Origin of the sequence: Flavobacterium sp. J27 (assembly GCF_004303025.1) — a bacterium.
Classification (GTDB): Bacteria; Bacteroidota; Bacteroidia; order Flavobacteriales; family Flavobacteriaceae; genus Flavobacterium.
On record NZ_PJQW01000001.1, the window covers coordinates 393,435 to 451,105 of the forward strand.

Genomic DNA, 57,671 nt, shown 5'->3' on the forward strand with positions numbered 1-57,671 from the left:
ATATTTTCTTTAATTAAGTGCATAGGTACATGACCCGGCCCTTCAATAAATACTTGTACATCATGTTTCCAAGCTATTTTTGTCAATTCGCCCAACGTTTCTAATTCGGCAAATTGAGCAGCATCATTGGCATCAGCAATAGAACCCGGACGGAGACCATCTCCCAAGGAAAAGGCAACATCATATTGTTTCATGATTTCGCAAATTTCTTCAAAATGCGTATATAAAAAGTTTTCTTGATGATGGAACAAACACCATTTTGCCATAATAGAACCGCCACGTGAAACGATACCTGTTACCCGATTCGCAGTAAGGTGAATATAACGTAGTAAAACACCTGCATGAATGGTAAAATAGGAAACTCCTTGTTCTGCTTGTTCAATTAAAGTATCTCTAAATATTTCCCAAGTTAAATCTTCAGCCACGCCTTTTACTTTTTCTAATGCTTGATAAATGGGTACTGTTCCAATGGGCACTGGAGAATTACGAATAATCCATTCTCTAGTTTCATGAATGTTTTTACCAGTGGAAAGATCCATAATGGTATCGGCACCCCAACGACATGCCCAAACCGCTTTTTCAACTTCTTCTTCGATACTAGAAGTGACCGCACTGTTTCCAATATTAGCATTAATTTTGACCAAAAAATTTCTTCCTACAATCATAGGTTCGCTTTCAGGATGATTAATATTGTTTGGAATAATAGCACGACCAGCGGCTACTTCACTTCGTACAAATTCGGGAGTAATTTTGTTTTTAGGTGTATTGGCACCAAAACTTTCTCCCGCATGTTGACATTGCATGGCTTTGGTTTGGTTTTCCTGTTGTTCGATGCGTTGGTTTTCGCGAATTGCAATATATTCCATTTCTGGAGTAATGATGCCTTTTTTAGCATAATACAATTGCGTTACATTGGCTCCTTTTTTAGCACGCATGGGTTTGTGTAAGAATTCGAAGCGCAAATGGTCTAGTTCTGGTTTGTATAACCGTTCTTTACCATATTCAGAAGAAATTTCGGCTAATTCTTCTACATCATCACGGTCTAGAATCCATTGTTCGCGTAAACGAGGCAATCCTTTTTTAACATCGATTGCTACATTGATATCGGTATAAGGACCCGAAGTATCATAAACAGTAATGGGTGGGTTTTTTTCCACACCTCCTTTGGCTAATTTAGTATCAGACAACGTAATTTCGCGCATGGCTACTTTTATAGGGTGTAATTGTCCATCGATGTATACTTTTTTAGAGTTGGGAAACGGGGTACTTGATATTTTTTCTTCGTTTGTCATAATTAAAGTTTTTAAAGTTGTAAAGGCTAGTCGTTTCTGTTATTTGTTTTTTGCACGCAGATTTTGCAGATAAAGCAGCTTTTTTATTGTTTTTTTAAACTCCATACTAAATTTAACCACCTTGAGTAGCGGTAATAATTAGAATTGTATCTGTTGGAGAAAGAAAATAATGTTCCCATTGATTTTTGGGTACCACCATTTCGTTTACGGCAATAGCAATGCCGTTTTGTTTCGTAGGAAGTTCGGCATCGATTAATTCTTGAACGGTAAGCGATGTACAATCGAAGGTTTTGTTTTTGTTGTTGATTTTTAATTCCATTCCTGAGTGGTTTTAGTATATAGTTATACTTTAGGAATGGCTATAATGGTACCAATATGTACCAGAAGTCATCTTACTTTTCCCTACGCTAGTATGAACTAGATCAGGTTCAGAGGGTAAAATCTCAGCCTGTAACATTACAGACACCCCTAAAGTGTGAAACAAATGTAGTGAAATGAAATGAAAAAATGTTGGAAAGTGAAATAAAATAACAAAATAGTAACAAGTAGTTTTATTTATTTTGTAAGCACCAATTTTGAGTTTTTATATAATTACAAGAGCAACAAAGCATACTCCTGTAGTAAGTGATACTAGTTGCAAGTGTATTAGCGTAGGTTATATAGGAAGTGGTTAAAAAAGTTGACTTTGCGAAGGGATGCATGAATTTGAATAAAGTATTCTAAGTAAGTATAAATAGGATTACATTTTAGATATTGTCTTAATGTACAAATTTTCTACTTTTTTTCTTGCCCAATCTGTTTTTCGTAAGAAAGTTAAACTCGATTTTACAGAAGGATTTTCATTAAAACATTTAATTTTAATGAGTTCACCTAATGTGTCAAAACCATAAAAATCGACTAATTGTTCTACAATCATTTTTAAAGTTTTTCCATGTAAAGGATCGGTACTCATAATTTATTCTAAAATAAAATATTGATATTTATTGCTGAGGGTTGCTACTAATTTCTAGTAAAACAATCCGCTACATGATCATTTACCATTCCAGTGGCTTGCATATGCGCATACACTACAGTAGAACCCACAAACTTAAAGCCTCTTTTCTTTAAATCTTTACTTAATGCATCTGATAATGGAGTAGTAGCAGGGACATCTTTTAAGGTCTGTGGTTTATTGTCGATAGGTTTGCCGTCTACAAAACCCCAGATGTATTTGGAAAAGCTACCAAATTCTTCTTGTATTTTTATAAAAGCTTGTGCATTGGTTACAGCGGCTTTAATTTTTAATTTATTTCTAATGATGCCTGTGTCTTGACAAAGTGCTTCTATTTTTTCGTTAGTATATTGTGCTACTTTGGTAAGTTCAAATTGGTCAAATGCATTTCTAAAATTTTCACGTTTGGCTAAGACCGTGTACCAACTTAAGCCCGCTTGGAAGGTTTCTAAAATTAAAAATTCAAATAGAGTAGGGTCATCATATACTGGTTTTCCCCATTCGTTATCGTGGTAAGCGCGATATAAATCGTCTTTTTCACACCAAGCACATCTTGTTTTCATTAATAATCGTCGTATAAATAATTAGGAATATAATTTTCTTCGTCGTCTTTTTCGTAACTCGCTCTAAGATGATTGCTATTTAGTGATTCTTTAATAATAGCATCTAATTTTTCTTCCAAAGAGTCATCTTCCTGAATTTTTTTGGAATACAAAGAAGTAAATGCACTAGGATTAATTCGGTCGCCTTTCATAAAAAAAGCAATTGTTCTTATGTTTTTATCAAAAGAAGTATCGTCTTTTTCTTTTACAGAATAAAAGTAAAAAACTATTTTTTCTTTATTATAATCGGCTATTTTTTTAGAAATAAATGTAATAGAATCTGTTTTTTTAATATCATAAAAATTGTGTAAAGCTGCCCATGCAATACTATCGTCTTCTATTTCAAAAGACATGTTTTTATTTGTTAGTAATTGTATTGTGGTAAAAGCTGTATTTGGGTTTTCGAGCCCTTTTTTAATAGCTTCATTAGAAATGGTATTAGAAATAAATCGAAGTCGTAATAATTCGATATTTAACTCTGCGATATTTAAAGCACTTATTTTGCTAATAAATTCGTCTCTGTTTTTGTCTTTAGGAAACTTATAAATAATGTTTAAAAAAGTAATAATATCTGTAACTGGTGCTTCCTCTTCGTAATAATCATCTGGGTCTTTTTCTTCGTCTTCCATGATGTTATTTGTCTTCCAGCTTTTAATACGTTTAAATTCTAATTTTGCATTGGTTAAAATCATTTTGTCGAAAGCCTTAATTTTTTTTAAGGTAATGTAATCTTTATCGAGTAACTTATAACAAAAAGATAATAATGGATTTTGATATTCTTTTATACTGTAAAACTGAAAAATATTAGGGAATAGTTCTTTAGCATGTTCTGGGTTTCTGCTAAAATTTGAAAATAGAGAAGTAATGTCATATTGATTATCTGAAAGCGGTAAGTCATATTCCAGTAATTCAATTATTTTTTGATAACTTTCTTTCGTATTTTGATTAGATAGCGCTATTAAAACACTAATTTGAGTTTCAGAATTACTGTTTTCTTGTTTGTATGTTTTTTCTAAAAAAGGAATTACATTTTTATTCTTTAAATAGCCTAGTTTTTTTAGAAGGTTGTTTTTTGCAAATAATTCACTTTTTTTGAAGTTATATTTATTGATAAAATAAGAGATTACTTCAAAATCAGATTCAGAGAAATCCAATTTGTAGATAGAAGAAAAAGCATTTTTGCGCAAGGTATCATTAGCACTTGAGGCGTCATTAATAAAACGAGTCGTTTTGGTTTCAAAAACAGAATTCTTTTTAGGGAAAGGTAAGATTTCAAAACTATTAAATGTATTTTCAATAAAAGGATCGTCATTTTGATACTCTTTTGGAACCAATGTTTGCAAAATATAATAACGATCCGTGTCGAAGACCAATTTATATTTTACTGCTTGTGATGCTTTTTTGCGAGAAACTAAGGCTTCATAAGTGTATTTTTCTGAGTCTTGAGTTTCATTTTCTTTTAAGATAATTTTTGGTTCTTCTTCGGGTTTAAATAGTTTCCACCAAGTACTCATTTTCAGTCCTTTTTTGGAATATACATTGTAGTTTAGTAAAGAAGTTTCGTTATCGGAATACTCATCATAGTCATCATAATCATAGCTATAATCATTATAATCATACATGTTATCCTTTTTATCTAAAACATAATCTTTGAAAAACTGTTTTATAGTATCTAGGTTTTTTATGGATTCGTAAGCATGAAATTTATTTATTTCCAAAGAAACGGTTTTACCACTTGCCGATTTGAAAGTATAGTCGTTATATTCTGCGGACAAAGTGTTCTCGGAAGTTTTATTTTCTTTGGTAATGTTTAAGAATAACTTCTGATTTTGTTTTTCTGGAATAGTAATTTTATAAAATGCCGTACTATCTGTATAGGTTATAAAATTTTCCTTATAGCTGTTGTTTTTTAACTGAAACGAATTAAAAAACTGATTTTTATTTGTTTCCGAAGCATTCACAGTTCCTAATAAATAATATTTGTTCCCTGAAATAAATGATTTTAAATTTATTTTTCTGGAGCCTATATTAGATTCAGAAAGGAACGTGTTTTTTTGAAAAGACGTTTGTGTAGAGTCAATACCGTGTTGCAGGTAAAACTGATAATGGATTTGTTTGTGTTCAAACAGCGTGTTTTCTAATGTACGGTTGTCATTTAAATTGCGTTCCATTACAAAATAAAAGCTATTGTCTTCTTTTAAATAAGATTCTATCGTGTGACTGTTGCTTTTGTTGTTGTCGTTTTCTCTAATAGAATAAAAACTAGGTAATGTAACGGTAAATGAAGCATTACGTGCGTTAAGTTCTTCCCAGTTATTATTCGGTTTTTTTAAGTTGATTTTTTCAAAAACGTCATTTTCAAATAGTGTTGTATAATTGTTTAATCCAGACATAGAAACCATAATGATTTCAAGCGGAGTAATATAAAAGCGATAACGTTGATAATTACCCGTTTTAGTTTTATTTTTGATATCGAAATAAGAAATACCTTCTTTTTCAACAAATTCTTTACTTAAAATAGTGCCTGGAATATTTTCATAAAACAAACTGTCTAACGATTTTGAATTATAAAAACTACTATCTGAATTAATAAAATAATTATGATTGTTTCTGATGATTCTAATTAAGCCTCCATTTGCATAATCGGGTGATCCAATAACACCCTCTTCGGTAATTTCATTAGCTAACAATGGGATTTCCAGCATTTTGTCTGGAGAGGTAAAAGTGGTAAAGGTTGGTTTTTTGAAGAAAGTTTCAATTTCTTTTTTTTGTTTTTCTCCTTTTTCGGTTAATTGACTAAAAACAGGTGTAACGGTATATCCTTTTTGAATTAGTAGATTGATAATACCTTCTTTTCCTGCTAAATGAGCCGCGCCAACAGCAGCAAAGAGACTGCCTCTTTTGGAAATAGAAGCAATACTATCTACCATTACTTTGTTTCTATTGATTATTAAGGCTTCATGTGCTTTTTTTGAAAAGGCTAGTTTGTAAATAGAATCTAAAATGGTGATGTTTTTTTCACGGTAAAAATCTACAGTAGCTTCACCAAAAGATTTTCTTTTTAATATTTTATATAGTAATTGGATATTTTCTTCTTTCGGAGTAGCATCAGTAGCATTGATTTGCAAAATAGGAATCATGGAAGCTACAGCATCTTCTAAACCTGTTATCTCTTTATTGTATTTTCTTCCTGCCTGACTAATAAACATGTCTAACACGGCATTTTCTTCATAATCTGCATTTTTATTTTCAGAAAGTGATAAATAATTGTAAAAGAAATGACTTTTATTGTTGAACATGGCAATAACATTGTTTTTGCTCATGGGTTTTATGTAGAAAGAATGGTACAGTTGGGCAGAATAAATGTATTCTTTTTCCTTCATTAAGTTAGATACTGTTCCCCAGGTTTCTGGATTGCTTTCATTGGCAACAATGTCAGAATTTAATAGTGCATCGAAGAAAGAGTCGGATAGGTTATAGGAAACTTTGTCGCTCACGTGCATGGTTCCATATAGAAATGATTTTTTTTGTAAACCATTTCCACTAATTTCCCAGAGCATACTATTTTCCGTTTGTCCAAAAAGAAAACTACAAATTAATAGAGTAAAAGTAAGGGCGGCTTTTTTCAAAATAATATATTTTAAACAAATATATTATAAAAAAACCTCAATCAGAACTCTGATTGAGGTTTTATATAAAATTATAGTAGCTAGAAGATTAACCTAAAGCAACTCTTTTAAATCCTGTAACTGTTAAATCAGCATTTACTGATTTTACATAAGCAGCTACATTCATAGAACCGTCTTTAATATAATCTTGGTTTACTAATGTGTTATCTTTGTAGAAACGTTGGATTTTACCTTTAGAGATATTATCTAACATAGCTTCTGGTTTTCCTTCAGCTCTTAATTGTTCTTTAGCGATTTCAATTTCTTTTTCGATGATAGCAGCGTCAACACCAGCTTCGTTTAAAGCGATTGGGTTCATAGCTGCAGCTTGCATAGAAACATTTCTTGCAGCTTCTTCAGCACCGTCTACATTAGCAGATAAAGAAGTTAAAACGGCAATTTTATTACCAGCATGGATATAAGAACCTACGAATGCTCCTTCTAATCTTTCAAAAGAACCGATTTCGATTTTTTCTCCGATTACTCCAGTTTGTTCGATTAATTTTTCTGAAACAGTAATTCCATTGAAATCAGAAGCTAATAATTCTTCTTTAGTAGCATAATTTAATGCTTGGTTTGCTAAATCAGTAGCTAATTTTACAAAGCTTTCGTTTTTACCTACGAAATCTGTTTCACAGTTTAATGTGATTACAACACCAGCAGTTTTTTCAGCATTTACAACAGCAATTGCAGCACCTTCTGTAGATTCTCTATCAGAACGGTTTGCAGCTACTTTTTGTCCTTTTTTGCGAAGGTTTTCGATTGCTAAATCAAAATCTCCATCTGCTTCAACAAGTGCTTTTTTGCAATCCATCATACCAGCACCAGTAATTGTTCTTAATTTATTTACGTCTGCAGCAGTAATTGTTGCCATATTGTTTTTTATTTTAAGATTAAATTTTTTGTAAAAAAAAGAAATTCCAATCTCAAAACCCAAATTCCAATTTTAATAAATCATCAACAATTGTTTTTTGATTTTTTTGGAATTTGGAATCTTGATATTGGAATTTGTTATTATTTATTCTTCAGTTTCAGCTTTAGGAGCTTCTGTAGCTGCTACTTCTTTAACTGGTTGCTCTTCATCTTTTTCAGACTTTCTATCAGAAAGACCTTCAATGATAGCGCTAGAAACTAATCCTAGAACTTTTTCAATTGATTTAGAAGCATCATCATTTGCTGGAATAACAAAATCAATAGGACGTGGGTCTGAGTTTGTATCAACCATTGCAAAAACTGGAATGTTTAATTTCTGAGCTTCTTTTATTGCGATGTGTTCAGCTTTAACGTCTACAACAAATAGAGCAGCAGGTAGTCTAGACATATCTGCAATAGAACCTAAGTTTTTCTCTAATTTAGCACGTAGACGATCTACTTGTAATTTTTCTTTTTTAGAAAGTGTATTAAAAGTACCGTCTTTTTTCATTCTATCGATAGAAGCCATTTTTTTAACTGCTTTACGAATAGTAATGAAGTTGGTTAACATACCACCTGGCCATCTTTCAGTGATGTAAGGCATGTTGCAAGCTGCTGCTTTTTCAGCAACGATGTCTTTAGCTTGTTTTTTAGTTGCTACGAATAATATTTTTCTTCCTGATGCAGCGATTTTTTTCAAAGCTTCGTTAGCTTCTTCGATTTTTGCTGCAGTTTTATATAGATTGATAATGTGGATACCATTACGTTCCATATAAATGTAAGGAGCCATGTTTGGGTCCCATTTACGAGTCATGTGTCCAAAGTGTACACCTGCTTCTAATAATTCTTTAACGTCAATTTTGTTTGCCATTGTGTAATAGTTTACGTTCCGTGTTATAGCAATGTTCCTTTAGGCTTTTTTTAGACTTTAGGCTTCATTTAGATGCTAAACTAATTCCCTTTTTATTAAGGAATATCGACAACTTGTTTTTAAATTCAATTTTAATTGTAATAATCTGTTGAAAAAATATTTGGAAAAATATTCCAATATTAACGTTTCGAGAATTGGAATCTCTTACGTGCTTTTTTCTGACCAAATTTCTTACGCTCCACCATTCTAGGATCTCTAGTTAATAATCCTTCTGGTTTTAAAATAGCTCTGTTTTCAGCTTCAACTTCACACATTACTCTAGCTAAAGCCATTCTCACAGCTTCTGCTTGTCCTGTAGTTCCTCCTCCATATACATTTACTTTAACATCAAAGTTTTCTGCATTTTCAGTCATTGCTAAAGGTTGCATTACTTTGTATTGTAAAGTTGCAGTTGGGAAATAAGTTGTAAATTCTCTTTTGTTTACAGTGATTTTTCCTGTTCCTTCTGTAACATAAACACGTGCAACAGCACATTTTCTTCTACCGATTTTGTGAATAACTGCCATTACTTAAGATCGTTTAGGTTTACGGTTTTAGGTTTTTGAGCTTCGTGTTTGTGCTCAGTTCCTACATATACATTTAAATTTCGGAATAATTCAGCACCTAATTTGTTTTTAGGTAACATTCCTTTTACAGCTTTCTCTACTAATACAGCTGGATTTTTTTGTTGCTGTACTTTAGCAGTTAAAGTTCTTTGACCTCCTGGGTAACCTGTATGACGCATGTAGATTTTGTCGTCAAGCTTGTTACCAGTAAGGTTGATTTTTTCTGCGTTGATAACAATTACGTTATCTCCACAATCAACGTGTGGTGTATAACTAGTCTTGTATTTACCTCTTAATAGCATAGCTACTTTTGAAGCAAAGCGACCTAAGTTATGACCTTCAGCATCTACAACAATCCACTCTTTTTGAGCAGTTGCTTTATTAGCTGATACTGTCTTGTAGCTTAATGTGTTCACAATAATTTATTTAAATTAAACATTCCATTCCCAATTAAGGGAGTGCAAAAGTACAATTATTTATTATAAATACAAATGCTGATGCTAGAATATTTTTATTTTATCTCATAACTAAGAGATTGATAGTAAATAGTTTTAGTAATTGGATGTTTAAAAACTAGTAAACTTCGGATAAATTATTATTTTTACGCATTGTATTTTTATTTGAAAATGTAAACTTATTTAAAAATAAGATTCGAGTATAACAAGCAAAATATGAGGAAACAATGTAGTATCCTAAAAACAAATTTGAAATTATATGAAAGCCAAAGCCACCTTAAAACAAATTGCGAAAGAATTAGGAGTGTCCGTTTCTACTGTTTCTAAAGCATTGAGTGATAGTCAAGAAATTAGTCAGGCTACAAAAGATAAAATAAAAGAATTTGCAGCACTTAAAAATTATAAGCCTAATTTAATGGCTAAAAATTTAAAGTATCAAAAGACAAATACTATTGGAGTAATTATTCCCAATATTTTGAATTCTTTCTTTGCAAAAGTGTTTAGTGGAATTGAAGAAACAGCTAGAAAAAGAGGATATAATATTGTTACTGCTATTTCTAACGAATCATTAGAAAGGGAAAAACAGTTAATGGAAATGTTGAATAATGGTGCAGTTGATGGTTTTATATTGTCTATTGCTGAAGAAACTCAAATGACCAAAAACTTCCAACATTACAATTCAATCATAAAAAGTGGGACTCCTATAGTAATGTTTGATCGAATTACAGATTTAGTAAAATCTGATAAAGTTATTGTTGATGATTTGGATTCGGCATTTGATGCTACTCAACATTTAATTAATATAGGATGTAAAAAAATTGCTTTGCTTTCAACTATTGATAATTTGAGTGTAGGTAAACTACGTTTTGAAGGTTATAAAAAAGCATTGGAATTAAATAAAATAGATTTAGATATAAATTTAATTCTAATGGGAGATGAAGATGAAATTTATGACCAAAAAATAGAAGTATTACTTGCAACTAAAAAAGTGGATGGTGTTTTTGCAGTTGATGAACATTCTGCTACTAGAGCGATGAAGTTAGCACTTCAAAATGGCTATGATATACCAAAAGACCTTAATGTAATAGGTTTTGCTGATGGTGCGTGGTCTCGTCGATTAACTCCTAGTCTTTCAACGGTAAGTCAGCATGCTCCAGAGATAGGTGAAAAATCGGCAAATTTATTAATTGATCGTCTTACTGCTAAAGAAGAAGCTATTGAATATAAAACAATTGTTATTAAAACCGAATTACGACAAAGAGATTCTACTAGAAAATTATAATTGTTTGGCTTTATCGTCTCTCCAAGTAATGTATCCAATGGTTGCATTAAATAAGTAAAATATGTATTTTACTGTATTAGCAATATTTAAGAGCATTATGTTTTGTATGATTTTAAAGATGTTATAGGCTTGCCAATTAATCCAGTTATCAGGATACATCCTGCCTAAATTGAATGTACCACCAAAACTGATACCTGCTGGAATGGCTATTGCAAAAAACAATTTCCAGTCGATAGGTTTATCTGATAAATAGGCAAATGCAATATAATTCAGTATTATAGAAAGGAATAGACCTAAAAACATATTTTTAAAGAAAATAAAATCAATGCCATTAAGGTATCTTTTTTTCTTCCAAATTCTAAAAGCAATATAATTTCCTAAGAAAGAAATGGGATAGGTTAGAATCGCTCCGATATTACCTAAAAGGAAATCTATAGCACCACTTAGAAGAGTATTGCAAGTGCCAATTAGATTGCCAATATTATTTTTCTTTGTGACCAATCGAGTAGCGGTCATGGATAAACAGGTATTTAAAATAGAGAAATAACCCAAATAGAAAACATATTCTTTATTGTTAATATGAAAGGTATAGGTAGTTTTGTAATATTCTAAATAAACTGAAACACTGATAACTAGTAATACACCAATAATATCTAAATATTTACTGTTTGTAATCTCTTTTATTGATGTAAGTAACGACATTATTCTTTTGTAAAGTTGAATTTTCCACCACCTTGATGCAAAACAAAAGTATTTTCGCCAAAAATAATTTCAATTCCAGCTTGTGCAAAAATAAATGTTTTTTCATCCTTTAATGTCAAAGGAAACGGATTTTGTCCTGTAGCTTGAGCAAAAAGTTCGCTTTCTTTTTCAAAAATAGTTATTTTCAAAGGAATGTCTTTCGACGCATAGGTTCCAGAATATTTTGCAATGAGTGTAGCATTAATTTTTTCAAAACTTGGAAATGGATAAGGTATTTTATAATAAATACTCAAAATACCAATCATAATATCATTCATGTTGTAGTTGTCTCCGTTTACAATTAAGGAGATGCCTATTTTTTCTGATGGATAATAACCTACATTGGATCTAAAGTTTTCAATACCTCCTGTATGACCATAGAAACGTCTTTCTCCAAAAGGGAATTGGAATAGCGCTTTTCCATAACCATCTTTTAAGTCTATCATCTCGTCCAAACTTGTTTTTTTTACTAATTTACCTTGAAATAAAGCCTGCATAAATTGAGTTAAATCATTTGGTGTTGAAACTATAGCACCAGCAGCAAAAGCAGTATCTGTTTCCCATTCATCTACTTTTTCCCATTCTTTTCCATTAAAAGTATAAGAAAAGCTTTCGTTGTTATTAGTTTGTGCTTTCGTTATTGGGTAAAATGTGTTTTTAAGACCTATTTTAGAACAAATTCTTTTAGATATATTTTCAGCAAACGATTTTTCTGTAATTTTTTCAATAATTCCTCCTAAGAGATAATAATTAGAGTTGCTATATTGAAATTTACTATCAGGTTCAAATAGAGAATGATACTTTGCGATTTTAGAATAAATTGCCTTTTTTAAATTAGGAGCATTTAATTCTTCCTTAGTAATAGAATCCTGATTGATATAATCTGGAATACCAGTACGATGATGTAATAGTTGTACTATAGTTATCTGATCGGAATTTTTTACTTTAGGAAAAAAAGTGGCTAACGGAGTGTCTAATTTCAATTTTTTTTCTTCTATTAACTGCATGATAATTACAGCAGTAAATGTCTTGCTTACAGATCCTATTTTGTATTTAGTATTGTTATCCGATTTTTCTTTTGTTTGTAGATTTCGATAGCCGTAAGCCTTAGAAAAAACAAGTTTATCTCCTTCACGAATAGCTAAGGAACCCATAAATTTATTATTGGTTTCAAAATAATGTAATAGACTGTCAATACGTTGTAATCGTGGTTCTATTTGGGCCGAAGTGGAAATTCCAAGAAAGAGAAAAAGAAGGAAAAGTTTTTTCATTGGTACTAAATATTTTAAATTATAGATGATAGCATGTTAGATTTGTTAATAGCAATTTGAGGCGTACAATTGATTTTTTCGAATAATTTAAAGAAATATATAATTGGTATTAAACAAATAAAGGGTGTTGTAGTTGTAAAAGTATAAAAGCTGAAATTATCAGGTAAAAATAATGTTGAAATTGCTATTAATACACCACCAGTGAACCATAAGTTGTTTCTTAAAAGAGGCTTTTTTTTCCAAAATTCTTTGCTTACTAGTATCCAAGAAATTTGAATACCAATGCGATAGTTGAGTCTTATGGTTTTAAAATAATTACCTACTATTGAAAATAATAAACTAATAATTATGAAAATGAAAATTGGCTTTGAATTCGTTTGTTTGCGTAAATCTAAAGGATGTAAAATGCTTGATCTTGAAATAGTAAAATTTTCTAAAATCTCACTAGTAGTAGTTAAATCACTTTTACGAAGTAATTCCAGAATTTCTCTTCGTGTTTCCTCATTTAATGCTTTAAAAACTGAGTTCATTTTTAATTATATGTTTAGACAAAAATCTAAATATTTTTTGATAAAACAAAAGGTAAAGGATGATTACTTAAAATGAATATTCTTTTCAAATTCTTTAGTGAAAATTTTAACGCCTGTTTCATTTAGATGATGTGGATCATAAAAATTTAAGGAATCATCTAGTTGAGAGTTGATGTTGAAATTTTTATAGTTTGAATGTAGCGACCGCATTAGAGTATCAAATTCATGATTGTTTTTATGAGCTAAGTAAAAGTTTTTAGTTATAGGAGCAAAGAATAAAATCACTTTACAGTTATTTTTCAAGGCAAGTTCAATATTTTCTTTTAGAATATTTATTTGATTATTATTGATTTTCCAATTTGTTTTTTCATATAAACTAGAACTTTTAAAATATTCTACTTCTCTTTGAACATATCCGCCTTTTATATAAGTATCTTTATTTTTAATTAGTGGTTCTTTGTAATTTTTACTTAGTTTAAAGAAATCGTTCATATATCCATATAGCAAAGTGTTGTATGTGGTTAAGTTGTTTAATTCTAAGGCCATTTCTAATGAATAACTATCATTTTTGTCATTAGAAATTAAATCGAGTGAAGATTCTAAACCAGAGTTATATAAAGCATCTGGATATACTTCGAAACAGACGACTTTCGGATTAAGCTTCTTTACATATCTTTTGAGTAAAATATTAGTTTGCAAAGGGGTTTGAAGACTTGAACCTAAATTGAAACAAGAATAGTTTTTAAAATAGTTGGGATTAATTCCTCTGTATGCGTGTGAGGAACCTAAGATCAATACATCAACTTCAGAAGTTATAGATTTTATTTCTTTTAAGCGAGTATTTAGATGCCCTTGAGAACCCATTTTATAACGAATATTGTTTTTAAATTGATAAGGCAAAAAGAAACCAATGATAAAAACGGTTAGAGGATATCCTATGGTAAAAAGTAATAAAAATTTTACTATTTTAAATAAAAACTTTGTCATCTTTAAAATTGAAAATATATAAAAGGTTTATCTGTAGATTGCCAAAAGAACACAATCATGTAAGCAATGAATAAATACAAACACCAACGTTTCCAATTACTATTTGTAAACATATTTTGCAGGGTAAATGTGTCGTTTTTTCCTTTCCATTCAATTATAAAAAAGAAAACTATAACCATTAATATTGAAAATGAATCTCTTAAAATGAGATAATCAAGATTTAGAAATTTACCCATAAACATCTGTTTGATAAACAAAAAAGCTTCTTTAATATTTTTTGCTCTAAAAAATATCCATGTTAAAGTTACCAATAAAAAAGTAAAAAGAATTTTTACATAGTATATTAAGTTAGAAGATTTATTAAACAATATTTTTTTTGAATTAAAAAAATAAGAATTGATAAGTAACAATACAGCATTGATAAACCCCCAAAAAATGAAAGTATAATTAGCACCATGCCACAAACCACTTAAAAGGAAAACTACTATAATATTTCTTGTTCTTGAATAAATTCCTTTTCGGTTTCCTCCAAGTGGAATGTAAACATAATCACGAAACCAATTTGTTAAAGAAATATGCCATCTTTTCCAAAACTCAATAATATTTTTTGAAAAATAAGGATGTTTAAAGTTGTCATTTAATTCAAAACCAAACAGCTTTGAAACCCCAATTGCAATATCAGAATAGCCAGAAAAATCACCATAGATTTGTAGACTAAAAAAGAAAGCTCCTAAAAATGTTGTTAGTCCATTATAATTAGAATAAGAATCAAAAATTAAATCAGAAAAAAAAGCACAATTATCTGCAATCACTACTTTTTTAAATAATCCCCACAAAATTTGTTTTAATCCATTTACAGATTGATTGTAATTAAATTGTCTATTCTTTTCAAATTGAGGTAATAAATGCTCTGCTCTTTCTATTGGTCCAGCTACAAGTTGCGGAAAAAAACAAACAAATGCTGAAAATGAAATAAAGTTTTTAGTAGGTTGAATTTTATTTCGATAAACATCAATAGTATAGCTCAATGTTTGCAAAGTATAAAAACTGATACCGACAGGTAAAATAATATTGAGAGTAGTAGTATTACTCTGCAAGCCAATTGAATTTAATAAGCTTGAAAAACTTTGTGCAAAAAAATCGAAATATTTAAAAAAGAATAAAACGCCTAAATTTATAATAATACTGATGGAAAGTAATCGTTTTCTGCTCTTTGCAGATTGATATTTCTTTAGCAAAAGACCAATTGAAAAATCTACTATTGTACTTACAAAAATTAAGATAAGAAAGCGCCAATTCCACCAGCCATAAAACAAATAGCTTGCTATAACTAAAAACAGGTTTTGGAAAGAAGTATTTCGTTTAAAGACTTTCCAATATAGAAAGTATACAACTATGAGAAAAACCAAAAATGGTAACGAATTAAAAATCATCTTAAGGCACCTCCATCCATTTGTTTTTTTTGTTCATATTAGCCACTAATGTGCCTGTAAATTTATAATTGGTTAAACTATCAATACGTTGTAATCTTGGCTCTATTTGAACTGAAAAGCTAATTCCAATAAAGAGAAAAAAAAGGAAAAGTTTTTTCATGATAGTTTTAGTATTGAATAAAAAAGTAACCGTATAGTTACCAAAAAATAATGTATATCGTTTAAATTTATTATCTATATTTAAAATTCTAATTAAAATTCAAATAAACAAATTTATGAAAACAACAATCTACTTTTTAATGTTCGGTGTATTTTTTTCTTTTTTAGGATATGGACAGAATTGGGGATTAAATACTAGTCAAGGAGCTGTTTATACTACCACTCAAAGATTATTGATTGGGGCTAATCAATCAAATAGTACTCTTAATTCTAATGATGGATCTATAGAATTGTTCTCGCCAAGTTATTCAGCTTTTTTTATGAATGCAGCGGATAAACATCTTGTATATTGGTTAAGTCAGGAAGATTCTGGAATGAGAATAGACGACCACGGCCCTTTTAAAATATATAAAGACGGTGTTGGTTTTGTTATGAATTTTAATAATGATGGAAGTATCTCTGTAGGAACTGCTTTAGCACCTTCTGGCTACAAACTAGCCGTGGGAGGAAAAATAATTGCTGAAGAATTAAAAGTGCAATTGCAATCGGCTCCATGGCCCGATTATGTTTTTGCAAACGATTATAGTTTACCTACTTTACAGGAAGTGGAACTGCACATACAAGAAAACGGTCATTTAGCGAATATGCCTTCTGCTTGTGAAGTACAAGAAAACGGGATTGAGGTAGGAGAAATGAATCGTTTATTATTAGAAAAAGTGGAACAACTTACACTTTACACTATAAATCAACAAAAGCAGTTAGACAACCAAACTAAAGAAATTGAGACGCTTAAAGCTTTAGTAAAAGAGTTAGTAGAAAATAAGTAATCATTACTTTAAAAATATAAATAATGAGAAAACTTATTTTTATAAACCTATTGGCATTCTTGATGCTACAAACTGTTTTTGGGCAGATTTCTCCTGTTGATGAAATAAAATACAGCCCAAACGGCTATTTTGAAACCGTTTTTGACCATTACGGAAACAGCTATCAATTAAAAGACTTATTAGCTGGCGCTGATGTTAAGGTAGAAAATACTACATACAAAAGTACTTTGTCAGTTTGTAATTCTGGAATTTTTGAGCTGTATTTTGAAGACAATTGGTTTGGAAACTCAGCAACTACAGCACAACAAGACGCTAGGAAAGCAGTAATTTGTCAGGTATTTCATGACTTAAGCGATTTTATAGTAACTCCTTTAAAAGATATAGGAAATACTACTAAAGTAAAAATTTGGGTGAGAAATATAAATAATTTACAAGATGTTCCTTCTAATGTTTTGGGTTTAGCAACTTCTTTTTATACGATGCCTTATAACGCAACAAGTAATTTTGGTGGTATTATAGATAATGAAATATGGAAAACCATTACTCTAGGAAATGACTCTTATTCTACTTTTACTTTTCCTTTAACGGTTTCAAATAGTAATCAAACTTCTTCGGGTAATTTTTACCATGGTATGATGGCTTTTAATTTTAATAATTTTTCTTGGAATACAAACCTAATGAATTCTTCTCCTTTTGAACAATATGATTTGTATTCAGTCGTCTTACACGAAGTAACGCACGCTTTAGGTTTTTCTAGTTTAATCGATGATAATGGAGAATCTTCTTTAGGAATAGGCTATAATTATTTTACTAGATATGATGCTTTATTAAAAAATGATGTAGGTAATCAAAATTTAATTGTTAACTCAGGAAGTTGTTCCATGTATAATTATTCATTTAATGGTGCATTAAATACATCTATATTACATCCAAATGAAAATAATTGTGTTACAGATCAAACCACTTGTTCAACTGCCATTAAGTTTGTTGGTCTAACAAATACTTCCCCTGTTTATACGCCTAATTGTTTTGAATCAGGTAGTAGTTTAAGTCATTTTGAAGATCAATGTATTGCTTTACCCAACCAAGGGAATAATACCTATTTTACTATGAGTAATGTAACAGGACTAGGCACAACGAAACGGTTTTTAAAACCTGAAGAAAGAAACACTCTATCAGACATTGGTTATGTTCTAAACAATATTTATGGTGATAATACAATAGTAGCTAATAGTTATATTTCTTATGGAGGAAGTATTACTACTGGAAATAGAGTTGCAGGATCTAATGACGGTACTAATACTCTAAATAATACCTATGTATTTTCTGGAGATGTTGGTAGTACTATTTACATAACTAATTTATTAACAAACGATGTTAATGCAAATACTTTTGAATGTTTACAAGATGTGTTTGACGCTACAGCAAATATTCCAATAACTAATGGTTCAAATAGTACAACAGTAATGTTCTCAAGTATGGTTGAAGGATTGCATTTGTTGCGATATGTTCCAGTAAGTATTTCAGGACAAGAAGGAAATATTTCTTACGTTTACGTTTATGTTTACGAAAACAACTCTTGCGCTCCTTCTAGCTGTGATTTAGTTAGCAACGGAGATTTTGAAACGCTTACGGTTCCTAATCAGCTACCAAATGATTTAGGAGGTATAGAGTATGCTTGTGGATGGCACCCTATAAATAACGCAACACCTGATTATTTTCATGCAAATTCAAATAATTCAATTGTTCAAGTTCCATGTAATCTAAGAGGATATGAATTAGATAATGTTTCTGGAAATAACGCGTATGCAGGTATGATTATAAGTACGGGGTTTCAGCATCCGGCATTACCTTATCCTTATTATGAAAGTATTAGAACTACTTTAAATTCACCTTTAGTTCCTAATACAACTTATCAGTTAAGTTTTGACTTGTCTTTAGCCGATAAGTTTGCAGCAAATGCTTATAAGATACAAGCTTATTTAAGTACTACGATTGTTCCTATTGCAGGATATGGAGGAATAACGAATTATAATACTAATATGTTTAGAACCTATAATACTTTTTCTACTCAAACAGATGGTTGGCAAAAAATTGTATTTACTTTTACAACTGATGCAACAGCAGGAGAAAGGTTTTTGTATTTAGGAGGACTAGATAATGCTCCTTATTTAAGTAATGCCAATCCTGTTATTTCAGCTATTGCAGGGTGTTTTACAGGTAATAATTTGAATAGTAATAATTCAAATAACGGAACATACTATATTGATAATGTAAGTTTAATTTCTTTAAATGGAGGCTCTTTCGACTTACCCAATGAAGTATGTAACAATACTACAGTAAACGATTTAAATAGTTATTTAATTGGAATTAATTCAAACGGTATTTTTTCAGGTAATGGAGTGGTAGATACAAATGGAATTTATTCATTCGATGCTTCAATAGCTGGTGTAGGAAATCATACGATCACTTACACCCATACAAATAGTAACGGTTGTGAAGTAAAGACTTATGCTAATATTGAAGTTGTTTCTGATAAGATTATTCCAGAATTTGATCCAATTGCTCCAATATGTTTTGGAGGAATTATTACATTACCAACCACTTCTGTTAATTTTATAGACGGTTCTTGGTCACCAGCAGTAAACAATACGGTAACAACTACCTATACTTTTACACCAAATGTGAATCAATGTGGAGCAGTTACCACTACTTTAACAGTTGAAGTTTTACCTGTTAACGATCCAAGTTGTAGTAGCAATCCTTGCCCTGCTGATTTAACCTTATCTACTCCAGAAACTAATCCTACAATAGTTTATAAAACAGAAAACTGGATAAAAGCAAATTCAAGTTATGAAGTAGATGGTGAAAATGTAACGATGAAAGCAGGAGATTATATTGTTTTTGAGCCTAATACCCATTTAAAAGCGGGTTCAGAAGTAACAGCATTAATTGAAGTTTGTACTCCTACTAGTAAAATGAGTACAACTAAAGTTATTGAAAAAACTATTTTTGAAGAGAAAACTTTAAATGAGTCAATAGTATTATTTCCAAATCCAGTAACAGATAGATTGACTATTGCTTCTGATAAGGCAATAATCAATAGTGTGATTATTACAGCTATGGATGGAAAGATTATTTACAGTAATCAAAGAGTAAATACATCTAAATTAGAATTAGACACCTCTAGTTATCAAGGTGGCATTTATATGGTCTCTATAACCACTATAAATGGGATGGGTTTTGTAAAGAAACTCGTTAAAAATTAATTTTGTCACAAAGGCTAACTGAAAAGTTAGCCTTTTTTATTAATTAGAAATTATTTCAGAAATAAATGGAAGAACAATATAAATATTGTAGCATTTTAGAAATTACACGAAATGTATTTATTTACTAATGCTGTAAATGTAATTTTTTTCAGCAAAATTTTCATTTAATAGGACTGTTTCAAAAGATAAGAGGTACTTTTGAGCGATGTCACTTATTCTTTCAATAGCACAGTCTTCAGACAAAATCATAAGCGTATTTTGAAAATGAACTTGATGCTTCAATTGATGGAATAGTTTTTCAAAATATTCAAAATTGGCTCCACAAAACCATGCTTTTTCTACTATGTTTTTAGGGTTTTTAGGGTAATAAGGAGGGTTGATGATGATATAATCGAACGATTTTTTTTCTAATGAGTCAAATAAATCAGATTCTAAAATTGTTATAGAGAGATGATTCTTTTTTGCGTTTTTTTCTAAATAAAGTAATGCAATTTGATTAATATCTGTAGCAGTAACGGAAGCTCCTTTTTTTGCTGCTGAAAGTGAAATAATACCACTTCCACAGCCTAATTCTAAAAACGTCTTGTCTTTTAAATCTAGTGGTTGAATAAAATCTAATAGTATTTTAGTACTAAAGGTTAAATGAGGAGGAAAAACTTTTGGATGGATTTCAATGGAAATTGAATCATAATAATATTTTCTAGGCTTATAATAATAAACTTTTAAAGCATATTTTAGAAACGGGTGTGTTATTTTTTTAATAAAATTTCTCATGTGATTTGTATCATTCTGAATAGAATCCTTCTATTTCAGGTTGGCGGTATTTCCAAAGTTTATGAAGTATTTTTATTTCGTAAGGATAATGATAAAAATTGGTTTTATACCGAATACCAGAAACTAATTTTAGTAATTGTTTCTTATATCCTTTTATTCTAAAGTCTGAAGCCGTAGGATAATATCCATTTAAAACTGTTTCGAAGTTTTTAATTGTATCAATCATATAAGGTTTTAACCAAGGCGTTAAAGGGTTTTTTCTTAAGTCAAAATTTTCCCAGCTAGGAGAGATCCAATCTTCTAGTTTTTTGGGAAATGAAAAACCAGCATCTAAAATTTGTTGGTACAATTCTGACCCTTCCGTTGGAACTGGACTGTATAGATAAATAATTATTTCAGTGTTTGGGTTAATTACTTTAATTTCTTTAATAAAATTAATATCCCATAAAATTTGTTTGTACACTTCTTGCTCTGTTTTGGCTGGCATACCTAATACAAAAGAAAGTTCGGGAATAATATCGGCATTTTTCATACGAAGCACAAAATCCTTAATCATTTGTCCTGTTTGTGTTCCGCCTTTGTTCATTTGTTTTAAAATTAAATCGTTGCCCGTTTCAGCACCTAAAAAAATCATTTTGCAACCGGCTTTTCGCATGAGTTTTAAATCATCATCACTATACATGTTAATAGTATCTATGCGTCCTTCTCCCCAATAACTGATGTTGTCATTTAGAATTAATTCTGAAAATTCTAATACTCTTTTCTTGGAAGTGAAGAAATTGTTGTCATGAAATTCAATGGCGTCAATATCGTATTTCTCTTTAAAATAAATTACATCTTCATAAATTCTTTGAGCAGACATCCCTTTCCATTTGGCGTTATATATGGGCACAACCGCACAAAAAGAACAGGAAAATGGGCATCCCATACTAGAATGATACGATAATGTTTTATGACCCATAAACGTTTTTGCTAAATAATTTCTTACAGGATAAAAAGTATTCAGATATTCATAAGGAAATTTTGGCAAAGTATCTTGATCAAGTAGTGCTTCAACAGCAGTTTTTACGATTTTACCTTTATCGTCTTTAAAAATTAAGTTTTTAATGAGGATTAAGTTTTCTTTTTGATTGTTCTCTATGGTGTGGATTAATTCAGGAAAGGTGTTGTCTCCAGGGCCATTAATAATATAGTCCACATATCCAGATTGTAAAGAAACTTTATATTGATTGGAAGCAAAATAACCACCCCAAACGGTAACAATATGGGGAAATTGTTCTTTGATTTTTTTTGTAAAAGGAATCGCTTGACGCAATTGTGGTCCAGGCATAACGGTAGAACCAAAATATTTAAATTTGCCTGTTTTTAAATAGTTTTCAATGGTTTGCCACGGATTTTTCTCTAAATTTCCATCTACAAAAACATACTCATATTTTCCATGAATGGAAGCTCCTACTTGTAAAATAGAATTCGGAATTCGATGCTTACTATTAGCACTTTTAGGGTTGAATAGGATGATTTTGGATTGTTTCAAAATTTGAATTTTAAATATTGATATGTAGTAAATATTTGTGAAATGGCAGAACCCAATAATGCTCCTTTTATTCCATATCCATAATATAATAATGAGAAGGATATTATACAATTAATTATCATTGCTTTTATTCCAGTATTTAAAATATACTTTTGATTGTTTTCCTTATAGAAACGAATTATTTTGACAGCATATAAATAAGGTGGTAAAGTAATAAAAAAACCTAATAAATAAAAGTAGAAATCCAGTTTGAACTTATAAATATAAGTTATAATTAAATGAAAAATAAATAGATTCGCTATTACTATGAATGGTGAAATAATTGATATATATCTTTGAATTAGTTCCATAGATTTAATTTTTATGCGATATAAATTTTTTATAAATGGTAAAATCATAAATGTTGCAATCGAATGAATTAAAATAAAATAAGAAGTAATAATTTGATAAATAGCAATATTCTCGTTTTTTTCAAAAAAAGTAACTATTAAGAAATCAGTTCTCGATTGTAAGAAACCAATTAAGTTTAAGAGGAAAAAAGATAAAGATGAAAATAAGATAATTTTATTTGTAGTAAAATGATTTTTTTTTAATTCAATAAAATTTATCCTTATGTATAATAAAGCTCTAATAAATTGATAAAAAGAATAAAAAAATAATAATTGAATACTATTTAAATCTGGATGTAAAAACAATGTTGCAGTTAAAATTATAAAAGAAATTATTTCAATTAATATTGCTTTAAGAAAGTCTTTTTTGTAAATCCAAAAAACTTCTAAAGATTGTGAAATGAATCCACTAATAAACCATAAAAAAAGGATTGAAGCTTCAGTAATTGAGAAAAATAGGAATGTAATAATAGTAAATGGTATAAGTAAAATAAATCTTGTATTAAAATTTAAATAAAAATTATAAATAATTTTATTTGGTGCTTTGCTAAAATCTCTTAATAAGTATTCTTTATTTCCCCAATTTAAAATTAATAGTATAATACTTGAGTATAAAAAATATGTAACAAAATTACCCCATAAATCTTTAGAGTAGAAATGAATTATATATAAAGACAAACTCAATCCAAAAATTTGATTGATAGTTTGTTTTAATGAATTTGTTAAAATTGTATATAGTCTTTTGCTTAACTTTTTTAATTTATTGTTCAAATTATTTTATATTTCGAATTATTTAAAAGCCAAATTTTATGTAAATGATATAAAGGTTTTTTTAATTGGTTAATTTTTTTTTCATTAATAATTTTAGAGATATAGATAGATTGATTTTCAAATTCTATTTTTGAAACCAACGATAATTCAAAATATTTTAATATAATATTTGGTAATATAATATCATTAATTTTAAGAGTATTAATTTTTTCTTTTTTGCAAATAAATTTTCCCAATGAATATACTTGTTTATAATCTTCAGCAGCTGGCTGACTTAAAAAAAAAGTATTTCCAATTTTTAATTCATTAATAGATTGATTTGTATTTCGAACTCCAATTGTAATGTGGTTTTTTTTAATTGCACATAAATCTATAGGAAAATGATTTTCTTTTTGATTAAATATCGAAACTAACCATACTTGTTTTGGAATACTGAAAAGCGCAACTAATTTTTTATAAATATCAAAATTAAATTCATTAAAAAAATTAGATTTTTTTCTTTGACTTAAATTATAAATTCTTTTTAAATAAATTCTTTTTATGAGATTAAGATGCAGCTTTGCATTTATTACTTCAAATAAGTATATTTTATCAGATTCTATTTCTATACTTCTAATGTATTTTAAACCTAGTATTGCATTGACTTTGTTATGATTGATGAATGAGTAAAGTTTCAATGAATTTGTATTTAAATCGTGATCTTCAATATCTTTAGAAAATGAAATTTGAACAATCATTGGTTCATATAACACCTGATTTAAATTACAGTTTACCCAATCATTAGCAATAAATATTTTAAAAAGTATAATTACTTTTTCATTAAAGGAGACTGGTTGGTATTCTTTTAATTTTCTGATTTTCAATAGATTCATTTTGATTTAGTTTTTATAAAGGTATAATATCTATTTCTCTGTCTTTAACGATATAAAAATATTACTTTTTGTTGTTTTTAATTATATAAGCAAATTAGTATATAATTTCAATTGTTTTTTTATTTAAAAATTACGAAACTATATATATATTTGAAATAAAAAAAATGAACTTTATCTATCCAAGAATAAAGATAATAAATAAGTTTTTACTTGTGATTTTTGTGATAGTTTCAATTTTTGTAAAAGTTTATCAAATTGGTTATAGAAGTTTTTTTCAAGATGAGTTATATTCTGTTTCAGCTGCTTTAGAACCTAATTTTGATTTGTTTTTAAATAATTGGGTATTATATGATTCGAATGCTCCATTATATTATTTTTTTTTGAGATTGTGGTTAAAAATAATTCCTGCAACAGAATTTTGGATTCGCTTACCTTCGGTTATTTTTGTCTTGTTAGCTTCTTTTATTTTAATAAACGGAATAAAAAAAAGATTTAATAATGATACTTGGTTTTATCTTTTGTTGTTTATTTTAACAAGTTATGGTTTTCTTTTTTTTGCTCAAGAAGCTAGAGCATATGGATTGTTACTTCTTTTAATTAGTTTACAATTATTAACTTTTATAGATTTACTTCAATGTAAAAAAGAGGAAAATAAAAGTAGATTCATTTTACTTTTTACTTTTTTTTCACTTTTAGCATCTTACACTCATTATACAGGAATACTTTTTAGTTGTATTTTATATTCTATATTAATTTTTGAATTTAGATCAGATTTGTTTTTTCTAAAAAAAATTTTAGTATCAATTTTGTTATTACTAGCTTTAGGTTTACTCTGGATGAATAACTTTTTATTCTTCTTTCATTTAGATAAATCAATGATTATACATCAAAAATGGGCAATTTTAAAAAGTATAATACCAATGCTGTTTTTTGGGTATTCAATTATTGGAAAATATTTTTCAATACTAATGATTTTAATTTATTTTTATAGTAGCTTTGTTTTACTAAAAAATTTTGTTTTACTAAAAAAAGTTAATAAAATCATTGTTAAGCTTGGCGTTTTCTCATTTGGTGTTTTATTTCTATCACCTTTTATACCTTATTTGTTTTCATATAGACATTATATTTTTTTAATTCCAATTATTCTTTTAGCGTTTTCTATTTTAATTTGTAGTTTTTTTAAAATTTCAGAATATCAGAAAAGTATTTTGTTGCTTTTTGGAATTTTAATTGTTGTAAATCAAGGGTTTGTGCATTACAAATCAGATAGAGAGAATTGGAGACAAACTGTCGATTATGTTGCAGAAAACCTAAAAGATAAAAACACAAAAGTGATTATCATTGGAGAACCATGGGAAAGTAGTCCGAAAGAATATCTATTAAAAAATAGAGGAGATTTAAATCTTTCAATTAGAAGAAAAACCTATTATCTATATTATTTCAATCAACTTGCTGATAATAAAAAAATAGATATTGTTGTTTTGAGACCTAGCAATAAAATAATTGAAGAATATATCAATAAAGAACTTTTGACAAATGATAAAGTTTTTGTTTTATTATATACCGGAGGTTTTTCAAAAGACATTAATAATCTTAAAATTAATGGAATTGTTGATAAAAAAGAGTTTTATGGTCATGTAGTTTTTACATGTACAAAAAAATATTAGTCATAAAAAGAGTTGCAGTTTTTTAATTTATAATAACCTAGAATTTAATTATAATTCAATCTTTCTTAAGTTATAAAAACCAATTCCTCTCCCTTCATCTGAAAGAAAAATAACTTCTGTATTATTTATTAATAATGGTTTTGCTTTGTTGTTTTTATCAAAAGTAAGTTGTTTATTATCATAAAAAACTTGCTCATTTTTTATATCAAGTTCTTTCCATGTAGCTACTTTGAAGGGGATGCTTTTTTTGTTTTCTCCTTTTTCATTCCAATAGAAATAGGTCAATTGGTTATCATTTACAGTATAATCATAAATTAAAATGGGTGTTTTTTCAGCTAAAAGAGGTTTGTTTTTTTCTAAGGTTTCTTGTTTAAAAAAACTTCCTATAAGTAATATAAAAAAACTTACAGCAAAAGACTTGACTAAAGTAGATTTCTTAAAAAAATATATTAGAAACAATAAAGAAAAAGCAACCAATAAAAATAGTCTTAAAAATGAAAAAGGGAAAGTTTTTTCAATAAAAAAAGACACAGAAAAATTATTTATAAAAAACAAAATTGCTCCCAAAATTATTTTTTTTAAAACTGAAATTTTACTTAAAAGGAAAGTAATAAGAGGGAATAACATTACTATAAAAGAATATGTACTTCCATAAGGTGAAAACAGAATGCTAGCTAAAATCCAAAAGCTGAATACATGCAAATTGTTTTTACAGCTCCTTGTAATGAAATATCCAAGTGATATAAGCCCGAATTTGAATGCTAAAAGTAAAAAGGGAAAATACCTAGATACATGAAAAAGAGGTTTTGGGTTTTCAATTGTATCAAACACAAACATTCGTTTTAAAAACATAAAAACTGATTGGTAGTTATCTACAAAAGAATTTGCGATTTCACCATTAGATGCTTTGGGTAAAACCGAAGAGATAAAGAATAACCAAACATCTATTCCAGAACATAAAATTGAAATGGATAAAAATAAAATTCCAAAAAGAATAGCGTAAAGAACTAGTTTAAATTCTTTTTTAAATAAGAAAAAGAAAATGAAAATAATTGGAAAAACTTTAAATGCAATAGCAAAACTTAAATAGAAAGCTGTTTTTTTAAATTGTTTCTTTTCATAAGAAAGTAAGGTTTCAGATAAGAGGAAAAACAATAAGAAATATACTTGACCAAATAGTATGTTGTTTTTTATAGGTACAAAAAATGCGAAAGGAATTAAAAATAAATATTTTAAGTTGAGGTTGTAAAATTTAAATATTCTTATGCAACTTATACTTAATAAAGTTGAAGAAAAAAGATTAAAAATAATTTTAGCTGTAGCTACAGAAAATAAATTTAATGGTGTAAAAAATAGTGCTAAAAATGGTGTGTTTGGGGCATAACTCACAAATATATTTTGATATCCTATGTCAGAAATTGCTTTATTGAATTCGTATGGTAAATAGATAGTCGAATTGAATTTACCATCAATTAAAAAGTGAGCACCAAAATAGTAATTTGCAAAATCATGAATAGGAAAATGGATTGCTTTTACAATGTAAAATAGACAAAGAAAAAGCAATGGAATTATATTAAAATATTTTGCTATAACTGATTTCATATTTTTTTAAATAAACGAAATTTTATAAGACTAGTCTTTTGAAAAAAATAAGAAAAAGAAACTCTTAAAACACCTAAACCATAAGTAACACTTCTTTTAAAATCTATGGAAGAAGCGTCTTCAAAATACTTTGCGGGACATGAAATTTCACCAATTCTTGCATTTATAAAACAACATTGCGCTAAAATTTCATTGTCAAAAACGAAGTCATCAGAATTGCTGCTAAAATCTATTTTATTTAGAATTTTAGCATTAAAACAGCGAAACCCCGTGTGGTATTCCGATAATTTTTGATTCATTAGGATATTCTGAATCAAAGTTAATATGCGATTAGAAACATATTTATAAAAAGGCATACCACCCTTTAATGCGCCCTTGCTTAAAATTCGGGAGCCTAAAACCACATCATACAAATCATTAGCCACTAAAGTAACCATGGCTGGGATTAACTTTGGCGTATATTGATAATCTGGATGTAACATTAGAATAATATCAGCATTTAATTCTATTGCTTTTTTGTAGCATGTTTTTTGGTTGGCACCATAGCCTTTGTTTTTATTATGTTGAATAATATATTGTATACCAATTTTTTTAGCAACTTGAATTGTATCATCATTACTGAAATCATCTGTTAAAATAACTTCATCGACAATTTCAAAAGGTATCTCTTCATATGTTTTTTGAAGGGTTTTAGCTGCATTGTAAGCTGGAAGAATAACTATTATTTTTTTTGAATTGAACATTATTCTAAATGATTTACTTCTACCGTTGACGCTTCTCTTACCGATGTTGAAATTGATAAACCTTGAAAAGGAGCTACACTTTCAATTTCATTTCTATCATATAAGATACCCAAAAAAGGAAACTCTGGATATGTATGAGTTGAAAAATTGGATAATAAATTTTGAACTTGAGAAAGTGGCAAATTCCATTCTATACTTAATCTTTCAGACGATGGTTCCATGAAAGAAATATATAGTAATTCTGTATAAGTATGTTGTTGTGTTTGTGAAAAATCGACACCATCAATGAGGCTGAATTTTAAAGTTGTATTGCTTTCTCGATAATTGATTAAGGTATTTTGAAAATCTGAGAAGGTTAAATAACCATTATAATTATTTTGGGATAAATACATTTGTTGAATAGTAGATTCATGACACCACATGCATTTAGCAGGTTTTCCAGCATTAGTGTGAGAAGCATCTACACTATTTTTTCTTATCCCATTTTGATCAAAAATACCAAAACGTAATTGCCCATTGTTTAATAGCTCAATAGTTTCATATTCATAAATATCTTGCGTAATTGAATCAATTTCTTGACAGAAAAATAATTGATTAAAACCATTTTGTTCAGAAAATTGAATGATACGGTGTTCTAAGGAAACTCCAGAATTATTTATGTATCCTTTTTGAGGTAATAATGTATATTTAGTAAGGATTTCATTTAGTGTATTTGGAACTCCCGTAATCTCATAATAATGTTCAGAAGCACCTATTAATAAAGTAATATATCTACCTAGATCAATGTTATTGTTTGTTTTATATTCATCGGTGTTTTTAATTTTATCAGATAATTTTAAAAGTTTTTCAATAGCATTTTGGTTGAAACCTAATTTTTCAATATCAATAGTGATGGTATTATTATTTACAATAAAACCATTAGTTGATGTTGGTAATAGTGCACCAATGTATGATAATGCCCATTTTAAACCTATTAATGATTTATCAATTGAATCATCAGGATAAGCTTTATTCCATTTTAGATTTATTGAGGTGTCGGTTTCGATTAAATCTGTATAGGAGTCATTCGTACAAGAAAAGTTAATTAAAATTAAAAGTGTATAAATATATTTTTTCATAAATTACCTATTTAAAATCATCAAACCATTCGCTAAAACGGCCTTTAATTTGTGTTTTAAAGCTTGTATTACATTCGTATTTTTCTTTTTATAAAATTCTACTTCATTGACCACTTTTGAAACAGCATAATCGTAGAATTTTCTGGAATAAGTCCGTTCAAAATCAATATCTCTATCCGTTGAGGTTTTCCAATCTGGGGCTTTTGTTATTTTATGTTCTACTTCGTTATATAGCGAAGTTCCTTTAATAGGATAAGCAACCGTAATAGTGTAATGGGTGGGGTTGGCTTCTTTTAAATAATGTATGGTTTTAGTAATGTCTTCTTCTGTTTCTCCAGGATAACCCAGCATAATAAAAGTGCCTGTTTCAATGCCTAAACTATTTGTTTTTTGAATGGCTTCCTTAACCACATTCACATCCACGCGTCGATCCATTAAATCAATTATTTTTTGAGAACCACTTTCTGCACCAATCCAAATTCTAAAACAACCTATTTCTTTTAAAACAGCTAATATTTCATCGTTTAATCGTTCGGCTCTTGTAATGCATTCAAATGGAATTACAGCGTCTTGTAAGAGTACTTCTTCTTTTAAAGCAAGCAACCATTTATGACTTACGGTAAAAACATCATCTACAAACCAAATGGCATCTGGTGCATACTTGTCTTTTAATAGTTTCATCTCTGTGGCTACTTGATGTGCGGGTCTTCTTCTGTAGCTTTGGCCATAAACAGCAGTACTACACCATTTGCAAGTGTAAGGGCAACCTCTTTGAGTGGAAATCGTCATCGAACTTTGGCCGTTATTTTTTTTCCAAGTGTCTAAGTAGAGTTGCATATTAATAGCTTCTCTATTGGGTAAAGGTAATTCGTCTAATTCTCTAAATTTTTTTCTGCTTGGCATTTGAATTACGATATCATTTTCTAGAAAAGCAATACCATCAATCGTATGGTAATTTTTATTGTGTAGTATGGCATCACACAATTCATAAGTGGTTTCTTCTCCTTCGCCAATAACTAAAAAATCAGCACCAGATTTTAGATAATTTTCAATATTGTAGGAAACATCTGGTCCACCAAGGATTATTTTGGGAAAACCAAACAACTCTGTTTTTAAAATCTTAAGGAGTTTAACAACCTCAATTTTGGTCATTAAATTAGTATAAATACAAATAATTTTTGATTGTTTTTCTTCAATAAATTGAAGTTGCTCTTTTTGAGAGGTAAAAGTTGTATCAAAAACGATATTATCGAGTTGCTTGCTTTTTAAATAAGCAGACACATACAACAAACCCAATGGAGGGTAAGGTTTCATTATCTTCTGTTCTTTAGGGTCATCAGATAAATAATACGCATGTGTGAATAAAATACTCATAATTTTTGTAGAATTATAATATAATGATCTGCATATTTAGAAAGAAACCGTAACTTTTGAATGCTATTTTCCATTAGATTCAAAAAATTTAGAAACCACTTTCTATTTTTAAAAAAGGGTTCTAAATAAGACGGCGGTATGAAAAAACCAATGGGCTTATATTCAATACATTTAAATTTTTCTTTTGTTAAATGTACAATTTCTTTTGGGTTATAGTAATAGGTAGGTACATTTTCTCCATCAACATTAGCATATACTATCTTTTTTTTTCTTCTAAAAATAGTATTAAATTTTCCTTTTGTAAAAAAATAGAATTGTTCCCACAAGGTGTTTTTAGGCATTAAAACTAAAATTAATTTGCCTTTTTCTTTTAAAAAATCAGGAGCTGTTTTAAAAAATGAAGACAACTCATCTGGAGATAAACAGTTTAATCCTCCAAAATTTGAAAATAATAAATCTTGTTTTTTTTCTTTATCAAAGCTAGAAATGGTTGTGATGTCTAATGTTGAAAAGTCAAGGTTTTGATACTGATTTTTTGTTTTAGCAATAGCAATCATTTTTTCAGAAATATCGGTTGCTACCACATTAAATTTTTGTGAAGCAAACCAAAGCGCATCTTCACCCGTACCACAATTAATTTCAAAAATATCTTTTACGGAAGATAGATGAGGAGATATAATTTTATAAACGACTCTACGTTGTAATTTACCTATCAATGTATGGGTAAACGATTGGTCGTAATTTACAGCAGCTATGTCAAAACTAGCGTCCATTTTGTAGTATTTTCAAGATAATTTTGTCTAAAAGAGTGCTCGGAATATAATAGATTAATTTTGCAATTGCTTTTAATTTTAAGAGTGTAATGCGCGATTGAAATAGGGTTTTTATATGATAAAAGCCCTGACTTTTTCTGTATTCTTTGTGCACAAAACGTTGTAATTTTCTATAATAATTTGAAGAATATGTGCTTTGAAACATAACATCTAAATCATCTGAATCTTTCCAATTAGCCTTCAATTGTAAATCATTTTTTACTTTTTCATAAAATTTTGTGCCTGGCAAAGGATAAGATACCGAAATCCCAATATTATCAGGTAACAGTTCCTTTACCATTCGAATTGTTTTTTGAATGTCTTCTTGGGTTTCAGTTAAATAACCAAATTGAAGAAAGAAGGCTACTCGTATGTTTTTTTGTTTCAGTAAATGTGTTGCATCATAAATTTCAGATACTTTTGTGCCTTTATCCATAGCGTCTAATATCTTTTGAGAAGCACTTTCTGCACCCACCCAAACTTCTTCTAATCCTGATGCCGCTAATGCGTCTATGGTATCTTCTTTTAATAATAAATCAACTCGACTTTGAATAAAATAACGTATCTGAACGTTTCTTTTCTGTAATTTCCGATTAAATTCTTGTACCCAATTTGGTTTTAATCCAAAAATATCATCACACATCCAAAATCTTTTTACACCAAATTCATTCTGTAAATAGATAATTTCGTTTACAATATATTCAGGCGAATGGGCATTATATCGATTGCCATAAATAGGTTTGGCACACCAATTACATTTGTATGGACAACCTCTGGTAGTGGCAATGTTTAATGTAAATTCTTGCGTACCTTGATCCCAAATTTCTTTATATGCGTTTATGTTTATTAAATCCCAAGCGGGTAATGGTAATTCATCTAAATCTTGTAATACAGGACGAGGTGGATTGACTTGAACTTGATCTTCTTTTGTAAAAACCACCCCTTTTACGCTTTCAATCGGATTTTTATTTTCTAAAGAATGAATTAATTCGGCTAATGTTATTTCTCCTTCACCTTGAATGATATAATCGGCTCCATTTTGTAGGTATAGGTCATAATGATCTGTGGCATCTGAACTGCTAACAATAACAGTACAATTGTTTTGTTTGCCAATATGAATCATCTCAAAACAAGCATCTCTCATATTAGTAAGACACATTTTGGTTAAATAATTAAACCCGTCGTCATAAATAACTAAATACTGAAATTTTTCTTGTTTAAGTTTGGTTTGAATCGCTCTTGGTGAATCTAATAAATTAGTATCAAACAAATTAACTTTGTATCCTTTACTCCTCATTAAAGAGGCAGCATATAAGGTGCCTAGAGGAGGGTATGGAGATTTATTTTTCCACTGTTTTGGGTCTAGTTTATAATAATATGAATGAGAAAAAAGAATTTTAGACATGTTCTTTGGGAATATCTATTTGAAAGTTTTCTTTAATGAAATCGTATTTGTTATTTAAAGTATCAATTACTCTTTTTTGAAAATTAGAGGGATGATGTTTAGATACTTTTTTAGAAGATTTAAAAGCTAATGCAAAGTCTTCTGGTAACATTTTTTTTCTAAATTTTAGTTTCCAAAAGCTGAGGGTAAAATTATAAGAAACTTTTTCAATGAAATCTCCAAAACTTCCAGAATATATCTTTTCAGAAAAACGATTTAATTTGTTTTTTTGTAAAGGTAAAATAGTTTCAATATTTGTTGACTTGTTAGGGATAAAATCTTTATACCAACTGTTTTTGTCGAAAAAATCTTTAAAAATTTGATCTCCATGCAAAGGAATTAATGTGGCAATTTCTGTAGCTGTAAAGATGTTTTTTTCTTCAATTTCTAAATAAGCAGAAGAAAGAAAATAATTCATGCAGAAATATTTTTTTGAATTTAGAAGAAATAGTTTTTTATATAAAATTAAAAATGTTCTACAAGTCCAAAGGTGATTGGGTTTAGTGATAATAAAATAATCTACGTCACTATTTTTATCAAAATACCCTTTTGAAAGAGATCCAGAAATAGCTATTCCTTCAATGAAAGGGAAAAATCGAGTAATAAATTGTGCTCTTTTCTGTGCTTTAATAAGCGCAATTTCAGCATTTTTATTCCCTTTTTTTCTTTTTTCTATGGCTTCTTTGGAAAGGTGAGTATGGTAAAAATCTTCTGTTTTTTCAATGATTCCTTTAGATATAGCGGTTTCTAATTCATCAGAAACCGATTTTAGGTCTTTAAGAGAAGAATATAAATAGACTTCTTCCTTCTTTAAAGGATGATTAAAAATTGAAAAATATAAAAGAGGTTTTAAAGTTTTCAAGTTTGTTTCTTTTATAGTGTTGTTTGTTTTGTTTGTACCAAAATTACTAATTCAAATACATTAAAATAATAAATTAACATATTCTATGTAAGACTTGTCTCAAAAGTCATATGGGAATTTTGGATTTTTATAGGTTTTGATTTTTTCAAATTCTACTAAGAATGGTTGTTGGCAATTTCTGGCAAACCTAGCAAATGTTGGTGTAAATTCAATTCCTTTTTCAGTAAAGTTCCATTCTGGGAATTCCCAAATAGTAATAGCTGTATAATTACAAAACCCTTCTCCTTCCTCATTTTCTTCTTCTTTTTCTTCTTCTTTTTCTTCTTTTGGAGTTTCAAAGTTTTCTTTTAGATTGATAATTTCAAATAACTTTGGAGCAAAGTAAGTATTTCTGTACGCTGCAAACCGACTGAAATTCTTTTCACTATATACGGTAACGGAAGTATCAAAAGCGATAATTTCGTCCAAAGTAAATTCTTTACCTGTTTGTAAATCAATTAGATTTCCTTCGCCGCCAAAATCTGGATGCGCACCACCGCAAAAATATGACGAGAAGATATGAAATCCTAAAAGATCTTCCGTTAAATAGGAAAGAGTAGTAGTATACTCAATTCCTGTTCCAGTATTATAATTAAATGGAGATGAACAGCCCAATTGATTTAAAACCAATTTGTTGTGCTTAGAAGTTAATATAGGGTTTATTTTGTTTTTAATTTCTTCAGAAAAAGTATTGCCTAATCTAAAAAATGGAACTTCGCAATGTGTTTCTTTGAACCAAATTATTTCTTGATTTTTATGAATTGTAATCGAGTCTTGTATAAAATGAAGATAATTCAATTTAACCAAACTCAAATCTTCCTCTATTTCAGTTGAAAATGTTTTCTTAAACCTATCAAAATCTATTGTTCTTAATGTAATATTAATTGATTTTCCAGCTTTGTTTTTCCATTTTCCTTTGAAGTTTGACTCTTTTTTAACTAACTCAAATTTTTCTTCAAAAAAATCTTCACCGTAGTCATTCCCAAAGTAAAGTGTGTAGGAGTCTTCGTTGTATTTACCGTTCAGTCGAATATCTTTTAAAGATGTTTGATAAAAATAATTACCCTCAATATAATTGTTATCATATTCAGTTATCTCCATGTAAATAATAGACTTACCTAATTTTCCTTCTAAAAAATAAGTATTTTGAGCAGGTATTTGCCATGAAATTAGCAAAAAGAATAGTATTTTAAAAGCGATGTTCATTAGCGATTTTTATTATGATATTGAGAAATACTATTCAAAGTTAAAAGAACAAATTAATAGAAAATTTCTTTATTCATCATAAAAACGATTTTTATTGTTGAATTATTGTGCAAACACCATCAACACAACCAACGTTGTTTGGAGGGTTAACCACAGCGCAATCTGAAAAAATGTGATACTGTATATTGTAATTTGCTTCGTCTTGATTGTATTGATTTACCATAGTAGTTAGATAAGTAATATCTACCTCATTTGAATAAATTAAATATTCCCAAGGACCGCCACAAGGTTTAGATCCAAATGCCATAAAATCACAGCCAATTTCCTCATTGCATTCAAAGGATGCAACATAATCTTTAATGTGTTGTTTTTGTTTTTGTAAAGTTTCAAAGTCAGTTGTTTTACTGGTTTTATTTGCCTCTTTTTCACATTGAAAACTTTGAAATAGAGCAACAATGACCAATAACCTTAAAAAATTTTTCATAGCAATTTTATAGTAAGATGCTAAAAATTAAATAAGGTTGCGTTGATTATGTCTCTTATTTTAAAACATTAATGAGCTTCTAACCAGTTTTTACCAATACCTAAATCAACAATTAACGGAACGTCTAAGGTAAAGGCATTTTCCATTTCACTTTTAATCATGGTTTGAATTGTTTCTAATTCTGATTGATGAACGTCAAAAACTAGTTCGTCATGTACTTGTAATAGCATTTTTGATTTCCAATTTTCCTTTTTTAATCTTTTATGGATGTTTATCATTGCTATTTTAATAATGTCAGCAGCACTTCCTTGGATTGGAGCATTTACAGCATTGCGCTCTGCACCACCTCGCACCACTGCATTTGCCGAATTGATATCTTTTAAATAACGTCTTCTTCCTAAAATGGTTTCTACATAACCATGTTCTCTTGCAAAATCTACTTGATCAGAGATGTATGCTTTAAGTTTTGGATAGGTTTTATAGTAAGCATCGATTAGACTGGCACTTTCACTACGGCTTAAATCGGTTTGATTGCTAAGTCCAAAAGCAGAAACACCATAAATGATACCAAAATTTACTGTTTTTGCATTACTTCGTTGCTCTTTAGTTACTTCTTCTAATGGAACATTAAATACTTTTGATGCTGTTGATCGGTGAATGTCTTCCCCGTTTTTAAATGCCTCAATCATAGTAGTTTCTCCAGATAACGCAGCTATAATACGCAACTCTATTTGGGAGTAATCGGCAGCTAATAGGATGTAGTTTTCATCACGAGCAATAAACGCTTTTCTAATTTCTCTCCCTCTTTCTGTACGAATAGGAATATTTTGCAAGTTAGGATTGTTTGAGCTTAATCTTCCGGTAGCTGCAACAGTTTGCATATAATCAGTATGTACCCTTTTGGTATTTTGGTCTACTTGATTTGGAAGTGCGTCAACATAAGTACTTTTTAATTTTACCAATTGTCTCCATTCTAAGATATAGCGAACAATCTCATTATCTTTGGCTAAATAACTTAAAATTTCTTCTCCAGTTGCATATTGACCAGTTTTGGTCTTTTTTTGTTTTGTACCACCTATTTTTAGTTTGTCAAATAAAATATCCCCTAATTGCTTTGGTGAAGCTAAATTAAATGTTTCACCTGCAATGGTATATATTTTTTGCTCGAAATCATCAATTTCTAATTGCATGTCTTTAGACATTTTTTGTAAGAAATCAACATCAAGGTTAATTCCTTCGTTCTCCATTGCTGCAAGTACTTCAACCAGAGGGATTTCAATTGAATCGAATAATTTTTTGGTACCTACTCTTTCTAAAATCGGTTGAAAATGCTCTTTTAATTGAAAAGTTATATCAGCATCTTCTACGGCATATTCTTTCACATCTTCAATATTAACATCTCGCATCGATTTTTGATTCTTACCTTTTTTACCAATTAAGGTTTCAATCGATTTTGGAGCATATTTTAGATACGTCTCCGATAATACATCCATATTATGACGCATATCTGGATTAATCAAATAATGTGCAATCATAGTGTCAAAGAATTTGCCTTTAACTTCAATACCATAACCTGCTAAGATTTTTAAATCATATTTTAAGTTCTGACCAATTTTTTCAATGCTTTCGTTCTCAAAAAAAGGAATCAATTTTTGAGCTAGTACTTTTGCTTCTTCTTGATTTTCTGGAAATGGAATGTAAAAACCTTTTCCTTTTTCCCATGAAAAAGCAATTCCAACTAATTCTGCATTTAAAGCATCTAAACCTGTGGTTTCAGTATCAAAACAAACAGCGGTTTGTTTTTCAAGGTTTTGTAATAATAATTTTAGCGCTAAATCTCCTTGTACAATTTGGTAAAAATGAGCAGTATCTTCGAGTGTGTTATAAAAAGAATTGGTTGTTGTTTCATCTGAAGCTTCATCTGAGAAACCAAATAAATCCATTTGATTTTCCATACTTTTTTTAGGAGTTGATTTCTTAGTCGATGTTTCGTTGGCATTCGTATTTACATCATTATAATCGTTTCCTGAGCCAAATAGTTTATCAAATTGTGCTTTCAATTGACGAAATTCAAGTTCTTGAAAGATAGCATCAGTTTTTTCAATATCTGGTTGTGAAAGTTCAAAATCTTTTTCATCGAATTGAACAGGACAATCTAAAAGAATGGTGGCTAATTTTTTTGAAAGTATTCCTTTTTCCTTATTGGCTTCAATATTCTCTTTCATTTTTCCTTTTAGCTCATGAGTGTGGGCTAAAAGGTTTTCCATTGAACCGTATTGTGCTAAGAATTTTTTGGCTGTTTTTTCTCCCACACCAGGCAATCCTGGTATATTATCGACTGCATCACCCATCATTCCTAAGAAGTCGATAACCTGCTCAGGGCGTTCTACTTCAAATTTCTCTTGTACTTCAGGAATTCCCCAAATTTCTATTCCATTACCCATGCGAGCAGGACGATACATAAAAATATTTTCAGATACTAATTGTGCAAAATCCTTATCTGGGGTAACCATGAAAACTTGATACCCCTCTTTTTCTGCTTGTTTTGCTAAAGTTCCAATTAAATCATCTGCTTCAAAACCCGCTTTTTCCATAATTGGAATATGCATTGCTTTTAATAATTCCTGAATATAAGGAACAGCTATCTTAATTGCTTCTGGAGTTTCATCTCTATTAGCCTTATATTCTTGAAACATTTCTAAACGAAAATCACTTCCTCCTTTGTCAAATGCGACAGCCAAGTGGTCTGGTTTCTCTCTTTTAATAACATCCATCAATGAATTCATGAATCCCATAATGGCCGAGGTATCCATTCCTTTTGAATTAATTCTTGGGTTTTTAATAAATGCATAGTAGCCTCTAAAAATCAGTGCATAAGCATCTAGAAGAAATAATCGTTTTTGTGACATGAAATTTTTTTTTAATTCGAGAATGTAAAAATACAATTCTTTAAAACAATTCTATATTTTTTAATTGTAAAATATAATTAACAGATTTTACAGATTAAATGTAATACGTGTTAAACTTTTGATTATCAGTATATTTAACATATCTTTTGTATACATTTATTCAGTAATTACTAGTTATTATGAAAAATAAAATGCTCCAATTAAAATTGTTTTTTTGTGCTACTTTTATTTGTTTTTTAATGCAAAATGCTGTGGCTCAAGTTGGAATTAACACAACGTCTCCAGACGCTTCCTCTATTTTGGATGTAACATCTGCGTCAAAAGGGTTATTAATTCCTCGAATGACTACTTCTCAGAAGAATGCTATTGTTTCACCAGCTAATGGTTTAATGGTGTTTGATACTGATAGTAAAGAATACAGTTATTATGATACTGCTGCGAGTACATGGATAAATATTAAGCAGGGAAGGTCTAAATTTAAAAGAATTAAATCGACCGACGTTTTAAGTACTGTTTTAGCGACAGAATTAACTGCAGGTGGTGGTTCTAAATATCTTTTAGATTCTCAGACTTTATATGAAATCAATGGAACGGTAATAGTCGATTATCCAATAGAACTAAATAATGCTTATTTGGTTGGATTAGATGCTGGTGATGATAAATTAGTTAAGACAACGGGAGATTTATTCACTGGAAGTACTGGAGGAACAGTTAAAATACTCACATTAGTTGCATCAGGTGGAAATGTTTTTAATGTTAATGGAGGAGGAACTCAATCTATTATTTTTAGGGACTGTGTTATTGCAAACTCTGCAAATGTTGGTGTTTTGCAAAATTTTGCTTTAGTTTTTGGAAGTGTTGTTCAGTTTGTGAGTAATACTAATGGTATTATATACAGGAATATAACAAAATTATTGTTAGATAATCAGGCATGGTTTGGAAATAATACTGGAACATTTGAAAAGTATGAAAATACATTCGCTTCAATTCAAAAACAAGGAGGTTTCATGGATGTGAATGGAACGGCTATTGGTATGGATGTTTCTTCTAATCCAACAGTCTCATCTGATGGTACTATGTATGGTGTAAATTTTACGGGTACCTTATCAACGGGTCTTTATGTGAAAGGGTATACTATAGGTTCATATACTGGTTTTAATTTTAATAATACTTGGAATATTAATTGTTCAGGGATTCCTTTTGAAAGCGATAGAGTAGCGGTTGGAGATATTAATTATGATTATCCAGTAGGTTCTGGAGTATCCACTACAGTTTCGGGAAGCCCAGCAAAATTAGCAGGAACTACCACTTCAGATAACCTTTTTCGTTTTTCAAGAGGAGGCACAGATAATAGATTACAGTATTTAGGAAAAGCCAAGCGTTTTTTTAAAGTGAGTGGCTCTGTCTCCTTTCAATCATCATCAAATGGTATTGTTTATATATTATATGTAGCAAAAAATGGTACTGTAATAAATAAATCGAAAGTATATGTTAAAGCCAATTCTACCTCAGATATTTTGGCGACACCTATAAATGCCATAACGGAATTGTCACCTAATGATTATATTGAAGTTTATGCAGAAAAATATGGTGGAGGTAGTGGGAGTATTCTCATTGTGTCATTAAATCTTTTAGTGTATTAGTGAATTAGTGAAAACTCATAAAAAAGTCAGTTAATTTATTATTGGCTTTTTTATGAGTTAAAATTTTAACATTTACTACTTAGTAATGCTTGATTATTTGTTACTTTGTCTAAAAAAGTTCAAATGCTTCGTTGGTTAATACCTTTGCTTTTAATTTCTTTACTCGAGTTTTATTCTTTTCAGGCTGTTAAAACAGTGATTAAGTCAAAATGGGTTTTAGGAATTTATCTTTTAGTTTCTTTAGTTGTTATTGTATATATAACGTATTTCTTTTTAACGCATGATAGAGGTTCAGGGCAAAATAAACAATCATTGTTTACTATTGGATTGTTTTTGATAACTTTTGTACCTAAAATTTTCTTAACAATTATCCTTTTAGGAGAAGATATTTACAGATTGTTTGCAGGATGTTTAAATTATTTTATTGGGAATGATAATAGTGATTATTTTTTTCCTCAACGACGAAAGTTTGTGAGTCAAATAGCCCTAAGTTTAGCGGCTGTTCCATTTGGTTCTTTGTTATATGGAATGACAATAGGAAAATATAATTTTAAAGTCAGAAAACAAACGCTCTATTTTGCTGATTTACCAGATGCTTTTGATGGAACGACAATTACACATATTTCAGATATACATAGTGGTAGTTTTGATAATCCAGAAAAAATAGAATATGCTATTGATTTGATTAATGAACAACAGTCTGATTTAGTTTTGTTTACAGGAGATATTGTGAATACACATGCGAAAGAAATGTTGCCTTGGATTACTACATTTAAAAAAATTCACAATCCTAAATTAGGAAAGTATTCTGTCTTAGGAAACCATGATTATGGTGAATATTTTGATTGGGATAACCAAGAAGCAAAACAAGAGAATTTTGAGGCAATTAAAGATTTGCATCGTCAAATTGATTTTGATTTGCTATTAAACAGAAATGTGGAAATTACAAAAGGAGCCGACTCAATTAAGTTAGTTGGTGTTGAGAATTGGGGAAGACATTTTAAAAAGGCAGGAGATTTGAAAGTAGCTTCAGAAGGAGTGAAGAAAGAAGATTTTAAGATATTAATGAGTCATGATCCAAGTCATTGGGACGAAGAGGTGCAATATCATGAAAATCATTATCATTTAACTCTTTCTGGTCATACACATGGGTTTCAATTTGGAATTGAAATTCCTGGTTGGATAAAATGGAGTCCTGTACAATATGTTTATAAGCAATGGGCTGGCTTATATGAGAATATGGGAAAATATATTTATGTAAATAGAGGTTTTGGTTTTCATGCGTATCCAGGAAGAGTAGGTATTATGCCTGAAATAACTGTTTTAGAACTAAAAAAACGTGAAAATGTAGCTTAATTCAGTAAAAATGCTACATTTGTATATTATTTTTGCTTAAAAATTTCGATTTATGTCAAAATTTGGAGAACTTATTGATGCTAGTGTACCAGTATTGATAGATTTTTTTACAGAATGGAATGAACCTTCTGTTGCAATGAATGAAGTTATTCGTGATGTAGCTGCTGCTTTAGGAGATAAAGCTAGAGTTATTAAAATTGATGTGGATAAAAACCGTGAATTAGCAGAGGCATTAAGAGTAAAAGGCTTACCTACTTTAATGATTTATAAAGCAGGTCAAATGGTATGGAGACAAAGTGGCGAAATGGATGCTAATACTTTAATTGCGTTGGTTCAAGAACAGGCCTAATCAAGAAATTGTTTCAAAAACATATCCTTTTTGTTTTAAAATTTCAATTGTTTTAGGTAATGCAAATTGTAAGTTCTTATGGGCTTTTAAACTGTCATGAAAAACAATTATACTTCCTTTGCTAACGTTTTTTATAACATTTTCTAAGCATTTTTCTGGACTCGTATTGATATCAAAATCATAGCTTAATATATCCCACATTACAATTTTGTATTCTTTTCTAATAATTCTTATCGCTTGCTTATTTTTAATTTTTCCATAAGGTGGACGAAATAATTTTGTAAAATGAAAGCCAGAACTATGTTTTTCTATAGTTTTATGGCAAAGGTTAAAATTTTCTATATACGACGTTGTATTAGCTTTCCAGCCATTTAAATGGTTGTAGGTGTGATTCCCTATAGCGTGCTTTTCTTTAAGTATTCTTTTGAAAATTTCTGGATATTTTTCAATGTTGTCTCCAATACAAAAGAAGGTTGCATTTATGTTTTCTTTTTTTAAGAGGTCTAAAACCCATTCTGTAATTTCAGGGATTGGGCCATCATCAAAAGTGAGATAAATTTTTTGTTCAGAAGTGTATATTCTCCAAATGTAGTTATGGAAAAACCAAGAGATGAAAGCTGGTGTTTTAACCCAAAAAAAACGCATTTGTAAATGTATTAAATAAAAAAATGTGATATGTTTTTCATATCACATTTTTATTTGGAAAATTTTAATTATTCCATGTCTCTTTCAAATTCAGGAAACATCTTGTTGTAGTTGTTGAACTTTACTTTTTCTTGGTTATAAAATTCCATGTCGTTAGCACGCTTCATAATTTCTAATAAACTTCTATAACGTTCTATATTAGACACTATCTGTATCATGGTATCTTTATCAATGTTGCTTTTGGTTATACCACTAAAGTAAGTTAGTTCTTCTTGATACTTTATGATTAATTGTTTAATAACAGCTCTAGCTTTTTCTTTCTTGCCTATTTCATAGTAGCCTTCAGCAAAAGGATCAACTAAGGTGTAATACTCAAAATAGTCGACAGGCATTTTTTCCATGGCAAGGTCTATTATATTTTCGGCTTTATCATTTTTACCTTCATTGATTAATGTTTCCATTAATCTGGCTAAATTGGTCCTATAGGTAATTCCGTTTTTACGAGTTTCAGGGTCATGATAGATGTTAGAATTACCACTATTTCCCCAATCCCATTTACGAATAATATTATACATTTTTTCAGAATCAATATATCCCATTTCTAGAGGATTAGGTCCATCATTACTGTTTTTTGTTTTAACCGGAACTAATTTAAAGCACATAGCATCTAATTCTAGATAATCTTTCATCCATAGATAGTCGTCGTCTCCAAAACTGCCACCTGTGAAATAAATGGGTCTTTTCCAATTATTCGCATTAATTATGTCTAACATCATTAATCGATTTTTGTATAAAGCGTCACCTTTAATTTTAAATTGCATATAAGGAACTATAGAATCATAATATTTAGAAGAAACTACTTTGTTTTTTATAATGGTTTCTTTGTCTATAGGAATTATTATTTTATTTGAAGGATAATAATTAACAGATTGACCACTACGTAAGTCTATTTTAGCTCTTTCATCTTCTAATGAAAGAAATTGAATTAATTTATCTAGTGTTATGGAATCTTTCGTTTTTTCAATAAAGAAACTATAATCTCTATTACTACCTTTGTATAAGTCTCTAGACATAGTTAGTGGAATAGGGTCAGATTCATACGCTTTTCTTCTCATTTGATCGATGTACCAATCCGTCATAAACAAACTGGTGTTTACGATTCTTACATCGGTACGGTAACCTTCAATTTCTTGTGCGTACCATAGAGGGAATGTGTCGTTATCACCAATGGTAAATAAAATGGCATTTTTATCACAAGAATCAAGATATGCTTTGGCGTTTGCAAGAGCAGTATATTTGTTTGCACGTGAATGGTCGTCCCAGTTTTGAGAAGCCATAAGCACAGGAGCAGCTAATAAAGTTCCTCCTAAAACGATAGAAACAGTTGTCTTCGGATTTAAAAATTTCTTTATACCATCATACAATGAATATACTCCAAAAGCAATCCACATAGCAAATACATAAAAAGAACCTACTAGTGCATAATCACGTTCTCTTGGCTCAAAAGGTCTTTCATTTAGATATACTTTTAAAGCTAAACCAGTAAATAAAAATAATACTAATAAAACATAGAAGCTTTTTATATCTTTTTTTGCATGATATACAATTCCTATAACTGCCAAAATAAAAGGTAAAAAGAAATATGTGTTTCTGCCTTTATTATTTAACATATCAGATGTTAAGTTCTCTTGAGAACCAAGGCGAATAGCATCTAAAGGTTTTATGCCACTAATCCAGTTTCCATCAGTTGTGTCTCCTTTCCATTGGTTATCACTTTGTCTTCCGGTAAAATTCCACATTAAATATCTCCAGTACATATATCCAAATTGATACTGGAACATGAATTTTATATTACTGAAAAAGCTTGGTTTTTCAACTATTAAATAGTCACCATATCCTTTTAAAAATTTGTTGTAGTCATCATAGTCTAGCCTGTGATTGTTAAATGCATTTCTAAACTCAGCTACAATTTGGATTAATTCTTGTTCATCTGCATATTCAGGTTTAATTCTAAAGTCTAGCGGTTTTGTAAAACGCATATAATTTTCACTGTGATCGCTACTCCACATTCTCGGTAAGAAAGCTTTGTGGTTGTCATCAGTGTTTTGATTTGCGTTTTTGTAATTGTTTATAATAACATATTTTCCAGAGATTGTATCTCTTTCGTAATTTGGTTTTCCATCGGTATAAGGATTGTTTTCGTCTAATCCTGAGTAACTGTCAGAAAACTGAGGCCCATAGAATAAGTGTTGTTCTCCATATTGTTCTCTATTGTAATAAGCTAAAACTTCAGCTGCATCTGAGGGTTTGTTTTCATTAATAGGTGGATTTGCATTGGCTCTAATAGGTAACATTAGCCAAGTTGAAAATCCAATTAATATGAATAACACAGATAAAATAATGGTGTTATAAAAAATATGGCCTTTTACTTTAGTATATTTTAATCCAAAATAGAATAGAGCGATTAAAATAATAAAAGCTATAATAGTTCCCGAATTAAAAGGTAGTCCCAAGCTATTTACTGCAAAAATTTCAGTTTTACCAAAGAAAGCTAAGGTGTATGGGAGTAATAATTTGAAAATAAATAATAGGATGGCTACAATAATTACATTAGCAAGAAGAAAGCTTTTAATGGTAATGCTCTTGTATTTTTTAAAAAAATATAAAAAACCAATAGCAGGAACAGTTAAGAGGGCCATAAAATGAACTCCAAAGGAAAGTCCAATAACTAAAGAAATGATTAATAACCATTTATTACCTTTGGGTTTATCCATATCTTGCTCCCATCTTAAGCCTAGCCAAAATAAGATAGCAATTAAAAAAGAAGCCATGGCATATACTTCTGCTTCAACAGCATTAAACCAGAAGCTATCTGTAAAAGAGAATGCTAATGAAGCTACAAAAGCACTTCCTAGTACCATAATGTAGTTTTCTTTTGATGCATTTTCTTCTTTAATAAATAGACGTTTCATTAAAATGGTAAGAGACCAGAACATAAACAAAATTGTAAATGCACTTGAAAATACAGACATCATATTAACCATTAAAGCGGTTTTTGATGCACTCATCGCAAACATGGCAAAAAATGCGCCTAACATTTGAAAAAGAGGTGCTCCAGGAGGGTGGCCTACTTCAAGGTTTGCGGAGGTGGCTATGTATTCTCCACAATCCCAAAAACTCATTGTTGGTTCAACGGTTAATGAAAAGGTAACCAGCGCAATTAGAAATGTTATCCAACCAACGATAGTATTCCATTTTTTAAAATTGAATGCAGTCATAAAGTAAATATTTGTCTTTCTTATTTTAGTTATACAAAGAAACTACTTTTTTGTTACTAGAAAAGATTTAAAATAAATTTTAATATTTTTTTTAGAAAAACTTGCAGATTAAAAAATATGTTCTAAATTTGCACTCGCATTAATGAAGCATGGCCCATGGTGTAATGGTAACACTCCGGTTTTTGGTACCGTCATTCAAGGTTCGAGTCCTTGTGGGCCAACAAAAAAGCCTCTCAATTGAGAGGCTTTTTTATTTCTTTTGTTTTTTATTATATTTTAAAAGTTATAACGGGTCTTTTAGCGTGATTTACTAGGTCTTCACTAATGCTTCCATTAAAAAAATGTGAGATTCCTTTTCTTCCATGCGTGCTCATTCCTATAATATCTGCATTTATGCTTTTTGCAAAATGAAGAATCCCTTTTTCTACATTAATATCATTGTAAATATGTGTAGAGTAACTGTTGATAGAAAAATGTGAAACAAAATCATCCATTATTTTTTGAGCAACACGTGTTGATTTGAAATTGTTAGGGGTGTTTATGTTTACTAAATGAATGTGAGAATTGAATTTGTTTGCAAAGTCAACTACCTTTTCAAAAGGTTTTTTTATTTCGTCAGAAAAATCAGAAGCAAAAACAAAATCTCTAGCACTAAAATCGGTTTCTTCTCGTTTAATAACTAAAACAGGGATGTCGGCATTTCTAACTACTTTTTCGGTATTTGAACCAATGAACATTTCTTGGAAACCACTTGCGCCGTGTGAACCCATTACAATTAAATCTGCATTGTGTGTTTTTTGATTGTTCATTATTCCGTCAAAAGCAATTTCAAATTGAATTACTTTTGTTGTTTTGATGCCTTGTAGGTATGAGGCATTTATTAAATTGTCTAATTTTGCAATTGCTGCATTTTTAAACAACATTAATTCTGGTATTTCGTGTGAAGAAGTTATAGCATCATTTCCTGTAGTAGGCAATTCTAGCATGTGAATAAGGATGATTTCACTATCATCTTTTTTGGCAATTTGAGCAGCTACTTTTAGGGCGTATTCAGCATGTTTTGAAAAATCTGTGGGTACTAAAATTTTTTTCATAAATATATAATTTTTGAAATTTTAATTGTAAAAGTTTACATCATAAAGTTACTGATTATATTCTAATTAAACAATTATTTTAAATTAAAAAAATATTATGTATATTTGCATCGGTTATTTATAAAATGATTAAATAATGAGGCACGCACTGCGTGCCTCTTTTTATAAAAATATGACATTTAAAGAAGAGGTAAATCGGTTGTTAGAAGGGGTTTTACAAGAACGTTCGTCGCTTTTTTTGATTGATTTAAAAGTAGATGATTCCTATAAAATTAATATAGTTTTAGATGGGGATAATGGAGTTACGTTACAAGATTGTGTGGATGTGAGTCGAGCAATAGATGCTAATTTAGATGGAGAAAAATACGATTTTAGTCTTGAGGTAGCCTCTGCGGGTTTATCTAGTCCGCTTAAGTTGGTAAGACAATATAAAAAAAATATAGGCAGAAATTTAAAGGTTAAGACAACAAGTGCTCAAGAGATAGAAGCTTTGCTTACTGAGGCTAATGATGAGAGAATAACATTGAAATGGAAAGCAAGAGAACCAAAAAAAATTGGAAAAGGTAAAGAAACAGTAGAAAAAACTGTAAATTTGCTTTATTCTGAAATTAAAGAAGCTACAGTAATAGTATTATTTTAAATAAAGAGTTGACATGGAAAATATTGCGTTAATAGAATCGTTTTCAGAATTTAAAGACGATAAGCTCATAGATAGAGTTACCTTAATGGCAATTTTAGAAGATGTGTTTAGAAATGCATTGAAGAAAAAATACGGTTCAGATGATAATTTTGACATCATTATAAATCCTGATAAAGGAGATATGGAGATATGGAGAAATAGAACTGTGGTAGAAAATGGAGAGGTTGAAGATGAAAACTCTGAAATTTCATTGGCAGATGCAAGAAAAATTGAACCAGATTTTGAAGTAGGGGAAGAAGTGTCTGAAGAGGTAAAATTGTTTCAATTAGGAAGGAGAGCTATTTTGGCTTTACGTCAAAATTTAATTTCAAAAATTCATGAACATGACAATACAAATCTTTACAAGCAGTTTAAAGGTTTAGTAGGAGATATTTACACAGCAGAAGTGCACCATGTAAGACCAAAAATGGTAGTTTTAATGGATGATGATGGGAATGAGATTGTGTTGCCAAAAGAAAAGCAAATTCCTAATGATTATTTTAAAAAAGGAGATAATGTTAGAGGGATTATAGAAAGTGTTGAGTTAAAAGGGAATAAGCCTCAAATTTTAATGTCTAGAACTGCACCAGAGTTTCTTGAAAAATTATTTGAGCAAGAAATTCCAGAAGTTTTTGACGGTTTAATTAATGTTAAAAAAGTAGTAAGAATTCCAGGTGAAAAAGCAAAAGTAGCGGTAGATTCTTATGATGATAGAATTGATCCTGTAGGAGCATGTGTAGGGATGAAGGGTTCAAGAATTCATGGAATTGTTCGTGAATTAGGAAATGAGAATATAGATGTAATTAATTATACAAGCAATATTCAATTATATATAACTAGAGCGTTAAGCCCTGCTAAAGTATCTTCAGTAAAAATTGATGAAGAAACTAAAAAAGCAGAAGTGTTTTTGAAAGTTGAAGAAGTTTCTAAAGCAATTGGTAGAGGAGGATACAATATTAAGCTAGCTAGTTTGTTAACGGGTTATGAATTAGATGTAATTAGAGAAGGAGTTGTAGAAGTTGATGATGTAGAGTTAAGAGAATTTTCTGATGAAATAGATGCTTGGGTAATAGAAGAATTTGAAAAAATAGGTTTAGATACTGCTAGAAGTGTTTTAGGTCAAGATGTGGAAGATTTAGTTAGAAGAACAGATCTAGAAGAAGAAACGATATTAGAAGTTATTCGTATCTTGAAAGAAGAATTAGAAGATTAACTTTTAAAAGGTATAAATAACACACAAAACAAAAAGAATTAGAAAAAAGATTATATGTCTGACAAAAGAGTTATAAGAATCAATAAAGTTTTAAGGGAGTTAAACATTTCTCTAGATAGAGCTGTGGATTTTTTAAAAGAAAAAGATCATGAAATTGAGGCAAGTCCTAATGCTAAAATATCACAAGAGGAATACGATGTCTTATGCAGTCAATTTTCAGCCGATAAAGGTAAGAAAGTAGCCTCTCTTGAAGTAAGTGAAGAAAAAAAGAAAGAGAAAGAAGCTCTTAAAAAAGAGATAGAAAAAGAGGTGGAAATTAAACGTCAGCATGAAGAACTGCAAAAACAAGAAGTGATCAAAGCAAGAGCTTCTTTAGCAGGTCCAAAAGCAGTAGGAAGAATTGATTTAAATCCTAAAAAGGTGGAACCAAAACAAGAAACTCCCGTTGTTGAGGAAAAACCAGTTGAAAAAGAAGAACCAAAACAAGAGAAACCTGTTGTTGTAGAAAAGCCTAAGGTTGAACCAGAAAAACCTGTGGTTAGAGTAGTAGAAAAAGTACAACAGCCTAAAGTAGTTATTACGCCTGCTGCAGAAAAAAATAAACCACAAGAAACCACTCCTGGTGAGGAAGATAAAATAGCGACAAACTATCAAAAATTATCTGGGGCAACTTTTACAGGCCAAAAAATTGATTTAAGTCAATTTAATAAACCTAAAAAGAAAATAGAGCCAAGAAAAGACATTAAAAAACCAGGTGATTCAAAAGCGCCAAATGCAAATGGAGGAGCTAATAATAACAATAATTCAAATAAGAATAAAAGAAAAAGGATAACCAAGCCAGCACCTGGAGCAAATAACAACAATTCGTTTGGTCAACAGCAAGGAGCAGGCGGTCCTAAAAAAGATTTCTCTAAAGATAGATTTAATAAAGGTAAAAAAGTGGTGGTTCAAAAAACAGAACCAACAGAAGAAGAGGTTAAAAATCAAATTAAAGAAACTTTAGAAAGACTTCAAGGTAAAGGTAAAAAAGGTTCGAAAGCAGCTAAATATAGAAAAGATAAAAGAGATTCACACCGCCAACGTGTTGATGATGAACTACAACAACAAGATTTAGAAAGTAAAATCTTAAAAGTAACCGAATTTGTTACTGTTGGTGAAATAGCCTCTTTAATGGATGTGCCAATTACTAAAGTTATTGGAACCTGTATGTCACTTGGTATTATGGTTACTATGAATCAAAGATTAGATGCAGAAACCTTATCTATTGTGGCAGATGAGTTTGGATATGAAGTAGAATTTATTACAACAGATATTGAAGAAGCTGCTGAGATAATAGAAGATAATCCGGAAGATTTAAAACATAGAGCTCCTATAGTTACGGTTATGGGACACGTTGATCATGGTAAAACATCCTTATTGGATTACATTCGTGAAGAAAATGTAATTGCGGGAGAATCTGGAGGAATCACGCAACATATTGGAGCATATAGTGTAGCGTTAGAAGATGGTCAAAAAATTGCATTCTTAGATACACCTGGTCACGAAGCCTTTACAGCAATGCGTGCTCGTGGTGCTCAAGTAACCGATATAGCTATCATTGTAATTGCTGCTGACGACGACATCATGCCACAAACAAAAGAGGCAATTAGTCATGCACAAGCAGCAGGTGTACCAATGATTTTTGCAATCAATAAAGTGGATAAGCCAACTGCTAATCCAGAAAAAATAAAGGAAAGATTAGCTGGTATGAATTTATTAGTAGAAGATTGGGGTGGAAAATATCAATCTCACGACATCTCTGCTAAAACAGGTTTAGGTGTAAAAGAGCTTTTGGAAAAAGTATTGCTTGAAGCTGAAGTTTTAGAATTAAAAGCAAATCCTACTAAAAATGCATTGGGAACTGTTGTAGAGGCTCAGTTAGATAAAGGACGTGGTTATGTGGCAACAATTTTGGTACAAGCAGGAACTTTAAGGATAGGAGATTATATGCTTGCAGGAAAAAATCATGGAAAAATTAAAGCCATGTTTGATGAAAGAGGCCACAATGTAACAGAAGCAGGTCCTTCAACCCCTGTCTCTATTTTAGGTTTAGATGGTGCTCCAACAGCTGGTGATAAGTTTAATGTCTATGAAGATGAAAGAGAAGCTAAACAAATCGCTGCAAAACGTACACAATTACAACGTGAACAATCTGCAAGAGTTAAAAAGCATACTACTTTAGATGAAATTGGAAGACGTATTGCTTTAGGTCAATTTAAAGAATTAAATATTATAATCAAAGGGGATGTTGATGGTTCGGTTGAAGCATTATCTGATTCATTCTCAAAATTATCTACAGAAGAAATTGAAGTGAAGATAATTCACAAAGGAGTTGGTGCTATTACAGAATCAGATGTGTTATTAGCTTCTGCATCAGATGCCATTATAATTGGATTTAATGTTCGACCTCAAGGAAATGCTAAAGCATTAGCTGAAAAAGAAGAAATCGATATTAGAAATTATTCAATTATTTATGCAGCTATTGATGATTTAAAAGATGCAATGGAAGGGATGTTATCTCCTGAACTAAAAGAAGAAATCACTGGTACAGCTGAAATCAGAGAATTGTTCAAAATTTCTAAAGTGGGAACTATTGCTGGATGTATGGTAACAGATGGTAAAATATTCAGAAATTCACAAATACGTTTGATTAGAGAAGGTGTAGTTATCTATACAGGTGAATTAGCAACTTTAAAACGTTTCAAAGACGATGTTAAAGAAGTTTCAAAAGGATACGATTGTGGTATGCAAATAAAAGATTATAATGATCTTAAAGAATACGATACCATTGAAGCATTCCAAGAAGTGGAAGTTAAAAAGAAACTAAAATAAATTTTTAATAAAATTAAAATTCAGGAGATCATTTTTTGGTCTCCTTTTTTTTTTGAAAAAAAATGGGTAATGTATTTTATTTATCCACACTAGAAAGAAATGTTTAATTTAAAAATAAACCAAATGAAACAAAATTTTTTCTTTCTTTTATTGCTGACTTCCTTGTTTACACAAGCACAATTAAACTTTAAGTTTGATTTTAGAACAACAGGCGGTGTACCCATTTTTACTACTCCTACTTATACTTATCCAGGTATTTCTAATGTTACTGTTATAAACGTTGATTTATCAAATTATATTTGTGAAGGAGAAGATGTTGTTATTAGAAACTTATCTAACGGAACTTATTCTAGTTCAACTATAGATAATAGTACTTTATGGGATGGTAAATGGGGAGTATGGGGAATTCCTCCTGGTTCTATTCCTACATGGACAGTAACATCAAATGTTTTTGATAATCAATTATGGAATACTGGCGTAAACTCGCAAACAGTGACTATCCCTAATATTGCTCCTGCAGGAAATATTTATATGAATTCTGGAAATGATCCTAATTATGCTTATCATCATTTACTTGTTGCACCATTGTTAAATAGTCACTATCATGAAGTATATAATTCAAATGCTGGATGTTCAAGAGTATTAGTTCTAAAAATGAAGGTTAAAAAAGCTCCAAATTGTTTGGTGTCTAGTTTGTCATTATGTGAAGGTGAATTACTAAGCGATGCTAGTCTTGGTTTAGAAAGTGGTGTAACTATTTCAAATTGGGCTCCTTTTGATCCAAGAGTTACTGCACCCACAACTACAACTAATTTTACATATACTTTGTCTAATGGAACCTGTTCTTACAATTGCTCTCTGAATTTAAAAGTTTTAAAACCAGAAAAGGATTTCTTATCAGACGCTACAGTTTGTTATGAAGACCTGCCTTTTCTAAGTTCAACAGGGGTATATGATTCTTGGACATCAAATTCTGGAGTTACTTCAATAACAGTAAACGGGGTTTCTGTTTTTGATTTTGATACGGGACTAATGAATCCTACTTATTTTAATACAGACGAGAAATTTACTTTAAATCAAACGGGTGTGTACACTATAGGTGTTACGTATTCTTTTTTTAATCAAGGGAATGTAACATGTACAAAATATTATACGATTAATGTAACTAAAGCCATAAAAATAAATTTACCAAGTTTGTTTACTTTTTGTAATGGTTATGAAATGATTTGTGGTCCTGCAGCTCCAACTGGTTATGTGTATAATTATCAATGGTTAGGGCCTGATCCAGTAACAATGACTTCAACTGTACTATCAACAGCTTCCTGTTTTACTCCTAGTGTAGATGGAAATTATTTCTTAACGGTAACCAATCAATATGGATGTAAAGTTAAGCATCTATTTAAAGTTTCTACAGGTATTCCAATGCCTATTTTAAATGATATATCGGTTTGTAAAAATGATCCAATGCCAACAATTTCTATCGCGGGTCAAGGATATTTAGCTCCTGAATATAGTATTAAATGGTATGTAAATGGAGTTTTGGTTCAAAATAGTGGGGAAACTTTGTTTATGACACCAGCTACTGGCAGTGTAGTAAAAGTTGTTATCTCTAAGGCTGGATGTAATCCTGTTACCAAAACAATTACGGTAACAATATCGTGTTGTGAGCCAACTGCGGTTGCATTTGTTGAAAATATTCAAGGTTCTAAAACACATGAAACAAAATATGGGCCAATGGAAATACCTACTGTTTGTTTGCCAAATGTATATGTTGATGGGGCATTTAGTCAAAATGAAAATAGCTATTTTGTAGAGCTAGCTGAGTTTGATTTGCTCTCTTGGTCTGACGTTACCGTTTTTTATTCAGGTTGGGTTCCAGGTGGAGTTACTGCACCTAGTCATATGGATGTAAACAATTTACTTGGTTCTAGTGTTTCTTTAGTAGCAGGAAAAGTATATAGATTTAGACTTGCTGTTGGTCCTACTTGGCATAGTACAGATGTCTTTTTTATCCCTATAAACTGTAGAACTATTCCAGGAGACAGTGCAGATGACCAAGTAGTTTCGATAAAATCTAAAGGGTTAAATACCAGTCAAGAGAGTCAAGATTCATCACTTTTGTCAAGCTTAAATTTATATCCAAACCCTACTAAAAATTGGGCAGATGTAAGTTTTTTAAAGTTAGAATCGGGTAGTTATTCTATTTTTACAACTGACGGCAGATTAGTTGCGATGAATCAATTTTCAGGAGTTAATGAATTAAGAATTGATTTTTCTATTTATGATCGAGGAATCTATATAGTTCAATTTGCTATTGGTAATGAAAAAATAACTAAACAAATAATTAAAGAATAGCCTTAAGAGTTATTAATGAAGAATTGAATATAAAATTTTAGGCACCATTTCTGGTGCCTAAAATATTTTAAAAACTATATTTTAATCCTCCATAAATGTTTCGTCCAGGAGCATTAATTCCAGAAGCAAAAACTCTATATTGAGTATCTAAAATGTTTTCAATTCCAGCATATAATGTAGTTGTTTTTAAAATTGAAAAGCTACTTTTGAAGTTATAGGTTTCCCATGCAGGCATTCCTCCTTCAGGAGCATATTTTTCATTATCTTCTCCGTTTGGAAAATAATCTTTACTACTTTTTTTACCATTATATACCATGTATATTTCAAACTGACCCCATTTTTTTTCATATTGCATACCAAGTTTTCCAAAATAGGGAGAGATATGATCTAATGGAGCTTCTTTTTCTTCGACTACTCTTCCATAGGTGTAGTTGAAACTAGCGTTAAATTGGATATCATTAACAAGATATCCTTTTACAATTGTAGACAACCCAGTTATGTAAGCTTTCCCTTTATTTTGATTAGCTAAAACTTGACTTAAAGTACCGTCATAATTAATTTGTGACTGTCCTTGATATTCAAAATTATCGGTGATAATAACATCAAATAAACGAGTGTAATAATAAATGTTCTCAAACTTAAATCGTTTGTTTTTAGATTGTATTACCAAACCAAAATCAGCAGAAATTGTTTTTTCTGGCTTCAAATTTTCATTGGGTACGATTAAAAAACCATCTCCAGATTCAAATATTTTTCCAAGATCATCAATATTTGGAACTCTAAAACCAGAAGCAACGTTAGTTTTTAAAGCAACGTTTTTAGAAGTTTTATGAACCATACCTATAGAACCGCTATAGGTTAAATTTGTTTGTTTTATTTTGGAAAAAGGTAACAGAAAATAGGTGTCATCTTCAATGGTACTATTTAAAGTTGTATACCCTAAACGACCACCAACTGCCCAAGAAGTTTTAGAATTAGATTGTTCCGTATACGAAATGTAAATATCGTTTCTAAACATCGAATTATCTCCGTTTGGATAACGAGTATCTAATCCCTCAATTGATCCAGTAAAAATATTTTGAGAATAAGCATTAGAATTTAAAGTTTCAAAATAGGATTCAAAACCATAAAATAATTCTCCTTTTGAGAACTTTTTATTTAAATCAGAAGAAAGTGAATACATGTTTACATTTTCTTTGCGATTTTGTAAATTGTAATTTCCAAAACGTCTATTATGTCTGCTTTCTTTTGCATTTTGATAAGCAATATTAATACTTAAATTACTATCAAAAATTGCTTTTTGCTTTTCTAATGTATAAGCAGCCAAAATACGTTGTTGAGGGCCATAATACCATTCAGCATTTCTTAATCCAGTTGATGTAGCGTCAGTTAAGCGGTCATACCTTGGGACATTTGTTGTGGTAGAAAATTGAAAATTAATATTATGATTGAAACCAGTAGTTGTTTTGTATGCTAATTTTTGTAAAATATTATATTGAGAATAACCAGAAAATTTTTGAACATACTTATTTTCGTTTGAAACCAATACGTCATTGCCATTGATTGTTTCTACATAAGTTTCTCTTTCGCCAAAAAAATCACCATGAGGGTTTTTTCTTTTTCCCATTTTTACATCGCCAAAATCATTCCATGAAAATAAGGTTAGAGAAGCAAAATCTTTTGTAGCATAATTTAGGTCAAATGCTGCAGATTTTTCTTTATTTATACTACTATACCTAGTGTTTACATTACCACTAAAAGAAGAATGTGTATCATTAATGAATTTTGCATTTTTTGTAGTCATGTTAATTGTTCCACCTAAGGCGTCACTTCCAAAAAGTGTAGAGGTAGGGCCATAAAAAATATCTACATTTTCAAGTATATTTTCGTCTACAGTAATAACATTTTGTAAATGACCTGCTCTGAAAATTAAATTATTCATTCTAAAACCATCTACTAAAAGTAAAACTCTGCTAGCTTCAAAGCCTCTAATGGCAGGGCTCCCACCTCCTTGTTGTGATTTCTGAACAAATAATGCTCCCGAATTAGAGAGCATTTCTGCTGTAGTTTGAAAATTTTGAAATTCGATTTGTTTCCGGTTTATCGATTCTACTTCATTAGGTAAAATCGCTTTGTTTTTTGGCGTTTTACCAGAAGTTACAATAACTTCTTCTAGGCTTTTCGTCTTAATTGAGTCATTTTCTGTTTGACCATAAAAACTAATAGAAATAAAAAAACTGCACGAAAAGAAAAATTTTCTCATTGATATATTAGCGGTTAGGTTTGATTAAAAATGCAGTTGGATACTTTTTTTTGATTTCAACTAAATCTTTTTCTGCATTTATTCTTAATCTGTATTTTCCCACCCATACTTTATAAGTAGGGTTTGTATATAAATAAGTAGCTTCAATGTCTTTAAATTCTTTTTTAAATCCCATTAAAGTATTTTTTGCAGCTTCTTTATCACCATAAAAAATTTGAATAGTATAATTTCCATCAGAATCGTTAGAACTGTCTAAAAGTTGCTTTTCTTTTAATAATTTGCTAAATCTTGAATCTTGAATTACAGTAGTTTTATCTTCTTGTGAAAAAGATTTAGAGGAGATGAAAATGCTAAGAATAGCAAAGTAAACATAATTTTTAATAGTTAATTTTCTCATAATGAATAAAATTTAAAGCAAAAGTACAATATTCTAAACGAAACAAAACAACTTAAATTATTTAGAATAAATATAAATTACATTTTAAGATAAAATTAAGGTTTTTAGAATAGTTCTAATATCGTATTTTTGTCGGAGTTTAAAATAAAGTATGCTTTTAAGGTGTAAATGATATATCTAAAATCGTACCAAATCTAGATCGATAATCATTAATTAATATGAAAAAGGTGGGTAACCATAAATCGTTTTCAAGGATTTTCTTCAGTTTAGCTTTAACGCTATCTTTTTCTTTATCTGTTTTTTCTCAAGATGCGGCGCCAACAGAAGCTGCTGAGGCTCCAGCAACAGCTGGTAATCCTGATACAGGTAAAGCTCTGTTTAATGCTAATTGTGCTGCTTGTCATGCTTTAGATAAAGTGATGACTGGTCCTGCACTTAGAGGTGTAGCAGAAAAATATGATGTTGAATTTCTTTACAAGTGGATCAAAAACAACACAGAACTTATTAAGGCAGGAGATCCTACTGCGTTAAAAATTTACAATGATAATGGTCAGAAAGCAATGACTGTTTTTCCTCAATTATCTAATGCAGATATTGATAATATTTTAGCGTTTACTTCTCAGCCTAAACCTGAGCCTCCAGTAGTAATTACTGATGGTGGAGGGAAAAATGGAGGTGGTTCTACTAATTCTGGAATTTCTAACAATGTGATTTTAGGTGCATTAGCTTTAGTGTTAACTATGTTAATTGTAATGTTGTTCTTGGTGAACAATGTGTTGACTAAAATTGCAAAAGCTAATGGTATTGAGGTTCAGAAAGATGAAAAATCATTGCCAATTTGGAAAGCATTTGTTAAAAACCAATTTTTATTAGTAGTAACAGCTATTTTATTCTTGTTGTTTGCAGCCTACTTTGCTTATGGTTATTTAATGCAAGTGGGTGTAGATCAGGGTTATGAGCCTGTTCAGCCAATTCATTATTCACATAGAATTCACGCTGGAGATAATGGTATCGATTGTAAATACTGTCACTC

The 57,671-nt window shown here is 29.9% G+C and carries 46 protein-coding genes, 1 tRNA gene and 1 riboswitch (1 of these 48 only partly in view); of the genes, 13 read left to right on the plus strand and 34 right to left on the minus strand.

Translation table 11 applies throughout. From position 1 onward, the window contains the following. The 9 genes from thiC to rplM all read right to left on the minus strand — a co-directional run. Positions 1-1,292: phosphomethylpyrimidine synthase ThiC (thiC, locus tag CX675_RS01600; RefSeq protein WP_240723561.1), on the minus strand; the 1,292-nt coding region annotated here is incomplete at its 3' end. A gap of 112 nt (positions 1,293-1,404) precedes the next feature. Continuing rightward, positions 1,405-1,611, minus strand: coding sequence for a sulfur carrier protein ThiS (gene thiS / locus CX675_RS01605; RefSeq protein ID WP_130733463.1), 207 nt, complete (start codon positions 1,609-1,611; stop codon positions 1,405-1,407). A 63-nt stretch (positions 1,612-1,674) separates the two neighbouring features. Beyond that, a riboswitch (TPP riboswitch) is annotated at positions 1,675-1,772 on the minus strand. A 259-nt stretch (positions 1,773-2,031) separates the two neighbouring features. Beyond that, a complete protein-coding gene (locus tag CX675_RS01610; RefSeq protein WP_130733464.1) occupies positions 2,032-2,244 on the minus strand; it encodes a VF530 family DNA-binding protein in 213 nt (70 codons plus the stop codon). Positions 2,245-2,291: 47 nt separating this feature from the next. Continuing rightward, on the minus strand, positions 2,292-2,846 hold the full coding sequence (locus tag CX675_RS01615; RefSeq protein ID WP_130733465.1) for a DNA-3-methyladenine glycosylase I: 555 nt from the start codon (positions 2,844-2,846) through the stop codon (positions 2,292-2,294). After that, entirely contained in the window at positions 2,846-6,514 is a 3,669-nt protein-coding gene (locus CX675_RS01620; protein ID WP_130733466.1) for a TraB/GumN family protein, read from the minus strand. The genes CX675_RS01615 and CX675_RS01620 overlap by 1 nt, the downstream gene beginning before the upstream one ends. Positions 6,515-6,602: 88 nt before the next feature. Further along, positions 6,603-7,427, minus strand: a complete 825-nt coding sequence (gene tsf, locus CX675_RS01625; RefSeq protein WP_130733467.1) for a translation elongation factor Ts — start codon at positions 7,425-7,427, stop codon at positions 6,603-6,605. Between the two features lie 144 nt (positions 7,428-7,571). After that, a complete protein-coding gene (gene rpsB / locus CX675_RS01630; RefSeq protein WP_130733468.1) occupies positions 7,572-8,336 on the minus strand; it encodes a 30S ribosomal protein S2 in 765 nt (254 codons plus the stop codon). Positions 8,337-8,515: 179 nt separating this feature from the next. Continuing rightward, a complete protein-coding gene (gene rpsI / locus CX675_RS01635; RefSeq protein ID WP_130733469.1) occupies positions 8,516-8,902 on the minus strand; it encodes a 30S ribosomal protein S9 in 387 nt (128 codons plus the stop codon). Next, positions 8,902-9,357, minus strand: a complete 456-nt coding sequence (gene rplM, locus CX675_RS01640; protein WP_130733470.1) for a 50S ribosomal protein L13 — start codon at positions 9,355-9,357, stop codon at positions 8,902-8,904. The genes rpsI and rplM overlap by 1 nt, the downstream gene beginning before the upstream one ends. Positions 9,358-9,655: 298 nt before the next feature. On the opposite strand from rplM, the gene CX675_RS01645 reads away from it, so the two are divergent. Continuing rightward, the gene (locus CX675_RS01645; protein ID WP_130733471.1) at positions 9,656-10,678 is read left to right on the plus strand and encodes a LacI family DNA-binding transcriptional regulator; all 1,023 of its coding nucleotides are present in this window, start codon (positions 9,656-9,658) and stop codon (positions 10,676-10,678) included. Here the strand turns inward: CX675_RS01645 and CX675_RS01650 are convergent. The 6 genes from CX675_RS01650 to CX675_RS19700 form a co-directional block, all read right to left on the minus strand. Continuing rightward, positions 10,673-11,380, minus strand: a complete 708-nt coding sequence (locus CX675_RS01650) for a nicotinamide mononucleotide transporter family protein (protein ID WP_130733472.1) — start codon at positions 11,378-11,380, stop codon at positions 10,673-10,675. The genes CX675_RS01645 and CX675_RS01650 overlap by 6 nt on opposite strands. Then, positions 11,380-12,690, minus strand: a complete 1,311-nt coding sequence (locus CX675_RS01655) for a serine hydrolase (RefSeq protein ID WP_130733473.1) — start codon at positions 12,688-12,690, stop codon at positions 11,380-11,382. Before CX675_RS01655 ends, CX675_RS01650 begins: the two co-directional genes overlap by 1 nt. Positions 12,691-12,704: 14 nt before the next feature. Next, entirely contained in the window at positions 12,705-13,220 is a 516-nt protein-coding gene (locus CX675_RS01660) for an SdpI family protein (protein WP_130733474.1), read from the minus strand. Between the two features lie 63 nt (positions 13,221-13,283). Further along, positions 13,284-14,207, minus strand: a complete 924-nt coding sequence (locus CX675_RS01665; RefSeq protein ID WP_130733475.1) for a hypothetical protein — start codon at positions 14,205-14,207, stop codon at positions 13,284-13,286. A 2-nt stretch (positions 14,208-14,209) separates the two neighbouring features. Beyond that, positions 14,210-15,445: an MBOAT family protein gene (locus tag CX675_RS01670; protein WP_370277489.1), complete on the minus strand. Its 1,236-nt coding sequence runs from the start codon at positions 15,443-15,445 to the stop codon at positions 14,210-14,212. Between the two features lie 196 nt (positions 15,446-15,641). Next, positions 15,642-15,800 (minus strand): hypothetical protein, encoded by a 159-nt coding sequence (locus CX675_RS19700; protein WP_165395951.1) that lies wholly within the window; start codon positions 15,798-15,800, stop codon positions 15,642-15,644. A 115-nt stretch (positions 15,801-15,915) separates the two neighbouring features. On the opposite strand from CX675_RS19700, the gene CX675_RS01675 reads away from it, so the two are divergent. Beyond that, positions 15,916-16,626: a hypothetical protein gene (locus CX675_RS01675; RefSeq protein WP_130733477.1), complete on the plus strand. Its 711-nt coding sequence runs from the start codon at positions 15,916-15,918 to the stop codon at positions 16,624-16,626. Positions 16,627-16,649: 23 nt separating this feature from the next. Next, positions 16,650-19,895, plus strand: a complete 3,246-nt coding sequence (locus CX675_RS01680) for a T9SS type A sorting domain-containing protein (protein ID WP_130733478.1) — start codon at positions 16,650-16,652, stop codon at positions 19,893-19,895. A 117-nt stretch (positions 19,896-20,012) separates the two neighbouring features. Here the strand turns inward: CX675_RS01680 and CX675_RS01685 are convergent, their stop codons facing one another. Genes CX675_RS01685 through CX675_RS01700 form a run of 4 tightly spaced genes read right to left on the minus strand, consistent with a single transcriptional unit; the run spans position 20,013 to position 24,235 of the window. Next, positions 20,013-20,669 (minus strand): methyltransferase, encoded by a 657-nt coding sequence (locus CX675_RS01685; protein WP_130733479.1) that lies wholly within the window; start codon positions 20,667-20,669, stop codon positions 20,013-20,015. Between the two features lie 10 nt (positions 20,670-20,679). After that, a complete protein-coding gene (locus tag CX675_RS01690) occupies positions 20,680-22,203 on the minus strand; it encodes a radical SAM protein (RefSeq protein WP_130733480.1) in 1,524 nt (507 codons plus the stop codon). Further along, a complete protein-coding gene (locus CX675_RS01695) occupies positions 22,200-23,363 on the minus strand; it encodes a hypothetical protein (protein WP_165395952.1) in 1,164 nt (387 codons plus the stop codon). Before CX675_RS01695 ends, CX675_RS01690 begins: the two co-directional genes overlap by 4 nt. Continuing rightward, entirely contained in the window at positions 23,360-24,235 is an 876-nt protein-coding gene (locus tag CX675_RS01700; RefSeq protein WP_130733482.1) for a hypothetical protein, read from the minus strand. Before CX675_RS01700 ends, CX675_RS01695 begins: the two co-directional genes overlap by 4 nt. A 221-nt stretch (positions 24,236-24,456) precedes the next feature. On the opposite strand from CX675_RS01700, the gene CX675_RS01705 reads away from it, so the two are divergent. Further along, a complete protein-coding gene (locus tag CX675_RS01705) occupies positions 24,457-25,902 on the plus strand; it encodes a glycosyltransferase family 39 protein (protein ID WP_205728588.1) in 1,446 nt (481 codons plus the stop codon). A gap of 48 nt (positions 25,903-25,950) precedes the next feature. Here the strand turns inward: CX675_RS01705 and CX675_RS01710 are convergent, their stop codons facing one another. The 10 genes from CX675_RS01710 to polA all read right to left on the minus strand — a co-directional run bounded on the left by CX675_RS01710 (position 25,951) and on the right by polA (position 38,495). Beyond that, positions 25,951-27,504: a glycosyltransferase family 87 protein gene (locus CX675_RS01710; protein WP_130733484.1), complete on the minus strand. Its 1,554-nt coding sequence runs from the start codon at positions 27,502-27,504 to the stop codon at positions 25,951-25,953. Beyond that, entirely contained in the window at positions 27,501-28,247 is a 747-nt protein-coding gene (locus CX675_RS01715) for a glycosyltransferase family 2 protein (protein ID WP_130733485.1), read from the minus strand. The genes CX675_RS01710 and CX675_RS01715 overlap by 4 nt, the downstream gene beginning before the upstream one ends. After that, positions 28,247-29,365 (minus strand): hypothetical protein, encoded by a 1,119-nt coding sequence (locus CX675_RS01720; RefSeq protein ID WP_130733486.1) that lies wholly within the window; start codon positions 29,363-29,365, stop codon positions 28,247-28,249. Before CX675_RS01720 ends, CX675_RS01715 begins: the two co-directional genes overlap by 1 nt. 3 nt (positions 29,366-29,368) lie before the next feature. Further along, entirely contained in the window at positions 29,369-30,739 is a 1,371-nt protein-coding gene (locus CX675_RS01725; RefSeq protein WP_130733487.1) for a B12-binding domain-containing radical SAM protein, read from the minus strand. Next, positions 30,736-31,512, minus strand: coding sequence for a class I SAM-dependent methyltransferase (locus CX675_RS01730; protein WP_130733488.1), 777 nt, complete (start codon positions 31,510-31,512; stop codon positions 30,736-30,738). The genes CX675_RS01725 and CX675_RS01730 overlap by 4 nt, the downstream gene beginning before the upstream one ends. Further along, positions 31,502-32,956, minus strand: coding sequence for a radical SAM protein (locus tag CX675_RS01735; RefSeq protein ID WP_130733489.1), 1,455 nt, complete (start codon positions 32,954-32,956; stop codon positions 31,502-31,504). The genes CX675_RS01730 and CX675_RS01735 overlap by 11 nt, the downstream gene beginning before the upstream one ends. Further along, complete coding sequence (locus CX675_RS01740) at positions 32,949-33,857, minus strand: nucleotidyltransferase domain-containing protein (RefSeq protein WP_165395953.1); 909 nt, start codon at positions 33,855-33,857, stop codon at positions 32,949-32,951. The genes CX675_RS01735 and CX675_RS01740 overlap by 8 nt, the downstream gene beginning before the upstream one ends. Positions 33,858-33,956: 99 nt before the next feature. Further along, on the minus strand, positions 33,957-35,102 hold the full coding sequence (locus CX675_RS01745; RefSeq protein WP_130733491.1) for a hypothetical protein: 1,146 nt from the start codon (positions 35,100-35,102) through the stop codon (positions 33,957-33,959). A gap of 91 nt (positions 35,103-35,193) precedes the next feature. Beyond that, positions 35,194-35,586 carry a hypothetical protein gene (locus CX675_RS01750; RefSeq protein ID WP_130733492.1) on the minus strand — a complete coding sequence of 131 codons (393 nt, stop codon included), beginning with the start codon at positions 35,584-35,586 and terminating at the stop codon, positions 35,194-35,196. 68 nt (positions 35,587-35,654) lie between these two features. After that, positions 35,655-38,495: a DNA polymerase I gene (polA, locus tag CX675_RS01755; RefSeq protein ID WP_130733493.1), complete on the minus strand. Its 2,841-nt coding sequence runs from the start codon at positions 38,493-38,495 to the stop codon at positions 35,655-35,657. A gap of 191 nt (positions 38,496-38,686) precedes the next feature. Between polA and CX675_RS01760 the strand changes: the two genes are divergently transcribed. From CX675_RS01760 to CX675_RS01770, 3 genes are all read left to right on the plus strand, one after another. Next, on the plus strand, positions 38,687-40,138 hold the full coding sequence (locus tag CX675_RS01760) for a hypothetical protein (protein WP_240723562.1): 1,452 nt from the start codon (positions 38,687-38,689) through the stop codon (positions 40,136-40,138). 123 nt (positions 40,139-40,261) lie between these two features. Then, positions 40,262-41,494 carry a metallophosphoesterase gene (locus tag CX675_RS01765; RefSeq protein WP_130733494.1) on the plus strand — a complete coding sequence of 411 codons (1,233 nt, stop codon included), beginning with the start codon at positions 40,262-40,264 and terminating at the stop codon, positions 41,492-41,494. 52 nt (positions 41,495-41,546) lie between these two features. Next, positions 41,547-41,843 carry a co-chaperone YbbN gene (locus CX675_RS01770; protein WP_130733495.1) on the plus strand — a complete coding sequence of 99 codons (297 nt, stop codon included), beginning with the start codon at positions 41,547-41,549 and terminating at the stop codon, positions 41,841-41,843. Here the strand turns inward: CX675_RS01770 and CX675_RS01775 are convergent, their stop codons facing one another. Then, positions 41,844-42,488, minus strand: a complete 645-nt coding sequence (locus tag CX675_RS01775) for a polysaccharide deacetylase family protein (protein ID WP_130733496.1) — start codon at positions 42,486-42,488, stop codon at positions 41,844-41,846. A gap of 68 nt (positions 42,489-42,556) precedes the next feature. Beyond that, positions 42,557-45,766 carry a DUF2723 domain-containing protein gene (locus CX675_RS01780; RefSeq protein ID WP_130733497.1) on the minus strand — a complete coding sequence of 1,070 codons (3,210 nt, stop codon included), beginning with the start codon at positions 45,764-45,766 and terminating at the stop codon, positions 42,557-42,559. A gap of 150 nt (positions 45,767-45,916) precedes the next feature. On the opposite strand from CX675_RS01780, the gene CX675_RS01785 reads away from it, so the two are divergent. Beyond that, positions 45,917-45,987: transfer RNA gene (locus CX675_RS01785), tRNA-Gln, on the plus strand. A 48-nt stretch (positions 45,988-46,035) separates the two neighbouring features. On the opposite strand, the gene CX675_RS01790 is transcribed toward CX675_RS01785, so the two are convergent. Beyond that, entirely contained in the window at positions 46,036-46,860 is an 825-nt protein-coding gene (locus tag CX675_RS01790) for a universal stress protein (protein WP_130733498.1), read from the minus strand. A 172-nt stretch (positions 46,861-47,032) separates the two neighbouring features. Here CX675_RS01790 and rimP point away from each other — a divergent pair, with 172 nt between their 5' ends. The 4 genes from rimP to CX675_RS01810 all read left to right on the plus strand — a co-directional run bounded on the left by rimP (position 47,033) and on the right by CX675_RS01810 (position 53,978). Then, on the plus strand, positions 47,033-47,500 hold the full coding sequence (rimP, locus tag CX675_RS01795) for a ribosome assembly cofactor RimP (RefSeq protein WP_130733545.1): 468 nt from the start codon (positions 47,033-47,035) through the stop codon (positions 47,498-47,500). Positions 47,501-47,513: 13 nt separating this feature from the next. Continuing rightward, positions 47,514-48,752, plus strand: coding sequence for a transcription termination factor NusA (gene nusA, locus CX675_RS01800; protein ID WP_130733499.1), 1,239 nt, complete (start codon positions 47,514-47,516; stop codon positions 48,750-48,752). A gap of 54 nt (positions 48,753-48,806) precedes the next feature. Then, a complete protein-coding gene (infB, locus tag CX675_RS01805; RefSeq protein WP_130733500.1) occupies positions 48,807-51,623 on the plus strand; it encodes a translation initiation factor IF-2 in 2,817 nt (938 codons plus the stop codon). Between the two features lie 123 nt (positions 51,624-51,746). Continuing rightward, positions 51,747-53,978, plus strand: coding sequence for a T9SS type A sorting domain-containing protein (locus CX675_RS01810; protein WP_165395954.1), 2,232 nt, complete (start codon positions 51,747-51,749; stop codon positions 53,976-53,978). Positions 53,979-54,045: 67 nt separating this feature from the next. On the opposite strand, the gene CX675_RS01815 is transcribed toward CX675_RS01810, so the two are convergent. Together CX675_RS01815 and CX675_RS01820 are read right to left on the minus strand one after the other, a co-directional pair. After that, positions 54,046-56,241 (minus strand): TonB-dependent siderophore receptor, encoded by a 2,196-nt coding sequence (locus CX675_RS01815; RefSeq protein WP_130733502.1) that lies wholly within the window; start codon positions 56,239-56,241, stop codon positions 54,046-54,048. Between the two features lie 7 nt (positions 56,242-56,248). Next, complete coding sequence (locus CX675_RS01820; protein ID WP_130733503.1) at positions 56,249-56,638, minus strand: SPOR domain-containing protein; 390 nt, start codon at positions 56,636-56,638, stop codon at positions 56,249-56,251. Positions 56,639-56,856: 218 nt separating this feature from the next. Between CX675_RS01820 and CX675_RS01825 the strand changes: the two genes are divergently transcribed. Beyond that, on the plus strand, positions 56,857-57,671 hold the 5' portion of the coding sequence (locus tag CX675_RS01825) for a cytochrome c3 family protein (RefSeq protein ID WP_130733504.1). The gene runs 505 nt beyond the window's last position; the window shows 815 of its 1,320 coding nt (coding positions 1-815); it begins with the start codon at positions 56,857-56,859; its stop codon lies beyond the right edge, outside the window.

What these genes read in the sequence shown, in the direction of transcription:
- infB (WP_130733500.1), top strand. Translation starts at nt 48,807, where the DNA reads ATGTCTGACAAAAGAGTTATAAGAATCAATAAAGTTTTAAGGGAGTTA.
- CX675_RS01660 (WP_130733474.1), bottom strand. Translation starts at nt 13,220, where the DNA reads ATGAACTCAGTTTTTAAAGCATTAAATGAGGAAACACGAAGAGAAATT.
- CX675_RS01650 (WP_130733472.1), bottom strand. Translation starts at nt 11,380, where the DNA reads ATGTCGTTACTTACATCAATAAAAGAGATTACAAACAGTAAATATTTA.
- CX675_RS01770 (WP_130733495.1), top strand. Translation starts at nt 41,547, where the DNA reads ATGTCAAAATTTGGAGAACTTATTGATGCTAGTGTACCAGTATTGATA.
- CX675_RS01730 (WP_130733488.1), bottom strand. Translation starts at nt 31,512, where the DNA reads ATGGACGCTAGTTTTGACATAGCTGCTGTAAATTACGACCAATCGTTT.
- thiS (WP_130733463.1), bottom strand. Translation starts at nt 1,611, where the DNA reads ATGGAATTAAAAATCAACAACAAAAACAAAACCTTCGATTGTACATCG.
- CX675_RS01765 (WP_130733494.1), top strand. Translation starts at nt 40,262, where the DNA reads ATGCTTCGTTGGTTAATACCTTTGCTTTTAATTTCTTTACTCGAGTTT.
- rimP (WP_130733545.1), top strand. Translation starts at nt 47,033, where the DNA reads ATGACATTTAAAGAAGAGGTAAATCGGTTGTTAGAAGGGGTTTTACAA.
- CX675_RS01720 (WP_130733486.1), bottom strand. Translation starts at nt 29,365, where the DNA reads ATGAAAAAATATATTTATACACTTTTAATTTTAATTAACTTTTCTTGT.
- CX675_RS01615 (WP_130733465.1), bottom strand. Translation starts at nt 2,846, where the DNA reads ATGAAAACAAGATGTGCTTGGTGTGAAAAAGACGATTTATATCGCGCT.
- CX675_RS01680 (WP_130733478.1), top strand. Translation starts at nt 16,650, where the DNA reads ATGAGAAAACTTATTTTTATAAACCTATTGGCATTCTTGATGCTACAA.
- rpsB (WP_130733468.1), bottom strand. Translation starts at nt 8,336, where the DNA reads ATGGCAAACAAAATTGACGTTAAAGAATTATTAGAAGCAGGTGTACAC.
- CX675_RS01610 (WP_130733464.1), bottom strand. Translation starts at nt 2,244, where the DNA reads ATGAGTACCGATCCTTTACATGGAAAAACTTTAAAAATGATTGTAGAA.
- CX675_RS01780 (WP_130733497.1), bottom strand. Translation starts at nt 45,766, where the DNA reads ATGACTGCATTCAATTTTAAAAAATGGAATACTATCGTTGGTTGGATA.
- CX675_RS01655 (WP_130733473.1), bottom strand. Translation starts at nt 12,690, where the DNA reads ATGAAAAAACTTTTCCTTCTTTTTCTCTTTCTTGGAATTTCCACTTCG.
- CX675_RS01675 (WP_130733477.1), top strand. Translation starts at nt 15,916, where the DNA reads ATGAAAACAACAATCTACTTTTTAATGTTCGGTGTATTTTTTTCTTTT.
- CX675_RS01760 (WP_240723562.1), top strand. Translation starts at nt 38,687, where the DNA reads ATGCTCCAATTAAAATTGTTTTTTTGTGCTACTTTTATTTGTTTTTTA.
- CX675_RS01710 (WP_130733484.1), bottom strand. Translation starts at nt 27,504, where the DNA reads ATGAAATCAGTTATAGCAAAATATTTTAATATAATTCCATTGCTTTTT.
- nusA (WP_130733499.1), top strand. Translation starts at nt 47,514, where the DNA reads ATGGAAAATATTGCGTTAATAGAATCGTTTTCAGAATTTAAAGACGAT.
- CX675_RS01745 (WP_130733491.1), bottom strand. Translation starts at nt 35,102, where the DNA reads ATGAACATCGCTTTTAAAATACTATTCTTTTTGCTAATTTCATGGCAA.
- CX675_RS01645 (WP_130733471.1), top strand. Translation starts at nt 9,656, where the DNA reads ATGAAAGCCAAAGCCACCTTAAAACAAATTGCGAAAGAATTAGGAGTG.
- CX675_RS01700 (WP_130733482.1), bottom strand. Translation starts at nt 24,235, where the DNA reads ATGAATCTATTGAAAATCAGAAAATTAAAAGAATACCAACCAGTCTCC.
- CX675_RS19700 (WP_165395951.1), bottom strand. Translation starts at nt 15,800, where the DNA reads ATGAAAAAACTTTTCCTTTTTTTTCTCTTTATTGGAATTAGCTTTTCA.
- tsf (WP_130733467.1), bottom strand. Translation starts at nt 7,427, where the DNA reads ATGGCAACAATTACTGCTGCAGACGTAAATAAATTAAGAACAATTACT.
- CX675_RS01750 (WP_130733492.1), bottom strand. Translation starts at nt 35,586, where the DNA reads ATGAAAAATTTTTTAAGGTTATTGGTCATTGTTGCTCTATTTCAAAGT.
- CX675_RS01815 (WP_130733502.1), bottom strand. Translation starts at nt 56,241, where the DNA reads ATGAGAAAATTTTTCTTTTCGTGCAGTTTTTTTATTTCTATTAGTTTT.
- polA (WP_130733493.1), bottom strand. Translation starts at nt 38,495, where the DNA reads ATGTCACAAAAACGATTATTTCTTCTAGATGCTTATGCACTGATTTTT.
- CX675_RS01725 (WP_130733487.1), bottom strand. Translation starts at nt 30,739, where the DNA reads ATGAGTATTTTATTCACACATGCGTATTATTTATCTGATGACCCTAAA.
- rpsI (WP_130733469.1), bottom strand. Translation starts at nt 8,902, where the DNA reads ATGGCAGTTATTCACAAAATCGGTAGAAGAAAATGTGCTGTTGCACGT.
- CX675_RS01715 (WP_130733485.1), bottom strand. Translation starts at nt 28,247, where the DNA reads ATGTTCAATTCAAAAAAAATAATAGTTATTCTTCCAGCTTACAATGCA.
- CX675_RS01665 (WP_130733475.1), bottom strand. Translation starts at nt 14,207, where the DNA reads ATGACAAAGTTTTTATTTAAAATAGTAAAATTTTTATTACTTTTTACC.
- CX675_RS01685 (WP_130733479.1), bottom strand. Translation starts at nt 20,669, where the DNA reads ATGAGAAATTTTATTAAAAAAATAACACACCCGTTTCTAAAATATGCT.
- CX675_RS01810 (WP_165395954.1), top strand. Translation starts at nt 51,747, where the DNA reads ATGAAACAAAATTTTTTCTTTCTTTTATTGCTGACTTCCTTGTTTACA.
- CX675_RS01775 (WP_130733496.1), bottom strand. Translation starts at nt 42,488, where the DNA reads ATGCGTTTTTTTTGGGTTAAAACACCAGCTTTCATCTCTTGGTTTTTC.
- CX675_RS01820 (WP_130733503.1), bottom strand. Translation starts at nt 56,638, where the DNA reads ATGAGAAAATTAACTATTAAAAATTATGTTTACTTTGCTATTCTTAGC.
- CX675_RS01790 (WP_130733498.1), bottom strand. Translation starts at nt 46,860, where the DNA reads ATGAAAAAAATTTTAGTACCCACAGATTTTTCAAAACATGCTGAATAC.
- CX675_RS01735 (WP_130733489.1), bottom strand. Translation starts at nt 32,956, where the DNA reads ATGTCTAAAATTCTTTTTTCTCATTCATATTATTATAAACTAGACCCA.